Raw genomic sequence first — 41,521 nt, 5'->3', positions numbered from 1 at the left:
CCTCCTCTCCGGTGCTTTCTCGACAATCGCATCGTAGCGGGAGGCCCCTTTCCGCGTGTACCGAAAGTGGGTCTATGTCAATGGTGGTTTAACAGCGGGACCTCGGATGATTGTCGGAAGCGATCGATGGAGTGTCGCGGCTTCTCGCGAATAGGCACGATACAATAGCTCCATGAGCAAGAACGTGGCAACTGTGGAACCTGCGCTCGTTCCAGCGGGTTCTGCGGTTGCCCGACCAAGAAAGAGGCTGGCTATGGAATTGGTGGCGAAACGTTTCAACGAATTGAGCCTGGACGAGTACCACGAGCTTTTGAAGCTGCGTTGCGCGGTGTTTCTCGTGGAGCAACAGAGTCCCTACCAGGAGGTGGACGATGCCGACAAGGAAGCCATCCATCTGTACTTCCGCAACGATGAGGGGGCGCTTGCCGCCTATGCGCGGGTGCTGCCGGCCGGCGTCACGCGCCCGACGGCCTCCATCGGGCGCGTCATCGCCGTGGAGCGCGGATGCGGCATGGGTTGTCGCATTATGGAAGAGGCCATCCGCGTGGCCCAGCAGGAGCTGAACGCCGACGTCATCACTATCGAGGCCCAGGCCTACGCCCAGGGCTTCTACGAGAGGCTCGGTTTCGTGCGCACCTCCGACGAGTTCGACGACGGCGGCATCATGCACGTGGAGATGAAGCTCACACGCTAGCGAAGGGCCGCCGAACCAGGGCGCTTGGGGTTCGGCGCCATGCGAGCGACGCGCTGTCCGTACGCTAGTCCCGTGCCCGCACCGGATGCCGCAGAACCGTCTTTAGCTTCTCGGGCGCGGTGCGGCGCGGATCCGACAGGTAAATCTCGTGGTGGTGGCGCCCCTCGGCCGTGTCCGACATATCGTTCGCGAGCCCCTGTTCGGCGACGAACGCATCGAGCAGCGCCACCGTGGCCGGCTCGTCGTCGTAGGGGCCCAGATGCATGATCTGGGCGCACAGGCCCTCGTCGATGGTCAAAAGCTCGGCGGCTGTTGTGTCCAGCCCCTTCTTGCGCGCCGCCTCCGTCTGGGCCCAGGCGAATTCCTCGGGCGTCACGAAGTCGGGCAGGCGAATGGCCGCAATCCAGTGGAACGTCGCCTTGTTCGCGAAATCAACGCCTTCCACGCCCGGCTGCCACCAGAAGCCCTCCAACGGGGGTACCACGAAATCGTAGTGGCCATCGATGCGGTGATTGCCCATCTTCGACATCTTGATGGTATAGGCGATGGCGTACAGCACGCCGACGGCCTCCTTGTAGGCGCCGCCCTCCACGTTGGGATCGCCCTCGCCGCGCATGGCCACGAAGGTCATCGGCGGCACGGACACCAGCTCAGGAGTGCGTTTCGGCAAGTAGAACTCTTTGTATTCCTTCTTGAAATCGAACGCCACGGAAGCTCCTTCCGATGTAAGGGTGCATTGGCGGATAGCGCTATGCTACCACAGGCTAAAGGTCGGATACTCGCCAAGGACGTGCGGCTTCGGCGCACCTCGCATCTTCGCGTGCCGTTCGCGTCGTCCTCCTCCGACGATCGAGGCGGCTGCCTAGGCGATCGCTCGGCGACGCCCCCGATTGGCGCCGTGGTCGGCAACGGCCCCGTGCCAGCTTGCTTCCTGCGCGGCACCTTTCCTGCCTGATTTGCTAGGGTAGAGCGAAACGCGAGGGAAGGAGCCCGAACATGCTGCAGAGCGAACTGGACGGCAAGCGCGTGGTGGTGGCCCTGGGTGGTAATGCCTTGGGGGAGACGCCGGGCGAGCAGCTGAAGCTTTTGGAAAACACGTCGAAGAATCTGGCCCACATGGTGAAGGAGGGCATCAACGTCGTGGTGACCCACGGCAACGGCCCCCAGGTCGGCATCATAAATGAGGCGTTCGAAGTGGCATCGAAGGACAAGAGCGCCCAGGTACCGCCTATGCCGCTTGCCGATTGCAACGCCATGAGCCAGGGATACATCGGGGCCCAGCTCTCCTGCGCGCTGCGCAACGAGTTTCGCCGGCAGGACATCATGCGCGAGGTGGCCAACGTGCCGACCCATGTGGTGGTCGACGCCGACGACCCCGCTTTCAAGGATTACGAGAAGCCCATCGGCGCCTTCATGACCGAGACCGAGGCCCGCGCCTTCGCGAAGGCCACGGGATACCAGGTGCGCGAGGACTCCGGTCGCGGCTGGCGGCGCGTGGTGCCGAGCCCCGTGCCCCAGGACATCGTGGAGCTGGAGACCGTCCGCGATCTCATGGAAGACGGCTGCGTGGTGATCGCGGCCGGGGGCGGCGGAATCCCCGTCACGGTGCGCGACGGCGTGCATACCGCCGTGGACGCCATCGTGGACAAAGACCTCACGAGCGCGATTCTCGCCTGGCGCGTGCGGGCCGACATCCTCGTCATCCTGACGGCGGTGGAGAAGGTCTACCTCGATTTCGGGAAGCCGACGCAGAAGGCCCTTGACGCCATGACCGTCTCCGAGGCCCGCACCTACATGGAGCAGGGGCAGTTCGCACCCGGTTCCATGCTGCCGAAAGTGCAGGCCTGCGCGAAGTTCGTCGAGGCGCACCCAGGCGGCCGCGCCGTCATCACCTCGCTCGACCACGCCGCCGCCGGCCTGCGCGGCGAAACCGGCACGCTTATCGTGGCTGACGAGAAGTAGCGGCTACTTCTCCGTCTTCCATACCTCGGCGTAGTCGGCCAGCATGGCCGAGAGGCGCTGGCCGATGGCGATGTAGTCGTCGGCGTTCAGGTTCGCCAGCGATACGCGCACCGACCATTCCGGGGCGTCGAAGCCGTGGCCGTCCATGAGCACGACGCCGGTGTCCTGGGCGAGTCGCACTACGATGTCCAGCGAGTCGTAGTTCTTCTTCAGCCACGTGAAGAAGTCGGCACCGTACAGGCGCGTGGCCCAGATTCCCAGGTCGATCACCGAGTAGTAGCCGGCGCACTCGGGGTCGGGCTCCAGCGTCCAGCCGAGGCTCTTCCATAGAAGGCCTAGACGGTGCTGCACGAGCTGCTGCATCTTCGTGCGGTACACGTCGGCGTCGTCCAGCAGGCAGTACAGCGCGAACAGCGACATCATCACCTGCTGGGGTGTGCCGAGCCCCGCCGTGCCGTTTAAGGCCACCAGTCGCGAGTCGGCCACCATGCGGTCGGTGAACTTCACCTTCTCGATATGGTCGGTGAGGCACGCATAACGGTTCGCGAGCGCCCGCTTCTTGTCGTCGGGCAGCTTCGCGATGAGGTCGTCGAACACGTTCTTCTGCGCCGTGGCGATGACGGCGAGACGCCAGCCGGTGGCTCCGAAGTACTTCGAGAACGAGTACACGCAGGCGGTGTTGTAGGGCAGATCGTCCAGAAGCGACCGATAGTGGGGGACGAAGGTGCCGTAGACGTCGTCGCTGATGATGATGAGGTCGGGCCGCTCGTTCTTCACGAGGCTGACGAGCTTGGCCCGCGAGGTGTCGTCCAAGGCCACCGACGGCGGGTTCGACGGGTTCACGAGGCACAACAGCTTAATGGACGGGTCGCGTAGTTTCTCCAGCTCGCTGTCGGGGTACTGCCAGGTGTGCAGCCCGTCCGCATCGATGGTGCTCGCCTGGATGTAGGTGACGTCCAGGTCGTAGTCGTTCAGCGTGGGGATGTTCAGATACGGCGTGAAGATAGGGGTCATGAGCGCGATGCGGTCGCCGGGATTCACGAGGAAGTTGCACTTCAGGCTGTAGAACAGGTAGCACATGGCCGCCGTGCCGCCCTCGGTGGCGAACAGGTCGTAAGGGGTCGCGGGCGCGTGGCCGTCGTCCAGGGCCTTCACCAGGTAGCGGTTGACGATCTCTTGGGTGTAGCGCAGGATGCGGTCGGGCATGGGGTACTCGTCCCCGGCGATGCCGCCGGTCCACTCGTGGACGAGCTCATCGCCGGCCAGGCCCTCGGCGTCCAGGTAGTCCCAGGCGCGCTTGAGGAACTGCGCGGGCTTCTCGCGGCCGTGCTCGTCGAGGAAGGCGAGGAAGCGCGCGGCGGCCCCGTCGGCGGCGGGCATGCCGGCCAGGTCGTAGTCCGGCTCGTCCATGGTGCGCCGCGCTTCTTCCATGGCGAAACTTCCCAGCAGGAAGAAGGCCTCGCGGGGCAGGGTGGTAATCCAGTTCGGGTTGCCGCGCCCGGCGTTCAGCAGGGTGCGCGTGGTGCCCTCATCGCCCTTCTTGGCCATCTTCACCAGGAGGTTTTTCACCTCGAAGGGCGACATGGCCCCGAGGGATTCCTCGAAGGTGCGATCGTCGTTGGCCTTGATGCCGGCCTCGATGGCGGCGGGGGAGTCGGTGGCAGCGTCGGCGGCGTTAGCGGTGGCAACCGGATTGGCCGGGCCGTTGGCAGGAGAAGCGGTGCTTCCGGTGTCGGCACCGTGGGAAGTCGAAGGGGTGGAAGTGCTCATGGGGCGTCCTTTCTCGCGTTGGCCCCATTGTGCCGCGCGCGAACGCCGATGTTCCTCGCGTGCCGTCACCTGTAAGGAAAGTGAGAACCTCGAAGGTTCGTTTTGGCGCAGCCGCTTAAATTGCGCGCAGCCGCTCGTTCAGCCGCACGCAGTCGGTTACTTCCACAGAAGCGAGGCACTCTCGTCGCGCTCGAGGCATAAATCGCGCAGCTGCTCCAATTCCTCCTTGTAGTCGGCGGGATCATCCGACTCGTCGCGGTAATCGAGCTCTTCCAGCACTTCCACCTGGAAGTTCTCCTCACCGTAGCGCCGCCAAAGCTCCAGCAGATGTCGGTTGGGATGGTAATCCGAGTTCAACTTGAACGTGACGCCGTTGGTGTCGCCGGGGATGTTGCGCGATGCCAGAAGGAAGCTCTCTCCCGTAGGCATGCAGCGAAACGACAGCACGCCCATAGGCGGCCGACTGGTGCGATACGCTTCTTTCAGTTCGCGTTTGCGCTGGTTGTTCATCGATGCCTCCTGTCCGTTGAAATTTAGTGATCGAGAGTGCGCGCGAATAGGCGAGAACGCAGAGTATCATAAGCGGCAGCAAGCAAAAATAACTTCACAAGGAGGATGCAGCGATGGGACTGATGGATTTTCTGAAACCGGCCGATATCAACGCCGGCGTGGAGGAGTTCCGCGCGACGCCCGGCGCGCGACTGATCGATGTGCGCACGGCGGGGGAATACGCGGGCGGCCACATTCCCGGCGCGGTGAACGTGCCGCTGCAGCAGATCAGCGCCATCGCGAGCGAGGTGCCCGACAAGAGCACGCCGCTGTTCGTGTACTGCATGAGCGGGGCGCGCAGCCAGCAGGCGGTCGGCGCCCTCAAGCAGATGGGCTACACCGACGCGCGCAACATCGGCGGCATCGGCAGCTGGCGCGGAGACGTAAAACGCTAGGGCCATCGCTCGGCTTACGGCCCCCACAGGAGAGGACCGCGACGGTTACAGTGAAGCTTCGAAGTTGGCCGAAACCTCGCCAGGCGAGTGCGTCTCAGCGAAAATGGGCCCAGCGAGAAAGGATGCCCCATGCGCCCCTATGAGGAACTAATCGTCGACATTCCGAACTATCCGAAGCCCGGGGTCGTGTTCAAAGACCTCACGCCGGCCTTCGCTGACGCCGACGCCTTCGCCGCCATGGTAGACGATCTGGCGGCCCATTTCGCCGATCACGGCATTACCAAGGTGGTGGGCGCCGAGGCCCGCGGGTTCATCGTGGGCGCGGCCGTGGCGCTGCGGCTGGGAGCCGGGTTCGTTCCCTGTCGCAAGCCGGGCAAGCTGCCGCGCACGGTGCTGCGCGAGTCCTATGCGCTGGAATACGGCACCGACGTGCTGGAAATTCACGCCGACGCGCTCACCTCCGACGATGTGGTGCTCATCGTGGACGATCTGGTGGCCACGGGCGGCACCACGACGGCCATGGTGCGTCTCGTTCGCGCAAGCGGCGCCCGCCTCGTCGGCTTCGGGTTTGTCGTGGAGCTCGCCTTCCTCGACCCTCGTGCCGTTATCGCCGCCGAGACCGACGCCGAGGTATTCTCGCTCGTTGCCGTTGATTAGACAGCTAGGGCGCGGCCCCCGGAGGCAGCTACGGCGCAGCGTCTGGCAGATGATAGGAAGAGCGAGAGAGCCGCTCTTCCTATCCCAAAAACAACAGGTTCATCAGCACGTTGAGGGCGAACAGTCCTACGATGATGAGCGCGAACAGGCCGATGCGGCGGGTGTCGCCCACCGCGAGACCGGTTTTCGGGTCGATCGGGTGCGCCGAGGGGTTCTCCATGGTAAGGCCGCCATAGACCTTCTTGAAGATGACGTAGGCGACAACGCCCGAGACGAGGAACGCCACGGTGGCGAAGAAGTTCGCGACGGGGTTCAAGCACAGGGTGAACGTGGCGATGCCGAAAGCCAGCGCCGAGTACAAGCGCACGCCCACCTTGTCGCCGCCGATGACGAACATGTCGGCGGGGCGATCCTGCACAGGGTACATTTTCCGCAGCTTCAAGACGATGAAACCGAGGAACATGTAGCGCGCCAAGATGAAGATGATGTTCATCTCGATGATGGTGGTGAAGTCGAACTGCGAGAAGATAAGCGATGAGACGGCAATGGTGAGCACGCCGATGTAGGGGCTGCGACCTGCGCGATCGACTTTGCGGATGAAGCGAGGGAACAGGTTGTCCTCAGAGAGCACCCAGAAGCTGCGCGATCCGCTCGCCAGATACGTGTTATAGATCGTGCACTGGCTCATAATGGCGATAACAAGGAACAGCACGACGCCGGAGTGCCCAAGCACCGTCGAGAAGATCGTGCCGTAGCCCAGCACGTCGGAAGAGAAGCCGCCGTCGATGCCCCATTGGGTCCAAGAGCCGGCCGGGTAGGCCGCAAGGCAGGCGAGGGTGGGCAGCACGTAAGACAAGGCGATGAGCGGCAGCGCGATGCGGAAGCCCTTTGCCACATTGCGGGACGAGTCCTCGTATTCGCCGGACATGGCGGCAATGCACTCGTAGCCGCAGTACATCCAGATACCGATGGAAAGCGAGTCCACCAAACAGCTCATAGGGGCCTCGGGGTTGGCAAGGATGGGGTCGAAGGGGTTGGTCTGCCAGTTGACGAGGCCGAACACGACGGCCATGCCGAACACGAGGATGATGAGCACCGAGAAAAACGAGCTGATGCGCTCGACTTCCACAAGTCCCACCAGGTTGATGACGGTGAAGCTCGCCACGACGAGCAGCTTCACGCCGAAGGTGCCGGCATCGTCCAGCGAGAGCAGCTGCGAGGTGTAGCCACCGACCATGGCGATGTAGGCGCCCGATGAGATGTAGGTGTCCATGGAGGTCCACCAGCCGGCCTGAAAGCCCCAGAATTCCCCGAAGGTCTCCTTGGCCCAGGCGTAGATGCCGCCCTCGCGCGGAAGAATGGCGTTGGCCTCGGCAACGAGGCGACTGATGGGGCGCGCCCAAACGAAGGGCAGCACGATCAGAATGATAAGAGTGAGGCCCGGGCCGGCGGAGGGAATGATCTCCTCGATGCCGAAGGCACCGGCCGATACCAGGCAGAAGAGCATAAACGCAATGCCAAGAGCGCTGATTTTGCTCTTGCGGAGGTTGCCGACGGTTCCATCAGGAGAAGCCGGCGGGAAGAAGTCTTCGCTGCCCGGAGGGAGCGCATCTTTGGCAGACAAGCTCAAACCACCCCAATCGTTGTATGAGAAATGCGACAAGGACGAAGTGTAGCCCATCGGGGGTGGTTTAGCGAGGGATGTTTCGTGCATGCGCACAAACGGCCGCCCCGCGGTGACGACGGCTCTTCGCGCGAAGCAATCGGCGTCTTGGTGCCCCTGGGGCGGCGTTGCAGTGCCGGCTTCAATTGCCCGAGTAGGGGCTCATCGAAGCCGGCGTGCGGGCAGCTAGAGCAAGGTGCGCAAAAGCGCGATGCGTTCGCGCAGGTGCGCTCCCTCGTCGGTGTCGGCCACCGTGCGGGGCATGTCGTAGGCGGCAAGCACGCGGCGCTCGGCATGGATGTCGGCGGTACCTTCCACGGCGGCGTCGCGGGAGATGAGCGGCTCGTTGGCATCGAGGAACAGCCCCTCAGCGTTCGAAACGAGCGTAAAGCCCGCCAGTCCCGTCGTCTTCTGGTAGGCCGCCGAGAAGCCGCCATCGATGCAGAGCACCCGTCCGCCCGCCTTCACGGGGTCCTCGCCGTCCTTCACCTTCACCGGCACGTGCCCGCAGATGATGCGCGAGGTGGCCGGATCCATGCCGAAGTCGCGGAAGATGCCGTCGACGACCGCTTCGTCATCGAGCAGCGAGTAGAACGGGTTCTTCACTTCTTTGCGGGCCGCTTTGTCGGCGATGAGGTACAGCTCGAAGGTGGCCATCTTGCTCTTGGCGAACAGGGGCGAGCCAGGGCCGAGCCACAGGTACCACAGCATGTCGAGCCCGCGCTTGCGCTCGGCCTCGTCGGTGGCCGAGAACGCCGCGCGCACCGAGGCGTCCACCATGTCGTAGAGGGCGCGACCCCGGTAGGTCTTGCCGAACAGGGTCACTTCCAGAAGCGATCCGTCGTCGGCCAGGGGCACGCAGGCGTGCAGCATGAGGTTGCCGTTCTCGATCTTGTACAGGCTGCCCCGATCCAGGAAAAAGCGCATGTGGCGCTGCAGGCGCTCGCTGCCGGTGAACGCGGCGCACAGCTGCTCGATGACAGCGGCCTCGTCCTCGGTGAGGCGGTAGGGGTCGTCCCAGTCGACGGTGGGGAAGGTCGTGTCCAGCAGCTCGTACTCGACGCCGTCCACGACGACCGTTCCGCGCTTACGGTCGATCAGGTGCAGAAGGTTGCGATCGTCCAGGCCGAACGAGGGGTTCTCGGCGATAAGTGCCGCCTCCACCTTGAACTGGATAACGGCCATGGCCTTCTGGACCTTCTCGGTGAGGCGCGTCTCGGCCTCGGAAAGCCCCGGATTGCCCTTGAGGGCGAAGGCGGCGCAGGGGTCGTTCGCGTAGGCGTCGGCGGCGAAGGTGGCCAAGGGGCGCAGGTTGATGCCGTAAGCGTCCTCCAGAATGGACAGGTTGCCGTAGCGGGCGCAGATGCGCACGACGTTGGCCACGCTGCCGGGGCTGCCGGCGGCGGCGCCCATCCACAGGATGTCGTGGTTGCCCCACTGCACATCGACGTTGGGGTAGGAAAGAAGCTCGTCCATGATGAGCTGGGGCGCCGGCCCGCGGTCGTACACGTCGCCGATGAGGTGGAGCTGGTCGACGACGAGGTGCTGGATGAGAGCGCCCAGCACCTCCAGGAGGGCCACGCCCTCGCCGGAGGCGACGAGGCTTTTGATGAGTGCATCGCGATAGGGACGCCGGGCCGGCGTGCTGCGCCCGGCGACGAGCTCCTCGACGATGGCCAGCTCGTCGGGCAGAAGGGCGCGCACCTCATCGATGGTGCGGGTGCCGGCGGCTCGGCGAGCGATTTTGGTCAGGCGCGCGGCGGCTTCGGCAAGCCATGCGTCGGCGTCTTCGACGTGTTCCAAAGCGTAAGCGCAATGTTCGGCAGGATAGCAGGCGAGTGCGAGCAGCGCGGCTTTCTCGTCGTCGTTCAGCGTGCTGCCGAAAACGTCCTCGATGAGCGCGCGCACCGCGCCTGAGCCACCGCGCAGCACATGGGAGAAGGCGTTGTACTCGCCGTGGATGTCCGAGGCGAACAGCTCGGTTGAGCGCGGTAGCGTAAGGCGCCCCTCCAGCTCCGCGATTTCCGCCGCCACGTCGGCTCGTGTCGGGTACAGCTCGGAAAGTGCCTCCGTGTACGCCCACCCGCTTGCTTCCATAAACGCCTCCTTGCGTCCGTGCCCCGCGTCAGTTGCATCGCCCTATTGTATCTGCTTGGACGTGCCTGTGCAGCGCGGGCGCGCAAAATTGGCGCTTCGGAATGCGAGAGGGCGGGCGAGCCGCATTGCTGCCTAGTACTTCTCCCAGAGCTTCAGCTCCAGGTAGGAGGCGGTCACGCAGGCGGCGAAGCCGACGATGATGAGGGCGAAGGCGACGTTGGCCGCCTTGGGGGAGAGCCGCGAGAAGCCCTCGCAGACGAGCGGGAAGATGACCCATACATATATCATGGCCACCAGTCCGATGAAGAAGTCGTTCACGAGCCACGCCTGGCCGAACACGTTGCCTGGCAGTTGGGAGTTGTCCCAGAAGGGGTATTCGCCGGTCGTGGGATCGGGCTGGTTGATGAGCCAGCCCATGACCAGCTCCAGCACCATGGCCGCGAGAATAGCAATGACGAGCGATTCCAGAAACGCGCCCCACAGCGTTTTGCGGTGCAGGATCAGCCGCTCCTTCAAAGGCTCGATGAGCAGCGTCATGAACACCGCGCCGAAGCCGTAGACCCAGTAGGGGTGATACCACGGGTCGGTCCATACGGCGTAGTCGTCGGCCACAATGCCGAAGAGGCGGTCCATGAGCCAGCAGTAGGGCATCTCGAGCCAATGTCCCAAGATGCAGCACAGGCAGAAGCAGACGATAAGCGCGCGCCAGAAATCCCAGGTGCGCGGCGCGAAGTAGCCTATCTCGTCTTTCTCGGTCAGTTTATGTATCCTGAGAAACGCCATGGCTGCTTCTTCTCTTCGGCTCCTTCGACCCCTTCGGACGGTCGATAGCTCAAGGGTACTCCCTGAAACGCCCGCGCGACGCCGCGATCGCCTTCCATCGTTCAGCTTTTGACTCAACGTTGCTTGCCTGTTGCCGAACGGGCTTTCTGGAATTTGCTACACTGAGAACATCCGTGGAAGGGAGGATGTATGCGCGTTGTGTATCGGGAAGACCAGCAGCAGCGGGAGCGCGAGGTGCTCTCCGAGGAGGCCGCCTTCGCCGACGGCACCGAGGGGCGCCGCTCCTCCAGCGAGCCTGACGCGCTGCGCACCGACTACCAGCGCGATCGCGACAAGATCTTGCACTCGAAATCGTTTCGGCGGCTTTCCCACAAGACCCAGGTGTTCCTCGCTTCCGAGGGCGATCACTTCCGCACGCGGCTCACGCACACGTTGGAAGTGGCGCAGATTGCCCGCACCATCACGCGGGCGCTCGGGCTGAACGAGGATCTGACTGAGGCCATCTCGCTCGGCCACGATCTGGGCCACACCCCCTTCGGACATACCGGCGAGGCGGCGCTGGCCGCGTGCCTCGCGCGCCATAAGGGGCTCGCGCCCGGCACGCCCGAGGCCGCGGCGCTCTACCGCCACAACGAGCAGTCGGTGCGCGTGGTGGAGCGCATCGAGAACGGCGGCGCGGGTCTGAACCTCACTTTCGAGGTGCGCGACGGCATCTTGAACCATACGGGCGACCTGCAGGCCGAAACCTGCGAGGGCCGCATCGTGGGCACCGCCGATCGCATTGCGTACGTGAACCACGACATCGACGACGCCATCCGTGCAGGGATTCTGCGCGAGGCCGATCTGCCGGATACGACCCATCGGGTGCTCGGCGCCAACCACTCGGCCCGCATCGAGACGCTGGTCACCGACATGGTGCGCACCTCGGCGGAGACGGGGGACATCGCCATGAGCCCCGAGGTGTGGGACGCCATGATGGAGCTGCGGGCGTTTCTGTTCGAAAACGTGTACACGGCGCCGTCGGTCATGGCCGAGGTGGAGAAGGCGAAGCACTTGCTGGCGGATCTGTTCGACTACTACGCCGCGCATATCGACGAGGTGCCCGAGGACTACCGCGCCATCTCCGAGGGCGACGATCTGCGCGCCGTCACCGACTACATCGCCGGCATGACCGATCGCTACGCCACCGCCACCTACCAGCGCCTGTTCATCCCCCACGCCCTTTCGTATTAGAGAAGGCGGCGGCCCTTCTTCAGCTGGTACAGCTCGTAGGGGCGCGTGACGGCGCCGAGGCGGCAGGCGCGGAAGCACATCCCGCAATGGCGGCAAAGCGTCTGGTCGATGACGGGCACGGGGCTCGCCGTCGTAAGGGCCCCGTGGGGGCACACTTTCTGGCAGGCTCCGCAGCGACAGCACAGGTGGTTGTCTATGACGTAGTAGGTCTGGCGCACCGTCTCTCCTTCGCTCCTCGTTGCGGCTGTCGTCGGCCGGCCCCGAATCGTGTTGGCGTCATGTCGCGGATCCTCTTTCGGCGTCGATGCCAGTGTAGCAGGTCGCGGGGCTCTATCTCTACAGGGCAACAACGCATGAAGGCTGATGCCACTGTATCGATGGCGGTACGCTATGCTTGTTCCGCGACGGCGTCAAGAAGCCGTCGAGAAAGTTGGAAAGGATGCAACGATGGAAAATCCCCTGGTCGCAGGCGTGCTCGTGGCGCTCCTCGTGCCGTTTCTGGGGAACACCCTGGGGGCGGCGCTCGTTCTGTTCGCGCGCCATGGCATGTCCGAGCGCTTCACCAAGGCGCTCTTGGGCTTCGCGGCCGGCGTCATGATCGCCGCCAGCGTGTGGAGCCTCATTGTGCCGGCGCTCGAGGCGGCCGAGGGCGGTGCGGTGCCCTCGTGGCTGCCCGTGGGCGCGGGCTTTCTCGGCGGCATGTTCCTGCTTCTGGCCATCGACCACTTCACGCCCCATCTGCATGTGGGCTCCGACGAGCCGGAGGGCCCCGCTTCCACGCTGAAGAAGCCCACCATGATGCTGGCGGCGCTGGCTATCCACAACCTGCCCGAGGGCATGGCCGTGGGAGTGGTGCTCGCGGGCTTTCTGGCGGGGGATCCCACCATCACCTTGGCGTCGGTGACGGCGCTTTCTGTCGGCATTGCCATTCAGAACGTGCCGGAAGGCGCCATCGTGTCGCTGCCCTTAGCCACCAACGGCCTAACGCGGCCGCGCGCCTTTCTGGCGGGCGCGCTGTGCGGCGCCGTGGAGCCGTTGGGCGCGGCGATCATGGTGGCCATTACGGGGCTCGTGACCCCGCTTCTCCCCGTGGTGTTGGCCTTCGCCGCCGGCGCCATGATGTACGTGGTCACCGAGGAGCTCATCCCCCAGACCCAGCAGGGCCGCCACACCAACATCGGCACCATCGGCGTCGCCTTCGGCTTCGTGCTCATGATGGTGCTCGATGTGGCGCTGGGGTAGGGGAGGTTGCGGACGCTTCTAACAGGCGTCGGCGCCGCAGGGGGTGGCGCGTTCGATGAGGCGCGCATCGCCCGTGACGATGTCATAGAAGCGCAGGCCCCCGGCCAAATGGCTCACGTCGGCAAACCCGTGGCCCGCCAACATGCGGGCGGCCACGTAGCTGCGCAGGCCGCTCTGGCAGACGAGGCGGACGGGCAGCGCGGGATCCAGCTCGTCTAAGCGCTTGCGCAACTCGTCCAACGGGATGTTGCGGAAGCCGGGGAGGGCGCCGCGCTCGAACTCGGCGGGCGTGCGGATGTCGACGAGCTGCGCCGACCCGTCGCGCGGCAGGTCGGCCACCTCGTCCCAGCGGTACTGGGACACGAGCCCCAAGGCGAGGTTCTCCACCATGAAGCCGGCCATGTTCACCGGGTCTTTCGCGGAGGAGTAGGGCGGTGCGTAGGCGAGGTCGAGGTCCTTGAGCTGGATCGCGGAAAGCCCCGCGAAAATGGCCGTGGCCAGAACGTCGATGCGCTTGTCGACGCCCTCGTAACCGATGGCCTGGGCGCCGAGCAGGCGGTACGTCTCGCGCTCGAACACCACTTTCAGCGTCATGACCTTCCCGCCCGGGTAGTAGCCGGCATGGCTCATGGGGGAGAGCACCACGGCGTCGTGCGCGATGCCGTGGTGCTCGCAGGCGGCCTCGGAGAGCCCGGTGGCGGCGGCCGTCAGGTCGAACACCTTGATGACGGACGTGCCCTGGGCGCCGGCGAAGCGGCTGTCGAGCCCGCAGATGGCGTCGGCCGCCACGCGCCCCTGCTTGTTGGCCGGCCCGGCGAGCGAGACGAGCGCGTCGTCGCCGGTGACGAGGTGGCTCACCTGCACGGCGTCGCCTACGGCGTAGATGTCCTCGACGCCGGTCTCCATGCGGTCGTTCACGACGATGCTGCCCTTGATGCCCCTCTCAAGCCCCGCCGTGTCGGCGAGGGCCGTATCGGGCGTGACGCCGATGGCCAGCACGACCATATCGGCGCGCAACGGCTCTTCGCCGGCCAAGAGCACCTCGATGCCGTCCTCGCGTGCTTCGAAGCCCTCCACGGAACGGCCCAGCGCCAGGTGCACCCCGTGGGCGCGCATCTCCTGGTGGATGAGGGCGGCCATGTCGGCGTCGAAGGGGCTCATGAGGTGGCGCGGCCGCTGCACGATGGTCACGTCCAGCCCCAGCTCGCGCAGGTTCTCGGCCACTTCCAGGCCGATGAACCCGCCGCCGCACACCACGGCCGAGCGCGGGCCCTCCGCATCGACGAAGTCCTTCATCGCGAAGGTGTCCTCGACGGTGCGCAGGGTGAACAGGCGGTCGAGCCCCGTGCCGGGAAGCTTCGGCTGGGTGGGCCGGGCGCCGGGCGAGAGGATGAGCTTGTCGTAAGGCTCCTCGAACACCTCGTCGGTATCCAGGTTGCGCACGGTCACCACATGGCGCGCCGCATCGATGGCCTCCACTTCGTGGCGGGTGCGCATATCCACGTTAAAGCGGGCGTGAAAGCTCGCCGGGGTCTGCAGGGTGAGGGCGTTCTTGTCTGCGATGGTGCCCCCGATGTAGTAGGGCAGCCCGCAGTTGGCGTAGGAGATGTAGCCGGACCGCTCGAAGACGACGATCTCGGCCTCTTCGTCCAGGCGCCGCAGCCGGGCCGCCGCTGTGGCGCCGCCGGCCACGCCTCCCACGATGACTACTTTCATAGAACTTCCCTTCTCGCGATTTCTCTTGCCCATAGCATAGCAGAGCTTCGTTGCGGACAGCGTTCTCGCCGCGGTGGTCGCCCGGGGCAAACCGAGCTTCTCTACGGGAAGATAACGGGCCGGTGAAGATGCGGCAACGTTTGGCTGCAGGCTGGCAACGGGTCGGTAGAGAATGGCGGTGCCTCCCCGCAGGTTCGTGTGATGGGTCTATGATGGGGGCATCGAAGGGAGCAAAGTCGATGGAAAACCGTCAATATTAATACGTTTTCGACATCGAATCGATGGAATTGCCATGAGGTAGGTGGCAATCGTCGCGCTCGCTCGAAGCTCGATCTAGGGAGGTTGTTATGTCTAGTTGTTCTCGCAGGCAATTTCTCACAGGAGGCGCTCTTGCCGCACTGGGCGGCACGCTGGCTTTGGCCGGCTGCGCGCCCATGAGCCATGAAGAGGCTGCGGCCAAAAAGAGGGAGGCCGCTGCCGGCAACGACAAGAACGCCGATGGCGAGGTAACGGCTATTGGCACCGGTATGGGCAAGCACGGCGAGTTCACCGTAGAGGTGTCGGCCAAAGACGGCGCCGTCGATCGCATCACGGTGCTCGATTCCCGCGAGACGCCGGGGATGGGCGATGTGGCCATGGAGAAGATGACCCAAGCGATCATCGACAACCAGACGCTTGCGGTGGACACCATCAGCGGCGCGACGCTTACTTCGATGGCCTTCCTTACCGCTGTGGGGAGCGCCCTGGATGCGATGGGCGAGAGCGCGGACGATTGGAAGAATCGCGAGCCAGCCGCTTGGGTGAGCGACGTTAAGCTTCCGGAAGAGGCCGATGTCGTGGTTGTGGGAGCCGGCGGTGCCGGTTTCGCGGCGGCCATTACGGCGGCCAATGAGGGCAAGAGCGTCGTACTCATGGACAAGATGGGGGTTTTCGGCGGCGATACGGCCCTTTCGGGAGGCGAAATGGCGGTGCCCGGCAACTGGATCCAGGTGACGCAGGGCATAGAGGACAGCCCCGAGCACCTCATCTCCGACATGCTCGTCGGCGGCGACAACAAGGGCGATCCGGAGCTGGTGGCCATCATCGCCAACGGCGCGCTCGACTCGGCCAACTGGCTCACCTACGAGGGCGGCGTCTCCTGGAAGCACGACCTCATGCAGTTCGGCGGCCACAACATCAAGCGCTCCATCATCCCCATCACTCATTCCGGCTCCGAGATGACTACGAAGCTGACCGATCGCGTCAACGGCATGGACGACATCGTGCTCATCGACAACACCAAGGCCGTCGAGCTGGTCACCGACGATGCGGGCGCCGTGGTGGGCGTGAAAGTGGAGAACCCCGTGACAGGCGATACGTCCGAGGTGAAATGCAAGGCCGTGGTGCTGGCGACGGGAGGCTTCGGCTCCAACGTCGATATGCGCGTGAAGTACAACCCCGAGATGGACGACAAGATCCTCTCCACCGACTCGGTGGCCGCCCAGGGCGACGGTATCGTGATGGCCGAGAAGATCGGCGCCGACACCATCGATATGGAGTATATCCAGACCTATCCGGTGTGCGACCCCGAAACGGGCGCGCTGCTGTACGTCGGCGACGTGCGCCTGGAGAACCATGGCATCCTCGTGAACAGGGAGGGCGACCGCTTCGTGCAAGAGCTCGACCGCCGCGACGTCATTTCCAACGGCATCAAGAACCAGACCGACGGCGTGGCCTTCCTCCTGTTCGATCAGGCGGCCGCCGACGAGACGGGGCTGATCAAGCAGCATGCCGACGAGTACGAGAACAGCGAGGCTCGCGGCGTTATCGTGAAAGCCGATACGCTGGAGGACGTGGCGAAGGCCCAAGGCGTCGATGCCGCCGAGCTGAAGAAGACCGTCGAGAAGTGGAACCAGTACTGCGCCGACGGGAAGGATCCGGATTTCGGCTACAGCGCCGAGATGAACGTCATCGGAGACGGTCCTTACTACCTCATGGCCTGCAAGCCCGCCGTGCATTACACCATGGGAGGCCTGCACATCACGCCCGAGGCGGAGGTGCTCACCGTGGAGGGCGCGCCTATCGCCGGCTTGTATGCCGCCGGCGAGGTGGCCGGCCACAAGATGGGCACGAACCGTCTGGGCTCCTGCTCTATGACCGATATCTACACCTTCGGCCGCATCGCCGGCAAGAACGCCGCCGACTACGCCGCCTAAAGAGCTGACTGTCCGGTCAGTTCACGATTCGGCCACGGCTGTCCCCGCGTTTCGTGACAGGGGGGCGACCGTGGCCTTTCTGCATCGGCGATGCGTGTAGGCTCAGCGTTGTTAGTCGTGCGCGCGGCCCTGCGGCCGGGCGCCTCAACGCGAGTAAGGAGCCATTATGGCAGAGACAAGCCCCTCCTTCACCGTCACCATGAACGACGGGAAGAGCGCCAAACCAGAGCAGCCCGTTCCTGAGCCGGCCAGCAAGGATATGACCTGGACTGACGGCAAGCAGACCATCAAATACACCGCCACTGCCGAGATGCTGCCGTTGCATACCGACGACGGCACGCTCATCGGGCACATGTTCGCTCTCTCCTACGTAAGCGATGCGGCCGACAAGTCCGATCGCCCCGTCACCTTCTGCTGGAACGGCGGCCCGGGCGGCTCGTCGGCCATGGTCAACATCGGCGGCTTGGGCCCGCGTCGCGTGCCCATCAATACCATCAAGCAGCTGCCCTGCCCCACGAAGCCCGAGGACAATCCCTACTCGCTTCTGCCCACGACCGACCTGGTGTACCTGGACGCCATGGGCACTGGCTACTCGAAGGTGGCCGAGGGCTACGACCCGAAGAAGGTCTGGGGCGTCGACGGCGACGCTGACGCCTTCATGCGCGGCATCGCCCAGTGGCTCACCACTCACGAGCGTTGGAACACGCCTCTGTACCTGTACGGCGAGTCCTACGGCACCATGCGCAACTCGGTACTCATGCGCGTGCTCGGCGAGCGCGGCATCGCGCTGACCGGCGTCATCGAGCAGTCCACCATTCTCGATTACGCGCCGACGCTTTCGGGCAACGACCTGTACTACATGGGCATGCTGCCGGTCTACGCCGCCACGGCCAACTACTTCGGCAAGGCCGGCGCCGGCGTCGACCAGTTCGAGTGGTTCGACCGCGCCTGGAGGTTCGTCGATGAGAAGTACGGCCGCGCCCTCATCGCGAGCGACTCCATCACCCCAGAAGAGGAGCACGAGCTGGCCGTCGAGATGAGCGAGCTCATCGGGCTTCCGGCCGAGTTCATCGAGGGCAAGCACCTGCGCATCGAGCTGGATACCTTCCGCAAGACCATCTTGGCCGACGAGGGCCTGTTCACCGGCCGCTACGATACGCGCTTCACCGAGCCGGCCTACATGGATGTGCAAGGCGACAACGAGTTCTTCGCCGGCGAGGATCCCTCCGGCGACGCCATCATGACGCCGGACCAGTCCGCCTGGATGAAGCTCGTCCAGGAGACCGGCTTCAAGGGCTCGCCCATCAACCTGCTGCTGTCCATGAAGGTGAACGAGGAGTGGAACTGGACGCACCAGGCCCCCGGCACCATGGGCAGCCCCGTGTGCCCGAACACCGCCTACGATATGGGCACGGCCCTGCGTCGCAACCCGTTCTGCCGCGTGCTGTTCTTCGGCGGCATCCACGATGCGGCCACGCCGTTCTGGAACGTGAAGCACTCCATCTCGAAGATGTTCTTGCCCGAGTCCATCACGAGCCGCATCGAGTACAAGGTGCATGAGAACGGGCACATGGCCTACGAGGACCTGCCCACCTTGGAGAAGATGGCACCGGAGCTGGCCGCCTTCTACGAGAAGAGGCACGAGGCGTAAAACGCGCTGTATTGCTTGTGCGGATGCTTGGAACTGCAGATGCATGAAAACGGCCGCCGCCCTTTGAAGGACGGCGGCCGTTCTGTATGGCTCTGCGAAGTGCTTACGGGCGCGACAGGCCGTCGACGGGAAGCACGGCGCCCGACACGTAGCTGGACATGTCGCTGGCCAGGTACAGGCAGGCACAGGCGATGTCCTCGGGCTCGCCCATGCGGCCGAGCGGGATGGACTCGATGAGCGGCTTGATGACCGAGTCGGGCAGCGCGTCCACCATATCGGTGTGAGTGACGCCCGGGGCCACGGCGTTCACGCGGATCTTGTGCTTGGCCAGCTCGCGGGCGAGCGATAGCGTGAGCCCGTTCACGGCGAACTTGCTCGTGGGATAGGCGAAGCCCGAGGGCTGGCCGTACTTGCCCACCATGGAGCTCGTATTCACGATGGCGCCGCCGTCGCCCTGCTCGATCATGATGCGCGCCGCCGCCTGGGTGCACACGAACACGGCGGTCACGTTGATGGACATGACCTTGTTGAACTCCTCCAAGGTGTAGTCCACCAGCGGCGTGCGGGAACTCACACCGGCGTTGTTGCACAGCACGTCCAAACGGCCGAAGCGGTCGACCACTGAGGCGAAAGCCGCCGCTACGGAATCGGGGTCGGTCAGCGAGGGCGCGATGCCCATGACGTTGTCGGTGAAGCCCTCCTCAGCGAGCTTGGCCAAGGCCGCATCCACGGTCTCCTGGCGCGAGCCGGCCAGCGCCACCTTCGCGCCGTTCTTCAAGAACTCGCGCACGATAGTGAACCCGATGCCGCGTGTGCCGCCGGTGACGATGGCCACCTTTCCTTCTACGATGCCCATGGGCGTCCTTTCTCTAGGGTAAACTCGCATAATCATATCGCGGAGGAACTGCCCCGTTGGTTTCGGGACGGTTACAAAGCGAGAGGCTCAGAGCGAAGGCTAGGGCAGAGAGGGGCAAGGGCAGGGGCGGGGCGCAAGTCGGCAGCTGCTAATTCCGCGTCCAGCGTTCGTTCTCGTCGTACCACATGAACAGCTCGTAGACGCGAAGGCTGGGGGCGATCAGGTAGGTCTCGGGCGTGAAGCCGAATGCGGGGCTGTCGCCGTTGACGACGGCGGTGCCCAAAAGCATCTCCGGCGTGGCCTGGGTGCGGCGATGCTCGGCGGCGATGCGGGCCGCCTCGTTGGGGTGCTCTTCCAGCCAGCACTCGGCCTGGGCTTCCACATGGCGCATCTCGGCCAGCAGCGCCTCGCGGCGCAGGGCGCGCAGTTCGTCGATGCGGTCGTAGTAATCGATGCGCACCCGTGGCGTGCGCACGCCCTCGGTCACGTAGAGGCGCACGAGCTCCATGGGCATGCGTTGGGCGAGATCGTGCAGGCCGGCGCTGAACTCCTTGGACTTGCGCCACGTGGAACGGGCAAATGCCACTTCAGTGGTAATCATAAGGGCCCCTTTTGTCGTTTCAGCAGTGTTTGAAGCCACGCGCTCACTATAGCACGCGCGTACTCGCGGCGCGAGGGCGATTCTGTGTCGGTTTGCTGGCGATTTCAGGGAAAGGGAGGGTGGTCTGGATGGTGTCCGGCTTTTCAAGCCAAAAACCTGCAGAAAGTCCACCGCCGCGCGACGGGGAGGGTCGTACGCGCGGCGGGGGCGATGGTTGGCGGTTGGTGAAGCGGGCTCACGGGAAGGCGAAATGGACGAATGAGCCTTCCCGTGCTCGCAGGCTGCTATTGAGCGGCGCCGGAGAGCAGCTTCGCCACGTGACGGCCCTCAACGGAGCTGCGGCCGCAGGCCACGCCTACGACATACTCGGGATAGTTACCCGAGAAGAAGCTGCCGGATACGTCACCAGCGGCATACAGGCCCTCGATGACGTTCAGCTCCGGATCGAGCACCTGGCAGTTCTCGTTAATGCGCAGACCGTCGATCGTGGTGAGCAGCGAGCCGCCGAACCAGCAACCGTAGAAGGGGGGCTGGCGGATGGCGGAGAGGCGGTAGGCCTCCTTGCCGAAGTCCTCGTCCACCTGGTTGTCGTAGAAGCCGTTGTAACGCTCCACCTCGGCGAGGAAGTTATCCTTGTCCTGGCCGGTGAAGCCGAGCATGTCGGCCAACTCTTCAATGGTGTCGGCTTTCATGAGGATGCCGGCCTCTTGGGAAGCGGCAGTGTACTCGTCGTAGGTCATGCCCATCTCGATGTAGGGCACCACGCGCGAGCAGCCGACGGTTTCGAAGCGCAGCATATCGTCCATCATGTTGCTGTCGTAGACCTGGCACCACACCCCGCCGGGCTGGTAGGTGGCGGCGAAGCAGATGAAATCGTAGGGGGTAGACTCGTTGGCGAAGCGTTGACCGCGGCGATTCACCTTCATGAAGGGCTGGCTGCCGATGTTCTCTTGGAAGATGCTGCCACGGAACATGGCGCCTTCGCCTTCGCCCTCGTAGCCGGCATCCACGCCAGGAGCCACGGCCCCACGGTCGAAGACCATGGGGGCGGCGTCCTTGTCTTTAGAGGCTCCGGCCCACAGCCCCGCCTTGATGCCGTCGCCTGTGCAAGTGGGATTGAAGCTGGAGGCGGTGCAGCAGGCTACAGCGGAGGGCTGCAGGGCGGTCATCATCACGGGGTTGGCCGCGTAGCCGCCCGTGGCGAGCAGGGTGTTTTTAGCATTGATCTGCTTCATACCGTCTTTGGTTTCGAAGATAGCGCCCGTCACCTTGCCATCGGCGTGAACAAGCTTCACCATCTTATGCTCGAACAGAATGTCGTGACCTTGGCCGGACAAGCGCTCGGCGATGACGTCGTTGCGCGTGGGCGGGACGTAAGAGGGCTCCCACAGGTGCTGCACATAGGGCACATAGTAGTCGGTACCGCCCGTGGCGTGCTCGGGCGGCATGTCCAGCATGACCTCTTTGCCGGCGTCTTTCATTACCTCGGTCACCCAATCAATGTATTCGGCCGAATCGTCGATCCAACGCTTGATGAGCTTCTGGTTGCACTTGCCGGAGGCGTAGCGCGTCAGCTCGTTCAAGAGCTTCGGCCGGTCGATGGTCACGTTGTTGGCCTTGGCGTAAGCGGTGTCTACGCCGCCGAGGTACTCGCGGGTCTCGGGAACCTGGTTGCTCTTATCGCAGGCAATGAAGTTGAGGCCCAAATCGGCCGCCGCGCCAGCAGCGGCAAGGCCGGCCGTGCCGGCGCCAATGATGAGGAAGTCGGTGTCGAGGGTTTCGACGATGTCGCTCTCGGCGATTTCGGGCTCTGCGCCAAGCCAGTCTTCCGCGACCGCTGCGGCTTCGGGCGTCGCGGCTGCGTCGCCGGTTGCGCTGAGGTCTTTCTCGGCCGAAGTCTGGGGCGCGCATCCTGCCAAGCCCATGGCCCCCACGGCAGCCACGGCGCCCAGGCCGAGGAAGTCGCGGCGGTTCATCTTCATCGATTCTTTGCTCATAGTCCCTCCTGTATCGTGGATCTCTCTTGCGTCGACGAGCGGTGTGATTGGCCGACGCAATGCGTCATCATGGAGGAACTGCGCGATAGAGGCCATCGCTTGCGCGCGGTTATTCGAGAAATCACCTCTCTGAGGTGATACCGCTACCAGGGGTTTTCTGAACCTGAGGGAGGCGAGTTGCTATACTTCTCTTTTGAGGAGGGACTCCTGTGGAGTGCGGGTGCGATGACATGAGAGGCTCGGGGAGGGAATCGATGGGAAAGGCGATAACTAAGGACAGCGTATTCGACTCGATGCGCCGTGTTGAGGCGGCGCTCAAGTTGCGCTATATGGGCATTGGGTTTGTCTGGGCGTGGTTGTATTGCACCTATGCAACGTCAGCGGTGTTTCCCTACCGAAGCGGTCAGTCCATCAACTCCGATGAATCATGGCTCCTCTCGGCGGTAGCTGTCGTGCTCGGATTTCTCGTCGGTGGCTTGTTGCTGAGTCGAAGACCGCTCGGGGGCCACTGCTTACGAAGATTTTCCATAGCGGCAGCGCTGCTTTTGGCGGCGGGAACCATTGTTTCGGCTCTGGGCGCATTTGCATTGGGGCTTGCGTGGCTGGGAGGGGCCATGACAGGCGTGGGCTATGCGTTGCTCAGTCTGCTGTGGGCCCGTGCGCTCATGGTGCTGGATGTGGAGGAGCTGGAAGCGGTAGTGCCTCTCTCGTCGCTAGTTATCGTGCCGTGTGTTGTGGTATACCCTCTGCTGGAGGGGGTTGTGGGCGTAGTGGCGACGGCGTCGCTGCCGCTGATGTCCGGCGTCTTGCTTCTCCTTTGCTTGCGTGAGGGGGCTAAACGGTGCGGCGTCGAAGAGGCGGCGTCAGGCGTTGGGGGGATGTCGCCCTACCTCAAGGAAGCTGAAGCGTCGGGCGCCGCTTCAGCTTCGTCGGGTGCCGGCGCGTCTCTATCCCGACGCTTCGGAATTGCAGAATCGTGGGGCTTCTATCTTGGACGCGTCGCGGTTGTTCTCGTGGTGCTGTATCTCGCCATCGGGTGGCAGGCCGCTTTGGCCGATGTCCGCGACAGTATGCATGCGCTCATCGATCTTGATGTCTCCATGCTCATTTCCAGCCTTGCCAGCGTAGCTTTGGGCATTGCCATCGTATTCTTTTCGAGAAGGGTGAGTTTCACGGGGTTGTTCCGCTGGGCGGTTCCGTGCGTGATCATAACGCTTGTACTGCATGGGTCTTCCGGTCTGTGGGCCGGATTTGTCTCCAACTCCATCGGGGATACTCTTGATTCGCTCATTCAGGTGCTGGTGTATTTGTTTGCGATCACTCTTGCCAAGCAAGGAAAGGCGCCTGTGGCCTTGGGCGTGGGGCTTCTCAATGGCTCCGTGCAGCTGGGTGTGCTTTTTGGCAACCTTGCGGGGAGCGCATGCGCTGGTCCCGCCGCGGCGTCTTCTGAGGTTGCCTTTCTGTCGGCGCTCATCTGCCTCGTGGCCCTCGTTGGCATTGTGGCGCCCCAGCGCGAACCGATTGAAGTGCGGCCGATGGCTGAGGCGGGTTCGGATGCGCTTGAGCACTCACTCATGGTGGGGTGCGAACTGCTGCAGAAGAAATTCGGCCTGTCTGATCGCGAGACGGAAATTGCCTTTCTCCTAGCCCGTGGTTACAGTCGTCCCTATATCCGCGAGAAGCTGTTCATCTCCAAGAACACGGTGGCAACGCATATCAGGCACATCTATGGAAAACTCGGCATTCACTCGAAAGAGGAACTTATCGATTTAGCTACCGAGGCGGCAAGGAAATAGAAGGCTCGGAGCTGCCTCTTCTCTCGATGCCTTTACGGAGATGCCTTTGTGGGCGTTTTCTGGGCGCGATGGGCAGGGCGGTGCTTGGTCGTGTGTTGCTTCTAGCCGAACAGCAGATGCAAGAAATCGATGCGCTTCTGCAACCCTTCGTAGATGAAATCGGTGCGGCCGTACATTGAAGGGTTCTCGTCGAGAAAATCGCTGGCCCATTCGGGGAATCCCGCGAGTTTGTCCAGATCGAGCCAAGAGGTGTCGCCTATGAGACGCAGCTGCCGGTCGGCGTCTTCGTAGAAGGGACGCATATCCACCACGAAGGGCGTGTAAGCCAGCTCTCGCGTGGGCACGCGGCACCAGAGGCTCGAGCCGGTGTCGAACAACGGGGCAGCGCGGTACTCGAGGGTTTCCACATCGCGGATGAGACCGAAGTTGCGCCAGTGGCGATCGGTGTTGGCCATGATGTCGTCGCAGAGGATCATCTTTCCGAGGGCTGTTTCGATGTCTTCCACACCCAGCGCGGCGCAGCATTCCACGTAATGGCGGTAGCTGTCGCGGTGGGGAACCTGGGGGAGAACATCGTTCACGTAGTAGGCGGGGATGAGTTCCTCGGTGGGGCCGACGAAGTTCGGGCATGAACTGACCGGCGCGCCGCCCCATTCGATCAGCGTGTAGGGAACGTAGTCCCCTTCAGACAGCAGGCGCGAGAAAAGCTCCGTGGCGATGACCTCGTTGTAGGGTTCCTGATCGAGCAGCGTGCCGCCCTTGAGCAGGCGTCGCTCGCCATTGCGGCACACCCAGCGTTTGGAAAGAACGCCGTCGGAGGTGTTGTCAGGGGAGTCGAGGCCCACGTCGGCCATCCATTCTTCGACCGGCGCTTCGGAGAAATCGTTCTCGAAGTAGTTGACGTCGCTCCAGCGAATCCCGCTTCCATAGGGCTTGATCCAGTACTGGTCGGAAAGGGAGAGCCCCATACTTTTGAAGGGGAGATCATAGGTGTCGGCAATGCCGAGCTCGACCAGCTTCGCTTCGATGCCGTGGCGCGCCTTCGGAATGGCACGATGACACCACCAGTAGGAAAGTGCGGTTTTCGAGGCTTTTGTTCCCCGCGGGGACATGATGGAAAGGGGAGCTCGCTTGGCATCGATGATCTCATCGGCATCGAGAAATTCCCCTGTCGAGGCATCGAAACGGAAAGCGAGCACCTCATGGTCGCGGTTCATGAGCAGGTAACGGGAGATGTTTGGCTGGCTCAGGCGCGCGCTTGGTCGGCCGCGACCGGGGTTGTGCTCGCGGCGTGCCTCGACGCTCTTTTCGTCTATGAGCCAAATGCCCGCAACTTGTTCGGCGGCTAACACGCCGCTTCTGATGAGCTGGCGAACACGGGTGGGACTCACGCCGAGCTTTGCGCTGGCTTCGGCAACGGTAATGCTGAACATAGGCTCCTCCAAAAAATCTTTCGATTGCGAAATATTATCACGGAATTATTAATTCTAGAAAAATCTTTCGAAATCGAAAGATTTTTCTAGAAGGAAGACGCCATCCCGCAAGCAATCAAGAGAATGGCCAGGAAACCAAAGTTCAGCACGCTGAACAGGGCGAGGAAGCGACCAGTGGATAGCTCGGGCAACGCGGTCGCTCGGGGGAAGATTTTGCGCACGCTGGTGAAGTGCTGCAGCGTGATGAGGCTCGCAAGTGAGCCAACAAGGGTGCCGGCGCCTCCGATGTTCACGCCGACGAGCAGGGGCTGCCATGCGCCCGTGAAGTGGGAGAGCAGCACAGCGGCGGGCACGTTGCTGATGATCTGGCTTAAGCCGGCGCTCACGAGCAGGCCGTGATCGGCCATGAGGGGCGAGAGCCATGCGGACACCTCTGGCACGCGCGCCAGGTTGCCCGCGAACACGAAGAAGCAGGCGAAGGTGGCGAGTAGGCCCCAGTCCACGGCGGCCAAGGCGCGCCGGTCGAGGGCGGCGAGCGCGGCGGCTACGACGGCGACGGCGGCGGCGACGGGCACGATGCGGAATACGGCCAGCAAAGTGAGGGCGACAAGCGCTCCGTAGATTGCCAGGCGCCGTCGGCTGAGCGGCATCGGCACGGCGAGACTGCGCGTATCGTCTCGGCCACAGCTGCCGTTCGACTGACCGCACAGCCACCAGGTGCAGGCGACGATGCCGGCGGTCGACAGCGCGAAGGGCAGTGCCATAGCGGCCAGGAAATCGCCGAGGTCGAGCCCGTAGTAGGAATAGAGATACAGGTTCTGCGGGTTGCCGAAGGGGACGATCATCCCGCAGAGGTTCGCAGCCAGACTTTGCAGAACGAACACGGGCGCCACGAGACGGGGGAGGTTTGCGCCCATAAGGGTGGCTGCCGAAAGTGGCAGCATCATGATAAGGGCCATGTCGTTGGTTGCCACGCATGAAAGCCCGGCCGTCGTGAGCACGAGGGCCAGCGCGAGGGGCCTAGGACTGCGAAACCGTGCGATGACGGCGCGGGCCGCCCGGTCGAAAGCGCCCATGAGCCGCAGTGCGCTTGCCACGGCCAGCACGCAGAACAGGCATCCAAGGGTCTTCCAATCGAAATACCCCAGATAGGCCTCGTCGGGCGGCACCGCCAGGGCGGAAGCCGCAGCCGCCATCGCCGCCACCACAAGCACGGCGTGCTCGCGTAGGAAGGCAGCAGGAGTGGTGGCGGAGATACGCAAGGGACGCTCTTTCTCGAAACAGGACAGTGCCCGTAGTGTACCCCAACGTCGCACAAACAAAGAGCGCCGTTACCGGGATGAGCAGTAGCCCCGAGCCACCCGGGAAGGGCTTTGCTCTCGAGGGAGGCCTTTTTTGCACGAGATCTCGAGTTATAAGCGTCTGAACTCTGCGTTGCGTTCGGTCTTCGGAAGAAGTTTTTGGAAAACGCCTGGTCAAAGCTTCGCGCGCATCGAGACTATTCCGGGTCACTGAAGGATCTGTCCCCTAAGGGGCTCATAACCGGTGATTTGCTGCAATTTCGAGGTGGTTCGTCGACCGAGAACGTGAGTGAGTGCTCTTATGCCTATCTTTTATGGGCCATGACGAACATGCAGTTGCTTTTGACGAGAGTGCCCGCGACAATAGGGAAAACGATGCGGAAAGCGGCGGCCCGGCCGCCGCTTCGAAGCAGGCGTCTCGGAAGAGGCCATCGACGAGTTCGTTACCCCCTACGCCGAGTAGCCGCGCAGTTTAACCTTCACAAAACTGGTCAAGTTGCCTTGCCAATTATTGAAAAACTGGCAGAGTTACTTGGCCAGTTACGGGGACGTTAGATTCTGCGCGTCCCCGCTGTCTGCCTCTTCGCGACCTGCTATGCGATCTCGATAAGGTCGCCGGGGGCGATGGTGCCGCCGGCGAGCACCTTGCAGAAGACACCCTCCCGGGGCATGATGCAGTCGCCCATCTGGTGGTAGATGGCGCAGTGGGCGTGGCACTGCTTGCCGATTTGGGTCAGTTCCAGCACCACGTCGTTGCAGACGAAGCGCGTGCCGATGGGGAGGCTTTTCAGGTCGAAGCCCTCGACGATGATGTTCTCGCCGAACGCCCCATGGCCCACTTCGGCGCCGCGGTTCTTGAATGCCTCGATCTGCTCGTAGGGCAGAAGGCTCACCTGGCGGTGCCACGGCGCAGCGTGGGCGTCGCCCTCGATGCCCCAGTTGGGCCTAAGCTCGATGACGGCTTGCTCGGTTTTCTGGATTCCCTTGATATCGCTCGTGCATACGGCTTTGATCACGCCCATGATGCACCTTTCTCGCTGGCGATGGGTCGTGCGCCACTCTCGACCCACCCGGTGCATAGGATTTGGCCCCCGACCCGCTGCACGACGCTGAAGGGGAAATGCCGGCGCGCCCAAATTCTAGCGAACCCCTAGACTATTTGCAAGCGGGGATAGTAGAAGCGAATGCTCCTTTACCAGTTTTAGAGCCTTTAGAATTTTTAGCAGTCTTAGCCAAGGCCCCCGACGCGGCTCTTCTGGCGTCTAGCCTGTCGGCATGAGCGCGCGAGCGAGCACCTTTCCGACCAGCACGCCGGCGACGCACAAAACGACGCTGACCAGGGCGTAGGCGCCGGCGATGGCGTATTGGCCGCCCTCGATGAGCTCGAGGGTCTCCAGCGAGAAGGTGGAGAACGTCGTGAACCCGCCGCATAAGCCCACCTTCAAAAACAGCACCGCCTCGCGGGAAAGGGCGCCGGCGGCCAGCTCGGAGGTCTCCACGATGGCCCCTATGGCCACCGACCCCAGGAAGTTGATGAGCAGCGTCATGAGCGGCAGCTCGCTTCCCAGCGGGATGAGCCCCAGGCCGTAGCGTCCCATGGCGCCCAGCGCGCCGCCCGCTCCCACGCACAACAGGCCCATCATCGCTCGCTCTCCTTTTCCTTGATTTCGTCGCGCGCCCAGTATACGCCATCGGGGAAGAACGCGCTGCGCCATTGGGGGAGCGCGCGCCCCTCTAGCGGCGGGTGCGGCGCACGCCGTCGGGGAGGCCCGCTTCGGGCATGCGCAGGGTGCCGGCCTTCTCGCGGCGGCGCATGTCCCACAGCATGATCGCGGCCACGGCCAGAAGCGGCAGGCCGCCCACGATGCCCGTGCACAAGGGCCCCACGAAGGGGTTGCCGCCCGAAAGCGAGAACAGCGTCACGCCGTTAGTCGTGCCGTTCGCGGCCCCGTGCCCGATGGCCGCGGCAAACGTGGAGCCGGTGCGGATGGTCACGTAGCTGAGGAAGATGGCGAGCACGGTGCACCAGGCGCACATTTGGAATCCCTCGCGCGTCACGAGGCGCGTGAGCACCACGCCCAGGGCGGGGAAGAGCATGGTGAGCGCCACGGAGACCATGTAGGCGAGGTCGGGCGAGAGGAACTCGCTCGCGTAGGGGGCGGTGCCTTGGGCGATGGGGTACACCACGAGAAAGTCGTAGGCGTAGGTGATGCCGAAGGTGATGGCGAGAAAGACAAGGGCGCGTTTCATAGCGGAGTCCTTTCGTCGGGAACGAGCGGGCAGGGCTTCGGGTGGCCGCGGCGGCTTTCGCGGGGCGACGAGAAGCCGATCGCCCGTATTTTGTTCTATGACAACTAGAACAGTTTATGTTATACTCCGAGTAGAACAAGAAGTCAATGGCCCGTAGCGCGCCGCTACGGGCCGCTCGGAAAGGACGCCCCCATGCTCATCGCCGTCGACGCCGCGGCCGCCGAGCCGCTCTACCTGCAGATACGCAACCAGATTGTGGCCGGCATCGCCACCGGCCAGCTGGAGCCGGGCCAGTCGCTGCCCTCAGTGCGCTCCCTAGCGAGTGACTTGGGCATCAACCTGCACACGGTGAACAAGGCCTACGCGGTGCTGCGCGACGAGGGCTACGTGCGCATGCGCGGTCGCGCCGGGGCGGTGATCGCCGATCCAGCTGCCGCCGATCGCGCCGACGCCGACGCATCGGCCCAAGTGAAGATGGAGGACGACCTCTTCAAGCTGGCCTTGGCCTTCCGAGCCCGGGGCGGCGCGCGCGGCCAGTTTCTGGAAGCGGCCGCTGCCCAGGCCGCACGCGCCTACGGGGTGATGGAAGATGCCGAGCCCGCCCCGCGCCCGACGCGGAAGAAGAAGGCTGCCGGTGGGTCGTCGGTGGCGGCCGCGGGTGCAGGCACGTCGTCGGTGGCAGGTGCGGCTGCAGCCGCGGGCGAGGCGGTGGTGCCCCAATGAGCGTGACGTCTCCCGTAATTCCTCTTCTCGGGCTTTTGACCCTCGTCGTTCCCCTCATGGGCGTGCTCATGGCGCTCACGCCCTACCTCATGCCGAAGCGCGAGTTCTTTGCCGTCACGGTGCCCGACGATGTGGCGCGCGATCCTTATCTGCGCCGCCTGAAACGCACCTATCTTGCGATCATGCTGGCGCTTGCGGCGGCGGCAACGATTGCGTGCGCGGCAGCCCTTGCGCTCGATCCCGAGCACGCCTTCGTCGCGACGCTGGTCGTGGCCGCCCTCGTCCTGTGCGTGGGCGGCTACGCCCTCATGCTGTATTTCCGCGCGAAGGTGCAGCGCTACAAAAAGGCTCAGGGCTGGGTGGCCGAGGGGCGCCGCAGCGCGGGATTTATCGGCGACGAGCCCTTCCCGAAGCCTTTGTCCCTCGCCTGGGATCTGCTGTACGTGCCCGTGATCCTCATTACGCTGGCCATGGGCATCGTGGGCTATCCCGCCATGCCCGACAAGGTGCCCCTGCACATGGATTTGGCGGGGAAAGTGAACGAGTGGGCCGGCAAGTCGCCGGGCGTCGTCGCGTTCCCCGTACTGTTCGTGCTGTTCATCGCCGTATGCCTCACCGTGGCCCATTGGGTGATTCTGCGATCGAAAAAGGGCAGCGACCCCGCCATGCCGGCGGCGAGCGCCTGGGCCTACGGCATGTTCGCCCGCGCTCAGAGCGTGATGCTCGTCGGCATGGGTCTGCTCGTGAGCTTGCTGGGGCCCGTTATCCAGCTGACGTTTCTCGGCGTGCTTTCCATGGCCCAGGCTCTCGTGCCCATCGGGGTCGTGGTGGCGGTCATACTGGTGGCGAGCACCGCGGTGAGTCTCGTGTACGGCCAGAACGGCAGCCGCCTGCTCGCCCGGGTGAGCGCCGACGGGCGCGGCGGCGCCATGCCGCGCGACAACGACCGGTATTGGAAGGGTGGCATCTTCTACGTGAACCCCGACGACCCGGCGCTGTTTCTGCCTGAGCGCTTCGGTATCGGCTGGACGATCAATTTGGGGCGCCCCGCAGCGTGGGCTTTTGTGGTAGGCTTCGCTCTGGTGATCGCGGGATTCATCGCGGCGTCGTTTCTGCTCACCTAAGGAGTCGGGCGCAAGCGGCCGTTCGCGTCCCGCCGGGGCCATCGCGCGAGGAGCAAAGGGAGGCTGCCATGAAAGATTGCGCCCAGCCGCTGCAGCACATCGAGCACGGTATTCCGCCGGTGTTTGACGAGCGCTCGGAGGTGCTCGTGCTGGGCACGATGCCCTCGCCGAAATCGCGCGAGGCGGCGTTTTTCTACGGGCATCCGCAGAACCGGTTCTGGCGCGTGCTCGCTGCGCTGTTCGACGAGCCGGTGCCCGAGGACAACGCCGAGCGCGCCGATCTGCTGCTGCGCCATCACATCGCGCTGTGGGACGTGCTGGAAAGCTGCGACATCCGGGGCGCCTCGGACGCCTCCATCGCCAACCCCCACCCCAACGATCTGTCGCGCGTTTTGGAAAAGGCGCCGGTGCGCCGGGTGTTCTGCACGGGTGCGGCGGCGGGGCGCTACTACGCGAAGCTATGCGAGGCTGCCAGTGGCTTGGCCGCCGAGGTGCTGCCCTCGCCGAGCCCGGCCAACGCGGCCTGGTCTCTGCCGCGTCTTGTGGAAGCCTATCGTCCCGTAGCCGATGCGACGACCCCCTTTAAGCCTCCCGTGCTTGAGGTGTCCCAGGTGGTGGCGCTCGAGCGGGCCATCGCGGAGGCGGGCACGCCGCTCGACGCGCTCATGCGCCGCGCCGGCCGCTTCCTCGCCTTCGAGGCGTGTAAGGCGCTGGAAGGGATGGAAGGCGCGAAGGAAATAGTCATCCTCTGCGGCAGCGGCAACAACGGCGGCGACGGCTGGGTGGCCGGGGAGTACCTGGACCGCTGGGGCATTCCCGTCTGTCTCGTGACAGCGGTGGAGCCCGCGGCGCTTACGGCCGAGCCGGCTCGCGCGGCCGCCCTGCGGGCGACGGCGTCCCTGAGCGCGCACAGCCAGGTGGTTCTCGCGCCGACGGACGCGGAGGTGTCGGCCCTGCTTAACGGCGCCTCGCTCGCCATCGATGCCCTTTTGGGCACTGGGTTCGCCCACGAGACGGTGAAGGCGCCCTTCGACGGCTGGATCCGCGCTCTCAACGCTGCCCGCGACCGAGGCACGTTCGTGGTGGCCGCCGACGTGCCGAGCGGGCTTTCGGCCCAGATGGGCCGCGCGGCGAAAGATGTCGTGCGCGCCGACCTCACCGCCACGATGATCGTGCCGAAGCCGGGTCTTACCGCCGGAGATGGCCCTGCGCACTGCGGCCGCGTCGTGGTCGCGCCGATCGCCTACATCGAGCCGCTCGTCTAGAACTTGCCAGAATTGGCCATCGCAGAATACGCGGGGATCGGGCCGAACTGCTGCCCCGCATCGCATTTCGACTGACGCGGATGCGTGTGGCCCCTATAAGGTTTCCGCAAGTTGAAATTTTGCTGTCGAGACCATGTGCCTTATGGAAGTGGGCGGGCGCGGGTGCTATGGTGCCCAGGAAAAACTAGTGGCCGCGCGGTGCCCGCGCCGAAAAGAGACGAGCGCGTCGCAGCGGCATTCAGCCAAAGGAAAACTCGCCATGTTCAAAGTTCGCTCGAAGTACCTGCTGCTCATCGCGGCGGCCGTGTGGCTCATCGCTGGAAGCCAAGTCGCCCGCATGGGCATCGAGGCCATCGCGGCCGGCAACGGCAACCCGTGGCTTCTGCTCATCGGCATCCCCGCCACCTTCGTCGTCTTCCACATGATGTTCTCCAAGCTGGTGGGCAAGCATGCCGCCCGCATCCGCAGCTACGGCGAGGAGAAGATGCACGTGCTGAAGTTCTTCGATGTGCGCGGCTACCTCATTATGGCCGTCATGATGGGCGGCGGCATCGCCCTGCGCTCCTTCCATCTGGTGCCGGGTTGGTTCATCGCCTTCTTCTACACCGGTCTCGGCATCGCGCTCGCGCTTGCCGGCGTGGGCTTCCTCGTGCACTACTTTCATCGCGACGGGTATATCACCTGCCCCGTGACCGGGAAGGTGCGAGAGGGATAGGGGCTTCGGTCTCAAGGTGATTCCTCGCGTGCCCGTTTCGCGCGTCGGCGCCTAAGTGTGCGATTGCGATCGCCGTTCCTGAAGTTTGCGGCTTGCCGCTTCGACGATTTTGGCGGCGGCGAATCCCGCGAGCAGCCCGACGACGGTCCCCGCCAGCACATCGGTGGGGTAGTGCACGTAGCAGTACAGCCGCGTGAGCGCCATGAGCACCGCGCCGATGCCGACGACGATGACAAGAGGTTTGGGCCCCTTCGAGAAAAGCAGCGCCCCGAACGCGGCGAAGGCGGCGGTAGCGTGCCCGGAGGGAAACGACGAGCCGTGGGGCCGATCGACGATCATGGGCACGAGCGGGTTCACGTCGCACGGTCGCGGGCGCATGATCAGGGGCTTTAGAATGCCGCTCGTGACAATGGCGCCGATGAGAACGGCGACGAGGACGGCCGCGCCCAGCTTGCGCGTCTTTGGAATGATGGCGAGCACGATGCCGAGCAGGATCCAAATCTGGCCGACGTCGCTCGTGCTCGTATAGGCGGCAACAAGGGCGTCGAGCCAGGGTGTGTGGATGAGCTGGATGGCATCCAGGATGGCAAGTTCGTTCACGGCAGGGGAGGCGAGTGTCTTAAAGGGAAGGCTTCGGGGAAAGGCTCGCCCCGCGCTCCTTTCAGGCACAAGGCTACAGGAAGCGGCGCCGGCGGGCAACCCGTCGCGCTCTCAAAAACGCAATGCCGATCGTCCCGAAGCGCTCCATCGGCTGCGATATCCATGGTTTTCCAGGTAATCCGCGCGCTTGCTTGCCCATGCGCGAACGCGGCGATGCGCATTCGGCAATCCGCATAGCCGATTCCCTTTCTGCATTGCCCAAAGGGCGCTGCGCCCGTTACTATGGAACTGAACAGTATTTGGAAGGCGCCGGGCGGCAGGGCTCGGCGCCGGCGAAGGAGGCATCATGGATCAGACGCGCGTCATCGAAGTGAAGAAGAACATCCTGGCGGCCAACGACGAGGCGGCCGACGCCTTCCGCGCGGCGCGCGCCCAGGAGGGCACGTTCTTCGTGGACGTCATGGCGAGCCCGGGCGCCGGCAAGACGACGCTTTTGCTCGCGCTCATCCGCGAGCTGCGTGCCCGGGGCGTCGAGGCCCTCGGCGTCATCGAGGCCGACCTGGAATCCGACGTGGACGCCCTCAAGATCAAGGAGGCCGGCGTCGCCTCCGTGGAGCTGAACACCCGCGGGGTGTGCCATGTGGAGATGGGCATGGTCACCATGGCCTTCGAGGCCTTCGACGGCGACCGCTTCGACTACCTGTTCCTTGAGAACATCGGCAACCTCGTGTGCCCAGCCGACTTCGATACCGGCGCCCACACCCGCGTCATGCTGCTGAGTGTCCCCGAGGGCTGGGACAAGGTCATGAAGTACCCGCCCATGTTCGCCGCTGTGGACGCGCTCATCGTCACGAAGTGCGATTACCTGCCCTTGAACGAGGATTTCGACATGGATCGCCTGAAAGAGCAGGCGCGCCTTTTGAACCCCGCGCTCGACATCTTCGTCACGAGCGCCCGCACCGGCGAGGGCATGGCCGAGCTCGCCGACTGGATGCAAGCCCAGCGCGCCGAGAAGGTGCAGGGTTAGGCGCCCGCGGTCTCTTCAACAGGCACGTAGAGAACCTCGATGTCGCTGCCCTCGCCGTCTAGGTTGAGGAACGTCGGCATGATGAGGATGTCCCCGCAGATGGTCAGGCCATGGGCGTCGAGGTGCTCGAACAGTCCGTCGAACGTCTCCTTCTGAATAGACTCCTCGCGGGTGACCATGCGGCGGAATCGCAGGCACCGGCCGAGACGCAGGCGCTTGACGTGCTCGCGGGCATAGGGGGAGAGGAAATGCTCCTCGCCCACGGATACGGTGTTGATGTAATCAGGATCTACCGAAGGGCTGCTGTCCAGCAGATTTTCTCGCGTGATGATGCGCGCGCAGCTCGTGATGCTGAGCAGATCGTAGTACTCGGCGAGCACCTTCTCGTTCTCCATGGAAACGGTGAAGTCGCGGCCGTGGGAGGCGTTCACGTACAGCTGATCGGGGATGTGCACGAGCTTGAAATCCACCTTGCCGTCGGTCTCCAGCACGTCCAGCACGCTTTCGATGCGCCGCTGGCGATAATCGAGCAGGATGCGCTCGTGTTCCAGCTTCTGGCGCTGCTCCTGCAGCGATTCACGGAACTCGGCGGTGTCCTGCTTGGCGTCCAGCATCTCGATGGCCTCGCTGATGCTGAAACCGTACTGCAAAAGCACGCGGAAGGCGTTCGAGCGAAAGGCGTCCTCGGGGGTGAACACGCGGTAGCCGTTCTCCATGCGGTCGGACAGCACGAGCCCGTGCTTCTCGTAGAAGCGGATCTTCGATTGGGTCATGCCGGTCATGGCGGCGAATTGCTTCATCCGGTACATGGTCTACCTCCCCAAAGATGCTGGTGGATGAATTTCTATGATAGCTCGTTTCCTCGGGAGCGCGCGGCGCAGGAAAAACCGAGGGCATGGAAAACCCCGGCCGACTAGAAGCCTGACCGGGGTTTTCCGGAGGGGCTCAAAGGATTGAGCGCTTACAGGAACAGAGAGTCCTCGTGGTAGTCGGAGCCTTCCGCCGAGTACGTGTGGCAGTTGGCGCACCAGTTCCGCGTGACTTCCTGGCCCTTCTCATGGCAATTGTCGCAGGAGTTGTAGCCTCCATGGATGGAAGAGTGGGGATTCCACTGCCCGTACTTCTCGGTGTTGGCCGCGTTGGCCTCAAAGGAGCCGCCGTGGCAGGCCAGACACGCCTCGTCGGACACGTAGGGGCCGGTGGGATCGGTCGGGTCGGCCGCGGTCTGCTCGGTGGCAGCACCCGTATCGGCCATGTCGGTCCCGCCTGCATTGGTGGTCGGCGCGCAGCCTGCTTGGGCCAAGGCTGCCACGAGGGCGACGGTGGAAAGCGCGATCAGCGCCTTTGCGTTCAGATTCTTCTTAGCCATTAGTTGCCTCCGTTCACCATATGATCGGCGGCCACGTATCCGAAGGTGGCGGCGCGTCCCACGGACGTGCCGGGAATGTGGCGCGGATAATTGCCCGAGTAGAAGCTGCCCGAGGCGTTGCCCGTGGCGTAAAGACCCTCGATGGGGGCGCCCGTCGTGTCGAGCACCTGGGCGCTTCCGTTGATGGCCAGGCCGCCCACCGTGGCCAAGATGACGTTCGTCGTGAGCAGCGCATAGTAGGTGCCACCGGTGAAGGCCTGGTTGTTGCCCGTGTAGCGGTAGTACTCCGGATCGCGCTCGACGGCATCGGCGAACAGCTGGTTGTACTCGTTGATGGTAGTCTCCAGGGCGCCGCCGTCGATGCCGGCCTTCTGCGCCACCTCGGCGATGGAGGAACCGCGGAACAGGTGCCCCTTGGCCTCATCGCGATCGAGCTGTCCGGCGGCCGCCTCGCCGCCCTTGTCCAGCGAGCTTTGGATCATGGCCTGATCGAAGATGCAGAAGCAGGTGTGCCCGCGGCGGATCTGCAAGTTCATGGCGTTGCCCGCATACTGGCGCGGATTGTTCTCGTTGGTGAAGCGTTTGCCCTCTTCGGTGACCATGATGCCCCAGTTCATCGCGCCGGGGAAGTACACACGCTTCTCCACGAAGGTGGAGGGCGTGGCGTTGCTGAAGTTCATAACCGGCTGGGGCAGCGAGTCCATCTCGGCGCCTACGGCCAGGCCCATCATGTGGCCGTCGCCGGTGGTTCCCCAGGAAGGATTCCACCAGGAGGAGTACTCGTAGTCCTCGGGGCGCACCCAGGCCTGCATCATCTCGGGGTTGGCATCGTAGCCGCCGGTGGCCAGAAGGACGCCTTTGCTCGCGTTGATGCGGATGTAGCCGTCGGCGGTTTTCGCAATGGCACCCGTCACGCGGTTGGCCTCTTTCACCAGCTGCACGGCGGGGCATTCGTAGCGCACCTCGGCGTTGTCGTACATCGACAGCGCCTTCAGCAGATCCTCGCACACGTGCAGGCCGAAGAGCCACGTCTTCGAGATGCCCTCCGGCATCTTGAAGTTGACGTAGGAGTCGATCACGGGGAAGCCGTTGTAGTTCGGCGCCTGGTCGAACTTGTAGATCTGCCAGCCGGTGCCCGTCTTGTCGAACATGGCCTGCCAGAAATCGGCCACCTCGCCGGAGTGCTTCACGTAGGACGTGACGACCTCCGGATCGGCGCGCCAGTCGCTCGCCCGCAGGATCTCGTCGATGAGCTGGGCGTCATCGACGACGATGCCCTGCTCCTTCTGGAAGGTGGCCTGGGTGGCACCGAAGCTCTCCCAGGCGGAGCGGCCCTCGGTCATCTTCTCGATCATGAGGACCTTCGCACCCTCCTCGGCGGCTTTGAGACTCGCCATGATGCCGCCGATGCCGGCGCCGATGACGAGCACCTCGGTGTCGGCGGTGGATACGATTTCGTCATCGCCGATGGTGCGGTCTTCGAAGGCCACCGGTCCGTGGGGGCCGGGGCATTCGGCGTGGCGCATCGGCAAAAGCGATGCGTCCTCTCCCAAGGCCTGGGAGTACGGGTTGGCCGTTGCGGCTGCCTCGCCAGATGCTGTGCCTTCCTCGGCGAAGGCCACGCCGGCCCCGCCGAGCGCCAGGGCCCCGACCATGCCGGTGGCTCCCGCGCCTTTGAGGAAGTCTCGCCGCGATAGCTTGCTTAGGGTCATAGATTCCCTCCTTCTCGCGATTGGTATTTTGCGCATCTTCTCCTAATACCATGCACAAAATCGACACAACCCGAGGTTAAACCCTCAACCTAGTTGAGGGTCAAGAGGATTTTTCCAAAAAGATAGTTTTGCCTGTTCAAGATATGAAGCGGAATTGGTGTCATGGGGATACGGGAATGAGTAAGTTGGATAACGCTTTTGGAATGGCGTTGAATTCGATACTCATCTGTGGTAAAAACCTCTATAAATAAGTTACTTATTTATAGAGGTGATTCTATGCCCGCTGCCGTGCCCCTTATTCGCCCTATTAGCGATCTGCGAACCGATCTCAACGACGTCTGTGCCCAGGCTCAAGAAACGCAGCAGCCCATTTTCATGACGAAGAACGGGAAGGCGAGCCTTGTCGTGATCGATTGCGTTGCCTACGAGGAGCAGCGTCAGCATGAGCGCTACGTCCAGAAGCTCCGTGAGGCGGAGATAGAGGAGAAGTATCGCAAGGAGACGATCTCCCAGGCATCCCTCGATGAGACCATGGAGCGAATCTTCGAAGTTTGGGGCGTCTGATGCGGGAGCCGATTTACCGCCCCCGCGCGGCCTTCGATCTGGAATCGATCATCATCTACGTGGGCGAAGTGTGTCGAAATCCTGCCGCTGCGCGGCAAACCTACACGAGCATCAAGGCGGCCGTAAAAGAACTGTGCGCCATGCCCACGCTTGGCCGCCCCTTCATCGATGAGGCGCTGGGCCGCCGAGATATTCGCTCATGGCTTGTCGGCAACTATCGGGTGTTCTACACCTACGACGAGGAATTCCTCACGGTTCGCCGCGTCATCCACACGCGGCAGGACATCGACGACTTCGCCCTTATCGATTGGGAGGAAGACGAGGATTAGTTGGATCCGTAAAGGTGCAAAATGCGAAGAGGCCTCTCGATATCGAGCGGCCTCCTCGACAATAGCTGACACTGCGCAGTTACACCCCGAGCGGGGCGTCGTCATCGTAGGGGAGGCGGGCCACCAGCTCGCAGTACTCTTGGATCTGCTGGCGCGTCTCGTGATCGAACAGGGCGATGTGCTCGTGGGCCTCTTCGGCGAACTGCTTCACCGGCCAGCGACGGGCTTCCTTGTCGCGGCCCTCTTTCTTCTCGATGACGTCGGCCCATTCCTCGGCCGCGGCCATGGCGTGGCGCAACTTCTCGGGGATGTCCTTCGTCTCGCCGGTCTTTTCCATGGCCGGAATGATGACGCTCTGCTTCGCGATGATCTTCTCGAGCAACTCTTTATCTTCCATGATGACGCCTCCTTGATGCGTTGGGATGTGCGACAGGATGCCGTCGGTTCTTTCGGGAAGGCGAAGGAGTCGGCGGTTCCGAAGACCCATGGTAATCCGCGCCGGGCACGGTGGCACCTTTTGGCAGGAAACGGTCATCGAGCCAGGGGAGACCCGTTGCCAAATGGCGAATGTGCGCACCGGCGCCCGCCTCGGAACGAATGGGAACCTAGGCGTGGCGTTCCTTTTTGCAGTCGGGGCGCGGCGCGGCGCAGGTCTCGCAATGGTGCAGCGGGTGCTCGGCCAGTTCGGCTTCCCAGTCGAAGTCCGGGGGCGGCGCGGTGGGGTAATCGGTCGCATCGGCGGTGTCGGCCGCGCCCGAGTCGCCGGTCACGTGTGCATTTCCTGGCGCCCCTGCGCTTTCCGGACGGCCGTCCCACTGGAACTCTTCCATGAGCACGCGGCCCTCTTCGTCGAAGGCGATCCCCTCGGCGGCGAGCATGCCTCGCTGCTCGTCGGGGCCTCCGAACGCGAAACCGGTGGCCATGCGTCCGTCCTTGAATACGACCCGATGGCAGGGGATGCAGCCCGGATCGGTGCCGGGCTCTGGGTTGGCGTGCAGGGCATAACCGACGTAGCGCGCCGTGCGCGGGGCGCCGATGAGCCGTGCCACCTGTCCGTAGGTGGCCACCTTTCCGCGCGGTATGCGCCGCACGACGGCGAACACCCGGTTGGCGTAGTCTCCCATGAGGTCTCCTTCGGTGCGCTCTTCGCTGATTGGGGCCACCATAGCAGACGAGCGGGCGATGTAAAAGCCCTTCTTCTCAGTTGCCCAACGTATGGGAGATGAGTATTGCTGATGCTGCCGCTTACGTATAAGATGACCGCGCTGGCTGCAAGGGACGCGATGGGCGTCGAAGAATGCGATCAAAGGAGCGGGAATGAAGCTTAAGGCGAAGATCATCGGGGCGGCAGCATGCGCCTTCGCGCTGTGCGTGGCGCTGGCAGGATGTGCCGGTGCGCCGGCGGGCAACGATGCCGCGAACTTCCAGGGGGATTGGATTTTGACGAGTGGCACCGTCGATGGCCAGGAGGCCACCGAGGAGACGCTGGCCCAGGCCCAGGAGATGGGACTTTCCGTTTACCTGCAATTGAACGAGGGCGGTTCTGCCGTGCTCAGCGCGCTGGGCACCAACATGGACGGCTCCTGGACCGCCAAGGACGCCACCACGGTGGAACTCACCTTCGACGGCAGCTCGGCTGAGGCGACGCTCGAAGGCGAGGAGCTCGTGATGCAGCAGGACGGCGACGTCATGCGCTTCAAGCGCGGCGAGATTCCGCCTGCGGCCAGCGAGGTTCAGCGCGACGAGAACCAGGCAGCCGAGCCAGAGGCTTAGACGACCTGCTGAAACGTCTGTCAATAACGACCATCGTAAGGTCCTTCGCCAGTTGCGGAGGGCCTTTTTGTGCACGTGACCAAAGAAAGGGAGTTTTGCGAAACCATCTTTATACGGGTAAGATTTCCTATAAAATGACCTTTTGGCTCAGAAAGTGGTACACTGTAATCGTGCAACGTATGGGATTTTTTCAACAAGTCGGTCAAGGGGAGTTTTGCCGTGGATGAACTGTTGAGAGCCTGGGAGACGACATTCGGGCGCAGCACGCTGCCTTTCGGTGTCGCCGAAGTGCTGCTTGACGATCAGGGGCGTCCCTATGATTTCGCCTATCGCTATATCAACGCCGCGGCGGCCGCTCTGACCGGCCATGTGACGGAGGACCTGCTCGGCGAGGAGGCCTACGCCCTATGGGGCGGCGATCCCATCTGGCTCGACCACTTCTACGAGGCGGCGTACAAGGGCCGCGCTTCGGAGTTCGAGGCACCCTCCGAGATGCTCCAGCAGTTCTTCCGCGCCGAGGTGTTCCCCATTTCCGAGGGGCTGTGCGGGTTCACCATCCACGATGTGACGGACTGGATCCTGCCCGCCCAGCGTTCCATGGAGAAGGCCGCCGCCGGCCTGTTCTTCTACGACATGCGCTACCGCCAGATGCTTTTGACGGAGCAGGCCCGCGAGCAAAGCGGCGTGGACAGCAACTATATCAGCCTGACCGAGTTCGTCGGCCTCACCTTCGGCAGTACCTTGAGCGACGAGGTGCGCCAGAAGATGGAGGCCTTCCTCGAGCGACGCGAGGCCTTCTATCAGGAGGGGCGCCTTCCCAACGGCCGGTGGCTGCGCATGAGCCTCGATCACACTGACCGCTCCGAGCGATTCGCCTTCGGCTTTCTGGAGGATTTCACACGCACGAAGTTGGCGGAGGAGCGCAGCGAGCAGTACATCGATGTCATCGACAGCTTGGGAGCGGAGAACTTCGCGCTGTACTTGGTCGATTTGGAGACGCAGGAGCTTGAGGTATACCGGCGCGGCGAGGACACGACGGCGGAATTCGCCCTGGCCAGTGTCGCGGAGGGCGATTATCCCGCCGCCATGGAGCGCTACGTCGACACCTTCGTGGTAGTCGAGGACCGCGCCCGGGTGCGCGCGGAAATCGGCGGCGAGGCCTTGTGGCGTCGGCTGGAGGCGGGGGAGACTGATTTCTCCGTGGGCTATCGGCGGCTGTTCGGCGACGAGGAGCAGTACGTGGAGCTGCGCATCATCCGTCTGCCCCAGCGCGACTCGAAGGTCATCTTGGCCGCCCGCAACGTCACCGGCGAGATGCGCGAGCAGCTGCGCCAGAAGGTGGCGCTGCAGAACGCGCTCGATCTGGCCGAGCATGCGAGCCAGGCGAAATCGACCTTCCTCACCAACATGTCCCACGATTTCCGCACGCCCATGAATTCCATCTCGGGCTTCGCGTCCATCGCGCTGGACCACCTGAAC

At 63.7% G+C, this 41,521-nt stretch carries 40 protein-coding genes (1 of these 40 only partly in view); 18 read left to right on the top strand and 22 right to left on the bottom strand.

Annotated elements, in window-relative coordinates; translation table 11 throughout:
* Positions 1 to 253: 253 nt before the first annotated feature.
* Complete coding sequence (locus tag ACW4QM_RS03655; RefSeq protein WP_452040655.1) at positions 254 to 694, top strand: GNAT family N-acetyltransferase; 441 nt, start codon at positions 254 to 256, stop codon at positions 692 to 694.
* A gap of 64 nt (positions 695 to 758) precedes the next feature.
* Here the strand turns inward: ACW4QM_RS03655 and ACW4QM_RS03650 are convergent, their stop codons facing one another.
* The gene (locus ACW4QM_RS03650; protein ID WP_452040654.1) at positions 759 to 1,403 is read right to left on the bottom strand and encodes a GyrI-like domain-containing protein; all 645 of its coding nucleotides are present in this window, start codon (positions 1,401 to 1,403) and stop codon (positions 759 to 761) included.
* A 287-nt stretch (positions 1,404 to 1,690) separates the two neighbouring features.
* Between ACW4QM_RS03650 and arcC the strand changes: the two genes are divergently transcribed.
* A complete protein-coding gene (gene arcC / locus ACW4QM_RS03645; protein WP_455798199.1) occupies positions 1,691 to 2,656 on the top strand; it encodes a carbamate kinase in 966 nt (321 codons plus the stop codon).
* A gap of 3 nt (positions 2,657 to 2,659) precedes the next feature.
* On the opposite strand, the gene ACW4QM_RS03640 is transcribed toward arcC, so the two are convergent.
* Positions 2,660 to 4,426 carry a bifunctional aspartate transaminase/aspartate 4-decarboxylase gene (locus ACW4QM_RS03640; protein WP_455798198.1) on the bottom strand — a complete coding sequence of 589 codons (1,767 nt, stop codon included), beginning with the start codon at positions 4,424 to 4,426 and terminating at the stop codon, positions 2,660 to 2,662.
* Between the two features lie 156 nt (positions 4,427 to 4,582).
* Entirely contained in the window at positions 4,583 to 4,936 is a 354-nt protein-coding gene (locus tag ACW4QM_RS03635; protein ID WP_455798197.1) for a GIY-YIG nuclease family protein, read from the bottom strand.
* Between the two features lie 113 nt (positions 4,937 to 5,049).
* Between ACW4QM_RS03635 and ACW4QM_RS03630 the strand changes: the two genes are divergently transcribed.
* Together ACW4QM_RS03630 and ACW4QM_RS03625 are read left to right on the top strand one after the other, a co-directional pair.
* The gene (locus tag ACW4QM_RS03630) at positions 5,050 to 5,370 is read left to right on the top strand and encodes a rhodanese-like domain-containing protein (protein WP_455798196.1); all 321 of its coding nucleotides are present in this window, start codon (positions 5,050 to 5,052) and stop codon (positions 5,368 to 5,370) included.
* Between the two features lie 129 nt (positions 5,371 to 5,499).
* Entirely contained in the window at positions 5,500 to 6,027 is a 528-nt protein-coding gene (locus ACW4QM_RS03625; RefSeq protein WP_114539366.1) for an adenine phosphoribosyltransferase, read from the top strand.
* A 79-nt stretch (positions 6,028 to 6,106) separates the two neighbouring features.
* Here the strand turns inward: ACW4QM_RS03625 and ACW4QM_RS03620 are convergent, their stop codons facing one another.
* The 3 genes from ACW4QM_RS03620 to ACW4QM_RS03610 all read right to left on the bottom strand — a co-directional run bounded on the left by ACW4QM_RS03620 (position 6,107) and on the right by ACW4QM_RS03610 (position 10,570).
* Positions 6,107 to 7,651: an APC family permease gene (locus ACW4QM_RS03620; protein WP_455798195.1), complete on the bottom strand. Its 1,545-nt coding sequence runs from the start codon at positions 7,649 to 7,651 to the stop codon at positions 6,107 to 6,109.
* 225 nt (positions 7,652 to 7,876) lie between these two features.
* A complete protein-coding gene (locus tag ACW4QM_RS03615) occupies positions 7,877 to 9,787 on the bottom strand; it encodes a fructose-1,6-bisphosphatase (RefSeq protein ID WP_455798194.1) in 1,911 nt (636 codons plus the stop codon).
* Positions 9,788 to 9,919: 132 nt separating this feature from the next.
* Positions 9,920 to 10,570 carry a putative ABC transporter permease gene (locus tag ACW4QM_RS03610; protein WP_114539363.1) on the bottom strand — a complete coding sequence of 217 codons (651 nt, stop codon included), beginning with the start codon at positions 10,568 to 10,570 and terminating at the stop codon, positions 9,920 to 9,922.
* Positions 10,571 to 10,759: 189 nt separating this feature from the next.
* Between ACW4QM_RS03610 and ACW4QM_RS03605 the strand changes: the two genes are divergently transcribed.
* Positions 10,760 to 11,803 carry a deoxyguanosinetriphosphate triphosphohydrolase gene (locus ACW4QM_RS03605; protein ID WP_455798193.1) on the top strand — a complete coding sequence of 348 codons (1,044 nt, stop codon included), beginning with the start codon at positions 10,760 to 10,762 and terminating at the stop codon, positions 11,801 to 11,803.
* On the opposite strand, the gene ACW4QM_RS03600 is transcribed toward ACW4QM_RS03605, so the two are convergent.
* Positions 11,800 to 12,021: a 4Fe-4S binding protein gene (locus tag ACW4QM_RS03600; protein ID WP_181815543.1), complete on the bottom strand. Its 222-nt coding sequence runs from the start codon at positions 12,019 to 12,021 to the stop codon at positions 11,800 to 11,802. The two genes, ACW4QM_RS03605 and ACW4QM_RS03600, sit on opposite strands and share 4 nt — an antisense overlap.
* A 229-nt stretch (positions 12,022 to 12,250) precedes the next feature.
* Between ACW4QM_RS03600 and ACW4QM_RS03595 the strand changes: the two genes are divergently transcribed.
* Positions 12,251 to 13,045 carry a ZIP family metal transporter gene (locus tag ACW4QM_RS03595; RefSeq protein ID WP_455798192.1) on the top strand — a complete coding sequence of 265 codons (795 nt, stop codon included), beginning with the start codon at positions 12,251 to 12,253 and terminating at the stop codon, positions 13,043 to 13,045.
* A gap of 18 nt (positions 13,046 to 13,063) precedes the next feature.
* Here the strand turns inward: ACW4QM_RS03595 and ACW4QM_RS03590 are convergent, their stop codons facing one another.
* Positions 13,064 to 14,761 (bottom strand): FAD-dependent oxidoreductase, encoded by a 1,698-nt coding sequence (locus tag ACW4QM_RS03590; protein WP_455798191.1) that lies wholly within the window; start codon positions 14,759 to 14,761, stop codon positions 13,064 to 13,066.
* A 347-nt stretch (positions 14,762 to 15,108) separates the two neighbouring features.
* Between ACW4QM_RS03590 and ACW4QM_RS03585 the strand changes: the two genes are divergently transcribed.
* Both ACW4QM_RS03585 and ACW4QM_RS03580 read left to right on the top strand, forming a co-directional pair.
* Complete coding sequence (locus tag ACW4QM_RS03585) at positions 15,109 to 16,956, top strand: flavocytochrome c (RefSeq protein ID WP_455798190.1); 1,848 nt, start codon at positions 15,109 to 15,111, stop codon at positions 16,954 to 16,956.
* Positions 16,957 to 17,122: 166 nt separating this feature from the next.
* Positions 17,123 to 18,607 (top strand): S10 family peptidase, encoded by a 1,485-nt coding sequence (locus ACW4QM_RS03580; RefSeq protein WP_455798189.1) that lies wholly within the window; start codon positions 17,123 to 17,125, stop codon positions 18,605 to 18,607.
* Positions 18,608 to 18,710: 103 nt separating this feature from the next.
* On the opposite strand, the gene ACW4QM_RS03575 is transcribed toward ACW4QM_RS03580, so the two are convergent.
* The 3 genes from ACW4QM_RS03575 to ACW4QM_RS03565 form a co-directional block, all read right to left on the bottom strand.
* Positions 18,711 to 19,463, bottom strand: a complete 753-nt coding sequence (locus tag ACW4QM_RS03575; RefSeq protein WP_455798188.1) for an SDR family NAD(P)-dependent oxidoreductase — start codon at positions 19,461 to 19,463, stop codon at positions 18,711 to 18,713.
* A gap of 148 nt (positions 19,464 to 19,611) precedes the next feature.
* A complete protein-coding gene (locus ACW4QM_RS03570; protein ID WP_279053873.1) occupies positions 19,612 to 20,064 on the bottom strand; it encodes a hypothetical protein in 453 nt (150 codons plus the stop codon).
* A 284-nt stretch (positions 20,065 to 20,348) separates the two neighbouring features.
* The gene (locus ACW4QM_RS03565; RefSeq protein WP_451917764.1) at positions 20,349 to 22,061 is read right to left on the bottom strand and encodes an FAD-binding protein; all 1,713 of its coding nucleotides are present in this window, start codon (positions 22,059 to 22,061) and stop codon (positions 20,349 to 20,351) included.
* Between the two features lie 254 nt (positions 22,062 to 22,315).
* Here ACW4QM_RS03565 and ACW4QM_RS03560 point away from each other — a divergent pair, with 254 nt between their 5' ends.
* Complete coding sequence (locus ACW4QM_RS03560; protein ID WP_455798187.1) at positions 22,316 to 23,857, top strand: response regulator transcription factor; 1,542 nt, start codon at positions 22,316 to 22,318, stop codon at positions 23,855 to 23,857.
* Between the two features lie 101 nt (positions 23,858 to 23,958).
* Here the strand turns inward: ACW4QM_RS03560 and ACW4QM_RS03555 are convergent, their stop codons facing one another.
* From ACW4QM_RS03555 to ACW4QM_RS03535, 5 genes are all read right to left on the bottom strand, one after another.
* Entirely contained in the window at positions 23,959 to 25,290 is a 1,332-nt protein-coding gene (locus ACW4QM_RS03555; RefSeq protein WP_455798186.1) for a helix-turn-helix domain-containing protein, read from the bottom strand.
* A gap of 86 nt (positions 25,291 to 25,376) precedes the next feature.
* Positions 25,377 to 26,552 carry an SLC13 family permease gene (locus ACW4QM_RS03550; protein ID WP_302222532.1) on the bottom strand — a complete coding sequence of 392 codons (1,176 nt, stop codon included), beginning with the start codon at positions 26,550 to 26,552 and terminating at the stop codon, positions 25,377 to 25,379.
* A 632-nt stretch (positions 26,553 to 27,184) separates the two neighbouring features.
* Complete coding sequence (locus ACW4QM_RS03545) at positions 27,185 to 27,613, bottom strand: MOSC domain-containing protein (protein WP_114539533.1); 429 nt, start codon at positions 27,611 to 27,613, stop codon at positions 27,185 to 27,187.
* Positions 27,614 to 27,853: 240 nt separating this feature from the next.
* Positions 27,854 to 28,234, bottom strand: a complete 381-nt coding sequence (gene crcB / locus ACW4QM_RS03540; RefSeq protein WP_114539534.1) for a fluoride efflux transporter CrcB — start codon at positions 28,232 to 28,234, stop codon at positions 27,854 to 27,856.
* 91 nt (positions 28,235 to 28,325) lie between these two features.
* Positions 28,326 to 28,841 (bottom strand): hypothetical protein, encoded by a 516-nt coding sequence (locus tag ACW4QM_RS03535; protein ID WP_157012050.1) that lies wholly within the window; start codon positions 28,839 to 28,841, stop codon positions 28,326 to 28,328.
* A 192-nt stretch (positions 28,842 to 29,033) separates the two neighbouring features.
* Here ACW4QM_RS03535 and ACW4QM_RS03530 point away from each other — a divergent pair, with 192 nt between their 5' ends.
* The 4 genes from ACW4QM_RS03530 (at position 29,034) to ACW4QM_RS03515 (ending at position 32,668) form a co-directional block, all read left to right on the top strand.
* Positions 29,034 to 29,564, top strand: a complete 531-nt coding sequence (locus ACW4QM_RS03530; protein WP_173112053.1) for a GntR family transcriptional regulator — start codon at positions 29,034 to 29,036, stop codon at positions 29,562 to 29,564.
* The gene (locus tag ACW4QM_RS03525; protein WP_455798185.1) at positions 29,561 to 30,688 is read left to right on the top strand and encodes a DUF1648 domain-containing protein; all 1,128 of its coding nucleotides are present in this window, start codon (positions 29,561 to 29,563) and stop codon (positions 30,686 to 30,688) included. Before ACW4QM_RS03530 ends, ACW4QM_RS03525 begins: the two co-directional genes overlap by 4 nt.
* A gap of 68 nt (positions 30,689 to 30,756) precedes the next feature.
* Entirely contained in the window at positions 30,757 to 31,953 is a 1,197-nt protein-coding gene (locus ACW4QM_RS03520; RefSeq protein ID WP_157012048.1) for a DNA-deoxyinosine glycosylase, read from the top strand.
* Positions 31,954 to 32,212: 259 nt separating this feature from the next.
* A complete protein-coding gene (locus tag ACW4QM_RS03515; protein ID WP_114539538.1) occupies positions 32,213 to 32,668 on the top strand; it encodes a hypothetical protein in 456 nt (151 codons plus the stop codon).
* A 51-nt stretch (positions 32,669 to 32,719) separates the two neighbouring features.
* Here ACW4QM_RS03515 and ACW4QM_RS03510 read toward each other — a convergent pair whose 3' ends face one another.
* A complete protein-coding gene (locus ACW4QM_RS03510) occupies positions 32,720 to 33,268 on the bottom strand; it encodes a phosphatase PAP2 family protein (protein ID WP_181869686.1) in 549 nt (182 codons plus the stop codon).
* Positions 33,269 to 33,614: 346 nt separating this feature from the next.
* On the opposite strand from ACW4QM_RS03510, the gene hypB reads away from it, so the two are divergent.
* Complete coding sequence (gene hypB / locus ACW4QM_RS03505) at positions 33,615 to 34,295, top strand: hydrogenase nickel incorporation protein HypB (protein WP_114539540.1); 681 nt, start codon at positions 33,615 to 33,617, stop codon at positions 34,293 to 34,295.
* Here the strand turns inward: hypB and ACW4QM_RS03500 are convergent.
* The 3 genes from ACW4QM_RS03500 to ACW4QM_RS03490 form a co-directional block, all read right to left on the bottom strand.
* The gene (locus ACW4QM_RS03500) at positions 34,292 to 35,104 is read right to left on the bottom strand and encodes a MerR family transcriptional regulator (RefSeq protein WP_161127607.1); all 813 of its coding nucleotides are present in this window, start codon (positions 35,102 to 35,104) and stop codon (positions 34,292 to 34,294) included. The two genes, hypB and ACW4QM_RS03500, sit on opposite strands and share 4 nt — an antisense overlap.
* A 152-nt stretch (positions 35,105 to 35,256) precedes the next feature.
* Positions 35,257 to 35,664, bottom strand: a complete 408-nt coding sequence (locus tag ACW4QM_RS03495; protein WP_161127608.1) for a cytochrome c3 family protein — start codon at positions 35,662 to 35,664, stop codon at positions 35,257 to 35,259.
* The gene (locus ACW4QM_RS03490; RefSeq protein WP_455798184.1) at positions 35,664 to 37,376 is read right to left on the bottom strand and encodes an FAD-binding protein; all 1,713 of its coding nucleotides are present in this window, start codon (positions 37,374 to 37,376) and stop codon (positions 35,664 to 35,666) included. The genes ACW4QM_RS03495 and ACW4QM_RS03490 overlap by 1 nt, the downstream gene beginning before the upstream one ends.
* Before the next feature lie 276 nt (positions 37,377 to 37,652).
* On the opposite strand from ACW4QM_RS03490, the gene ACW4QM_RS03485 reads away from it, so the two are divergent.
* Positions 37,653 to 37,940: a type II toxin-antitoxin system prevent-host-death family antitoxin gene (locus ACW4QM_RS03485; RefSeq protein WP_161127610.1), complete on the top strand. Its 288-nt coding sequence runs from the start codon at positions 37,653 to 37,655 to the stop codon at positions 37,938 to 37,940.
* A complete protein-coding gene (locus ACW4QM_RS03480) occupies positions 37,940 to 38,269 on the top strand; it encodes a type II toxin-antitoxin system RelE/ParE family toxin (RefSeq protein WP_161127611.1) in 330 nt (109 codons plus the stop codon). Before ACW4QM_RS03485 ends, ACW4QM_RS03480 begins: the two co-directional genes overlap by 1 nt.
* Before the next feature lie 79 nt (positions 38,270 to 38,348).
* On the opposite strand, the gene ACW4QM_RS03475 is transcribed toward ACW4QM_RS03480, so the two are convergent.
* Both ACW4QM_RS03475 and ACW4QM_RS03470 read right to left on the bottom strand, forming a co-directional pair.
* Positions 38,349 to 38,666, bottom strand: a complete 318-nt coding sequence (locus ACW4QM_RS03475) for a hypothetical protein (protein WP_114539541.1) — start codon at positions 38,664 to 38,666, stop codon at positions 38,349 to 38,351.
* A gap of 208 nt (positions 38,667 to 38,874) precedes the next feature.
* Positions 38,875 to 39,393: an MGMT family protein gene (locus ACW4QM_RS03470; protein ID WP_114539542.1), complete on the bottom strand. Its 519-nt coding sequence runs from the start codon at positions 39,391 to 39,393 to the stop codon at positions 38,875 to 38,877.
* 193 nt (positions 39,394 to 39,586) lie between these two features.
* Here ACW4QM_RS03470 and ACW4QM_RS03465 point away from each other — a divergent pair, with 193 nt between their 5' ends.
* Both ACW4QM_RS03465 and ACW4QM_RS03460 read left to right on the top strand, forming a co-directional pair.
* Entirely contained in the window at positions 39,587 to 40,042 is a 456-nt protein-coding gene (locus ACW4QM_RS03465) for a hypothetical protein (protein WP_161127612.1), read from the top strand.
* A 219-nt stretch (positions 40,043 to 40,261) separates the two neighbouring features.
* Positions 40,262 to 41,521: the 5' portion of an ATP-binding response regulator gene (locus ACW4QM_RS03460; RefSeq protein ID WP_161127613.1), read on the top strand. The gene runs 1,056 nt beyond the window's last position; the window shows 1,260 of its 2,316 coding nt (coding positions 1-1,260); its start codon is at positions 40,262 to 40,264; its stop codon lies beyond the right edge, outside the window.

Source organism: Adlercreutzia sp. CNCM I-6207 (assembly GCF_977072305.1).
The sequence above is the reverse complement of the archived record's forward strand: the minus strand, read 5'-3'. Positions and strand labels throughout refer to the sequence as shown.

Coding starts and splice junctions, on each gene's coding strand:
- ACW4QM_RS03655 (WP_452040655.1), top strand. CDS start 254: ATGGAATTGGTGGCGAAACGTTTCAACGAATTGAGCCTGGACGAGTAC.
- arcC (WP_455798199.1), top strand. CDS start 1,691: ATGCTGCAGAGCGAACTGGACGGCAAGCGCGTGGTGGTGGCCCTGGGT.
- ACW4QM_RS03640 (WP_455798198.1), bottom strand. CDS start 4,426: ATGAGCACTTCCACCCCTTCGACTTCCCACGGTGCCGACACCGGAAGC.
- ACW4QM_RS03635 (WP_455798197.1), bottom strand. CDS start 4,936: ATGAACAACCAGCGCAAACGCGAACTGAAAGAAGCGTATCGCACCAGT.
- ACW4QM_RS03630 (WP_455798196.1), top strand. CDS start 5,050: ATGGGACTGATGGATTTTCTGAAACCGGCCGATATCAACGCCGGCGTG.
- ACW4QM_RS03625 (WP_114539366.1), top strand. CDS start 5,500: ATGCGCCCCTATGAGGAACTAATCGTCGACATTCCGAACTATCCGAAG.
- ACW4QM_RS03615 (WP_455798194.1), bottom strand. CDS start 9,787: ATGGAAGCAAGCGGGTGGGCGTACACGGAGGCACTTTCCGAGCTGTAC.
- ACW4QM_RS03610 (WP_114539363.1), bottom strand. CDS start 10,570: ATGGCGTTTCTCAGGATACATAAACTGACCGAGAAAGACGAGATAGGC.
- ACW4QM_RS03605 (WP_455798193.1), top strand. CDS start 10,760: ATGCGCGTTGTGTATCGGGAAGACCAGCAGCAGCGGGAGCGCGAGGTG.
- ACW4QM_RS03595 (WP_455798192.1), top strand. CDS start 12,251: ATGGAAAATCCCCTGGTCGCAGGCGTGCTCGTGGCGCTCCTCGTGCCG.
- ACW4QM_RS03590 (WP_455798191.1), bottom strand. CDS start 14,761: ATGAAAGTAGTCATCGTGGGAGGCGTGGCCGGCGGCGCCACAGCGGCG.
- ACW4QM_RS03585 (WP_455798190.1), top strand. CDS start 15,109: ATGTCTAGTTGTTCTCGCAGGCAATTTCTCACAGGAGGCGCTCTTGCC.
- ACW4QM_RS03580 (WP_455798189.1), top strand. CDS start 17,123: ATGGCAGAGACAAGCCCCTCCTTCACCGTCACCATGAACGACGGGAAG.
- ACW4QM_RS03575 (WP_455798188.1), bottom strand. CDS start 19,463: ATGGGCATCGTAGAAGGAAAGGTGGCCATCGTCACCGGCGGCACACGC.
- ACW4QM_RS03570 (WP_279053873.1), bottom strand. CDS start 20,064: ATGATTACCACTGAAGTGGCATTTGCCCGTTCCACGTGGCGCAAGTCC.
- ACW4QM_RS03565 (WP_451917764.1), bottom strand. CDS start 22,061: ATGAGCAAAGAATCGATGAAGATGAACCGCCGCGACTTCCTCGGCCTG.
- ACW4QM_RS03560 (WP_455798187.1), top strand. CDS start 22,316: ATGGGAAAGGCGATAACTAAGGACAGCGTATTCGACTCGATGCGCCGT.
- ACW4QM_RS03555 (WP_455798186.1), bottom strand. CDS start 25,290: ATGTTCAGCATTACCGTTGCCGAAGCCAGCGCAAAGCTCGGCGTGAGT.
- ACW4QM_RS03545 (WP_114539533.1), bottom strand. CDS start 27,613: ATGGGCGTGATCAAAGCCGTATGCACGAGCGATATCAAGGGAATCCAG.
- crcB (WP_114539534.1), bottom strand. CDS start 28,234: ATGATGGGCCTGTTGTGCGTGGGAGCGGGCGGCGCGCTGGGCGCCATG.
- ACW4QM_RS03535 (WP_157012050.1), bottom strand. CDS start 28,841: ATGAAACGCGCCCTTGTCTTTCTCGCCATCACCTTCGGCATCACCTAC.
- ACW4QM_RS03530 (WP_173112053.1), top strand. CDS start 29,034: ATGCTCATCGCCGTCGACGCCGCGGCCGCCGAGCCGCTCTACCTGCAG.
- ACW4QM_RS03525 (WP_455798185.1), top strand. CDS start 29,561: ATGAGCGTGACGTCTCCCGTAATTCCTCTTCTCGGGCTTTTGACCCTC.
- ACW4QM_RS03520 (WP_157012048.1), top strand. CDS start 30,757: ATGAAAGATTGCGCCCAGCCGCTGCAGCACATCGAGCACGGTATTCCG.
- ACW4QM_RS03515 (WP_114539538.1), top strand. CDS start 32,213: ATGTTCAAAGTTCGCTCGAAGTACCTGCTGCTCATCGCGGCGGCCGTG.
- hypB (WP_114539540.1), top strand. CDS start 33,615: ATGGATCAGACGCGCGTCATCGAAGTGAAGAAGAACATCCTGGCGGCC.
- ACW4QM_RS03500 (WP_161127607.1), bottom strand. CDS start 35,104: ATGTACCGGATGAAGCAATTCGCCGCCATGACCGGCATGACCCAATCG.
- ACW4QM_RS03495 (WP_161127608.1), bottom strand. CDS start 35,664: ATGGCTAAGAAGAATCTGAACGCAAAGGCGCTGATCGCGCTTTCCACC.
- ACW4QM_RS03490 (WP_455798184.1), bottom strand. CDS start 37,376: ATGACCCTAAGCAAGCTATCGCGGCGAGACTTCCTCAAAGGCGCGGGA.
- ACW4QM_RS03485 (WP_161127610.1), top strand. CDS start 37,653: ATGCCCGCTGCCGTGCCCCTTATTCGCCCTATTAGCGATCTGCGAACC.
- ACW4QM_RS03480 (WP_161127611.1), top strand. CDS start 37,940: ATGCGGGAGCCGATTTACCGCCCCCGCGCGGCCTTCGATCTGGAATCG.
- ACW4QM_RS03475 (WP_114539541.1), bottom strand. CDS start 38,666: ATGGAAGATAAAGAGTTGCTCGAGAAGATCATCGCGAAGCAGAGCGTC.
- ACW4QM_RS03470 (WP_114539542.1), bottom strand. CDS start 39,393: ATGGGAGACTACGCCAACCGGGTGTTCGCCGTCGTGCGGCGCATACCG.
- ACW4QM_RS03465 (WP_161127612.1), top strand. CDS start 39,587: ATGAAGCTTAAGGCGAAGATCATCGGGGCGGCAGCATGCGCCTTCGCG.